The sequence below is a fragment of the Trabulsiella odontotermitis genome, assembly GCF_030053895.1.
Taxonomy (GTDB): Bacteria; Pseudomonadota; Gammaproteobacteria; order Enterobacterales; family Enterobacteriaceae; genus Trabulsiella; species Trabulsiella odontotermitis_C.
On the sequence record NZ_CP125781.1, the window covers coordinates 3,731,039 to 3,788,709 of the forward strand.

A 57,671-nucleotide genomic window follows, 5' to 3' on the forward strand; every position below is an offset into this window, starting at 1 on the left:
TCCGAAGGGCTGACATTGCTGGCAGAACAGCATTCCAGCGCGCAATGGCAGGCGCTGTTGTTCGCCCTGGCAGAGGAGTTACGCCAGGGCATCGCTTTCTCAGAGGCATTAAAACAGTGGCCAGCCGTATTCCCACCGCTGTTTGTGTCGATGATCCATACCGGTGAGCTAACCGGCAAACTGGATGTGTGCTGTCTGCATCTCGCCGCGCAACAGGAAGCGCAGCACCAGTTGGCAATGAAGGTTAAAAAAGCGCTGCGTTATCCGTTGATTGTGTTGTCAGTCGCCTTGCTGGTGGTGATGGCGATGCTGTGGTTTGTACTGCCTGAATTTGCCGCTATCTACCAGACGTTTAATACGCCGCTACCTACGCTGACACGCGGCGTCATGGCGGCGGCGAATCTGTTACATCAGGGGCTGCTGCCGCTGCTGGCTTGCCTGTCAATCGCCTTCTTTCTGGCGAAGCGATATCGCCACCATGCCCGCTGGCAGCGTTTACGCCAGAAGCTAGTGCTGCGTGTTCCGGTGGCGGGCGCTCTGGCGCGCGGGCAAAAACTCAGTCAGATTTTTACTGTGCTGTCGCTGACGCAAAACGCCGGTATCGCGTTTTTGCAGGGGCTGGAGAGCGTTGAGGAGACGCTGGAAAATGGCTGGTGGCGGGAAATCATTCAGGATGCACGGCTGGCGATTACGCACGGTAGCCCTATCTGGCAGGCGCTCGAAGAAACGGGCGTGTTTACGCCGCTGTGCCTGCAACTGGTCAGAACAGGTGAGGCCTCGGGTTCGCTGGATCGCATGCTCGAAAACCTTTCTCGCTATCATCGCGAAAAAACAGAACAGCTGGCGGATGATCTGGCAACCTTACTGGAGCCCGCCATGCTGTTAGTGACAGGGATCATTATCGGCACGCTGGTGGTCGCCATGTATTTGCCCGTCTTCCATCTGGGGGATGCGATCAGCGGAATGGGCTAGAGAAAGGCTGGCGCAGAACACGCCAGCCATCACGCTTACAGGCTGTTGAACACGCGGTTCTCTTGCTCCTGAACGCGGATAAAGGTGGTGCGTTTGGTCAGTTCTTTCAGGCGGGAAGCCCCAACGTAAGTACAGGCAGAACGCAGGCCGCCGAGAATATCACGCGCGGTGTTTTCAACCGGACCACGCAGTGGCAGCTTCACAGTTTTGCCTTCTGCGGCACGGTACCCTGCCACGCCGCCAACGTGACGCTTCATCGCGGACTCAGAACTCATGCCGTAGAACAGCATGAATTTCTCGCCATTTTCTTCAACGATGCTGCCGCCGCTCTCTTCATGACCCGCCAGCATGCCGCCGAGCATCACGAAGTCCGCACCGCCACCAAAGGCTTTCGCCACATCGCCTGGCATGGTGCAGCCGCCATCGCTGACGATCATGCCGCCCAGACCGTGCGCCGCATCAGCACATTCGATCACCGCAGAAAGTTGCGGATAACCCACGCCCGTTTTGACGCGTGTGGTACAGACCGAGCCCGGGCCGATGCCAACTTTGACGATGTCGGCGCCGGAAAGGATCAGTTCTTCACACATTTCACCGGTCACCACATTGCCCGCGCAAATGGTTTTTGTCGGCCACGCCTGACGCGCTTTCGACACAAACTGCACGAAATGCTCGGAATAACCATTGGCGACATCAATACAAATGAAGTTCAGCTGCGGGTTCTGATCGAGGATCTGCTGAGTCTTCTCGAAATCGGCATCGGAAGTCCCGGTGGAAACCATGACGTGTTTCAGCACCTTCTCTGAGGCTTCCTGAACAAACGCGTTCCACTCATCAACGCTATAGTGCTTATGCACTGCGGTCAGAATATCGAACTCCGCCAGCGCTGCGGCCATGGAAAAGGTGCCCACGGAATCCATGTTCGCCGCAATGATTGGCACGCCAGACCAGCGCTGACCAGAATGCTTAAAGGTAAATTCGCGTTCCAGCTCAACATCGGAACGGCTTTTGAGGGTAGAACGTTTCGGGCGGATGAGAACGTCTTTAAAACCCAATTTCAGATCTTCTTCAATACGCATGTGCGGATTCCTGGGGTTAGAGGCAAAAATGAACTAAGCACAACTCCAGTGACGTTATCATACGCAGTAATCAGGGCTTCGCAAGACTGCGATTTTCACTTTTTTTACGCTACAATCCTATAAATTTACCTGGCGAAAGGCGTTGTTAACACTCGCCATCTGAGGTGAAGGCAGTATTCTTTTTAACCAATTGATTTGTCTGGTTTATTAATCCAGTAAAAGGGCTTTATGAAGTATACGGTAGCGTTAACCGGCGGCATCGGCAGTGGCAAAAGTACGGTTGCAGAGGCATTCTCTCGCCTCGGGGTTAACGTTATTGATGCAGATATTATCGCCCGTCAGGTGGTTGAACCTGGAACGCCGGCGCTGAAAGCCATCGCCGAACACTTTGGTTCACACTTATTGACCGCCGAAGGTGCGCTTGACCGTCGTGCGTTGCGCGAGCGTGTATTTGCTCACCCGGACGATAAACGCTGGCTTAACGCACTGTTGCACCCACTGATTCAGCAGGAAACCCAGCGTCAGATTGAAAAAGCCACCTCGCCGTACGTGCTTTGGGTTGTTCCTCTTTTTGTTGAAAACCGGCTTTTTGATAAAGCTGACCGTGTTCTGGTGGTGGATGTCACGCCTGAGACACAGATTTTCCGCACCATGCAGCGCGATAATGTCACGCGCAAGCATGCGGAGCATATTCTTGCCGCTCAGGCCTCGCGTGAAGCGCGACTCGCCGCGGCCAACGATATTATTGATAACAATGGCGCACCAGATGCTATTGCATCGGATGTTGCCCGTCTGCATGCGCACTATTTGCAGTATGCGCGTCAGGCTGTTTTACAGGAAAAATCGTAATGCACACCCACGTCCTTTTTGAACATCCTCTCAACGAAAAGATGCGTACCTGGCTGCGTATAGAATTTTTAATTCAGCAACTGGAAAGCAAACTGCCCATTGACGATCATGCCAGCGCACTGCATTTTTTCCGCAATGCCGGTGATCTGCTGGACGTCTTTGAGCGTGGCGAAGTCCGCACGGAACTGCTGAAAGAGATGGAGCGACAGCAGCGAAAACTGCAGGCATGGGTGGAAGTGCCCGGTGTGGATCAAAGCCGCATTGAGGCGCTGCGCCAGCAGCTGAAAGCCAGCGGCGCGATTTTAATGTCCGCCCCCCGCATGGGGCAGATACTGCGTGAGGATCGGTTAATTGGCCTTGTGCGCCAGCGCCTGAGCATTCCTGGCGGCTGCTGCAGCTTCGATCTCCCGACGCTGCATATCTGGCTGCATACGTCGCAACAACTACGCGATACCCAGGTACAGCGCTGGATGGACAGCCTGCAACCACTGAACCAGGCGCTGACGCTGATCCTCGATCTCATCCGTAATTCCGCCCCATTCCGCAAGCAAACCAGCCTCAACGGTTTCTTTCAGGATAACGGCGACGATGCCGATCTTTTACGGCTGCAACTGGCGCTGGATGATCAGCTTTATCCGCAAATTTCCGGCCATAAGAGCCGTTTTGCGATTCGTTTTTTACCCCTGGACAGTGAAAATGGCCTCGTGCCTGAGCGTCTGGATTTTGAACTGGCCTGTTGCTAAGGAGCGAGCATGTCTGAAGAAACTATCGTGAATTGCCCGACCTGCGGCAAAGCTGTTATCTGGAATGAACAGAGCACATTCCGCCCCTTCTGTTCCAAACGTTGTCAGTTAATTGATTTAGGCGAGTGGGCTGCGGAAGAGAAAAGGATCCCCAGCAGCGGGGACCTGTCTGAAAGCGATGACTGGAGCGAGCAGCAGAACTAAGCCTGCGCGATCAATTTTGCAATAACCGGTTCGTTGGCAGGCGGAAACGCGTCTGCCTGCAACGCCTTCTGCGCCACCCAGCGACCCGGTTGTCCCTCTTTCCCCCAGGGTTCGCCCAGCCAGTTTTCCACCAGCCAGAACCACAGCGTGATGTGTCTGTCAGGAAACTGATACTCCAGCTTATCAAAGAGCACCGGCGTCGCGGCATCAATGCCGACTTCTTCAGTCAGTTCGCGCACCACCGCCTGTTCCGGCGTTTCACCCTCTTCGATTTTACCGCCGGGAAACTCCCATTTGTTAGCCATGTGGGCATCTGCGGCACGCTGAGTAATGAATATTTCGCCCCGCGGGTTGCGAATGATCCCCACGGCAATTTGCAGTTTTTTCATATCGTCTTTCCATAAAAAAGGCGCAGATTTCTGCGCCTTTGTGTTTTTATCAGAAACCTTAGCTCAGACGGCCATGGCACTGTTTGTATTTTTTACCGGAACCACACGGGCAAGGATCGTTACGACCCACTTTGCGATCGCCAGTCTGTGCGGCGATCGCCGCGGCGGCGGCGGTATCGTCGTTCTGATGGCTCAGCTGCTGCATCTGCGTCAGACGCTCCGCTTCTTCACGACGCTGTTGCTCCATCGCTTCGACTTCTTCCGGCATGCGCACCTGCACTTTACACAGGGTGCTGATCACTTCGTATTTCAGGGATTCCAGCATCGCTGCAAACATGGAGAAGGATTCACGCTTGTATTCCTGCTTCGGATCTTTCTGCGCGTAACCACGCAGATGAATGCCCTGACGCAGGTAATCCATCGCCGCCAGGTGCTCTTTCCACAGGGAGTCCAGCGTCTGCAGCATCACGCCTTTTTCAAAGTGACGCATCATCTCAGCGCCAACTACCTCTTCTTTGCGATGATAAACGTCGATGGCGCTTTGCAGAATACGCTCACGCAGCGTTTCTTCATGCAGCTCCGGCTCTTTGTCCAGCCAGTCGGAGATCGGCAGGTCAAGATCGAAGTCGTTTTTCAGGCGTTCCTGCAGGCCAGGAACATCCCACATTTCTTCCAGCGACTGCGGCGGAATATGCGCGTCGATGGTGGCTTTGAAGACGTCCTCGCGAATGCTGTTGATGGTTTCGCTAACATCAGTCACATCCAGCAGTTCGTTACGCTGGGTGTAAATCGCGCGACGCTGGTCGTTCGCCACATCGTCATATTCCAGCAGTTGTTTACGAATGTCGAAGTTGCGGCTTTCCACTTTACGCTGTGCGTTGGCGATGGCCTTCGTTACCCAAGGATGCTCGATAGCTTCGCCCGGTTTCATCCCCAGTTTACGCATCATGCCGGAAACACGGTCAGAGGCGAAAATACGCATCAGCGCATCTTCCATGGAGAGGTAGAAGCGAGAAGAACCCGCATCACCCTGACGACCGGAACGGCCGCGCAACTGGTTGTCGATACGACGGGATTCATGACGTTCAGTACCGATAATATGCAGACCACCGGCCTGCAGTACCGCCTCATGGCGAACCTGCCAGGCCGCTTTAACCTGTTCAATCTGCTCCGGCGTCGGATCTTCCAGCGAAGCCAGTTCAGCCTGCAAACTACCGCCCAGCACGATATCAGTACCACGCCCCGCCATATTAGTGGCGATGGTGACAGTTGACGGGAAGCCCGCCTGCGCCACAATCTCCGCCTCGCTGGCGTGGAATTTGGCGTTCAGAACGTTGTGCTTGATGCCGGCTTTATCGAGTTCGCGTGATACCAGTTCCGATTTTTCAATCGAGATGGTACCCACCAGAACCGGCTGACCGTTGGCGGTACGCTCTTTGATATCCTCAATAATTGCCTGAATTTTTTCCGCTTCGGTCATATAGACCAGATCCGCCATATCTTTACGGATCATCGGGCGGTTGGTCGGCACGACGACGGTATCCAGTTTATAAATGGAGCTGAATTCAAACGCTTCAGTGTCCGCAGTACCAGTCATCCCCGCCAGTTTTTCGTACAGACGGAAGTAGTTCTGGAACGTGATAGACGCCAGCGTCTGGTTTTCGTTCTGGATCTCTACGCCTTCTTTGGCTTCTACTGCCTGATGTAAACCATCGGACCAGCGACGGCCCTGCATGGTACGGCCGGTATGTTCGTCAACAATGATGACTTCGCCGTCTTTGACGATGTAATCCACGTCGCGGGTAAACAGTGCATGGGCGCGCAATGCGGCGGTAACATGGTGCATCAGCATGATGTTGCCCGGCGAGTACAGAGATTCGCCTTCATCCATAATGCCTTCGTTGACCAGCAGCTCTTCGATCAGCACCAGACCACGTTCGGTCAGGTTAACCTGACGCGCTTTTTCATCGACCGAGAAGTGGCCATCACCCTGGAAGGTGTCAGAGTCTTCTTTTTCCTGACGAACCAGGTGCGGAATAATTTTGTTCACTTTGCGGTACAGCTCAGAGCTGTCTTCCGCCGGGCCAGAGATGATTAGCGGCGTACGCGCTTCATCAATGAGAATGGAGTCCACCTCATCCACCAGCGCATAGTGAAGTTTACGCTGTACGCGCTCTTCCGGGCTGAACGCCATGTTATCACGCAGGTAGTCGAACCCGTATTCATTGTTGGTACCGTAGGTGATGTCTGCCGCGTAAGCTTCGCGTTTCGCCGGTGCCGGCATGCCCGGCAGATTGATGCCAACGGTCATCCCGAGGAACTCAAACAGCGGACGGTTGTTTTCGGCGTCACGTTGCGCCAGATAGTCGTTGACGGTCACCACGTGAACGCCTTTGCCGGACAGCGCGTTGAGGTACGCAGGCAGCGTCGCGGTCAGGGTTTTACCTTCACCGGTACGCATTTCCGCGATGCAACGATCGTTCAGCACCATGCCGCCCAACAACTGCACGTCGAAGTGACGCATGCCAAACACACGCTTACTGGCTTCACGCACTACCGCAAAGGCTTCAGGGATCAGGCTTTCAACGCTTTCGCCTTTCTCCAGGCGAGCACGGAACTCAGCCGTTTTGCCCTTCAGTTCGTCGTCGGAAAGTTTTTCGAATTCCGGCTCCATCGCGTTGATCTGGATGACCGCTTTGCGCATACGGCGCAGAGTACGATCGTTACGACTGCCGAAAACTTTAGTTAATAATTTGATTAGCATAATAAAATCTCAAACGCCCCGCGCAGCGGAGCCAAAAAATGTCGTTAAGGTATCCGTTTTTTTAGCTAAGGCGTTGAGGTCCGGCGCGGATGCCCTGCACCTGGCTTATCCAGGTGGCAACGTAGAATGCGGAAGGGAGAGTGCGGGTATTACGGGCGACCTGCTTAACGATGACCGGTGGTTTGCGCTCTTGTGTCAGCATCGCACTGAGCGTGTCGAGCAACGCCAGATGTTGCGCCTGCTGAAGCGGAGACGCCTCTTCTGCGCTAGGTAATACCTGCGGCACCATCGCAAAAGAGAGATGACGGATCACCGTCCGGATAGCATGCTGGTGCCAGTAGTCGACGGTAAACGTCGGGCGACGATTCGCTTCCAGTAACGCAAGTTGAGTGAAATTGACCGTTGCCGGGGCATTATGGTTGCTGGCGGAGGTGTTTGCGGGTGCAGTGGTTTCTGCAGTAGCACTGAGCGCAGGCAGGCCGAAACTCGCCGCGACCATCCCCAGAAGGAGATGCGGCCAGAAATATCGTTTACCCAACTGTCGCCAGCGCGTCAGTATTCCGCTCACTTACGTTGTCACCTTTGATTTAAACCAACACCCTGAAAATTTTTGCGCATAAATCTTACCATTATTAGACGAGTACAGCAGCAGGAATGAAAGATAACGCCCTGTTAAAATGGTTAATAAACCAGCGAACGCATCAAATCAGAGGGTTAGAGAAGTGAGTTTTCGCCAAAGCGACTAAACAGGAATTGCAGAAATAAAAAACGACTGGTTTCCTGACCGGAGAGAGTGCCAGGTTGCCAGTCGAATTTTTAGTATGGTCAGGCTTACGCCAGAACCATTGAAGGTGCTTTGAATGCCAGCGGCAGTTCAGCTTCGTCTTCGTAGGTCACATATTCCCAGGCTTCCTGTTTTGCCAGGACGGCCTGCAGAAGTTTGTTGTTCAGTGCGTGACCTGATTTATACGCCGTGAATGCACCGATGATATTGTGACCGCACATAAACAGGTCGCCAATCGCATCAAGCATTTTGTGACGGACAAATTCATCTTCGAAGCGAAGACCGTCTTCGTTCAGTACGCGATAATCGTCAACAACGATGGCACAATCGAAGCTACCGCCCAGGGCTAGGCCGCGGGACTGCAGATATTCGATATCACGCATGAAACCGAAGGTACGTGCACGGCTGATCTGGCGCATGAACGCATCCGCAGAGAAATTCATGGCATAACGCTGGTTGCTGGCATCAATCGCTGGATGGTTAAAATCGATGGTAAAGTCCAGCGAAAAACCATTGAACGGTTTGAATTCAGCCCATTTGTCGCCATCTTCAACGCGAACGGTTTCTTTAATACGCACAAATTTCTTGGCGCAGTTCAGTTCATCGATGCCGGCATCCAGCAGCAGATAAACGAACGGTGCGGCACTGCCGTCCATGATCGGGATTTCCGGTGCATCAACTTCAACGATGATGTTGTCGATACCCAGACCCGCCAGCGCGGCATTAAGGTGCTCTACCGTAGAAATCCGTACGTCATGCTCATTAACCAGGCAAGTACAGAGCATGGTATCACGCACAGATTTGGCATCAGCCGGAAAATCTACCGGTGGATTCAAGTCGGTGCGACGATAGATGACCCCGGTATTTGCCGGCGCAGGGCGTAACGTCAGTGTGACTTTCTTGCCGGTATGCAAACCGACGCCAGTCGCCTGAACGATACGTTTAAGTGTCCTTTGTTTGATCATCGTATAATCTCGCCAAATTAACTATCCAACCGAAGTGTACACCACATTCGGCAGGGCAGTTTAGCACAAAGAGCGCAGATTCCCAAATTCCAGCCGATTCTTAGTCAGCTTGCTTGCGCAGGAATGCCGGGATATCCAGATAATCCGGTTCTTTCGTGGTTTGCGGCGTATTGTCGTTCACCACTTTTGCGGCCGGTTTCTGCTCTTGCGTCAACGGTGACATACCGTGCTGCTGGTAGCGATCCATCACCGGCTGCTGCGACTGCTTGTTAGTCACCAGCGTAATTTCCGGACGCTTGTCCATACCGATACCGGTAGCAACCACAGTCACACGCAGTTCGTCGTTCATGTCCGGATCCAGAGAAGTACCGATAACCACGGTCGCGTTATCCGAGGCAAACGCACGGATAGTGTTACCCACGGTTTCGAACTCATCCAGACGCAGGTCGAAGCCCGCCGTGATGTTGACCAGAACGCCACGCGCGCCAGACAGATCGATATCTTCCAGCAGCGGAGAAGAAATAGCCATTTCAGCCGCTTCTTCCGCACGGTCTTCACCGCTCGCCACGCCGGAGCCCATCATCGCGTAGCCCATTTCGGACATCACGGTGCGCACGTCTGCGAAGTCGACGTTCATCAGACCCGGACGGGTAATCAGCTCGGCGATACCCTGCACCGCACCTTTCAGCACGTCGTTCGCCGCACCAAACGCGTCAAGCAGGGAGATACCGCGACCCAGCACTTTCAGCAGTTTGTCGTTCGGAATGGTGATCAGCGAATCCACGTGCTTGGACAGCTCGGTGATACCCTGCTCCGCGAATGCCATGCGCTTTTTGCCTTCAAAATTGAACGGCTTCGTCACCACGGCAACGGTCAGAATACCCAAATCTTTCGCCACTTCGGCGACCACCGGTGCAGCACCCGTACCGGTACCACCGCCCATACCCGCAGCGATGAACACCATATCGGCACCTTCCAGTGCCGTACGCAGTGCTTCACGGTCTTCTTCAGCCGCATTGCGACCGACTTCCGGGTTAGCCCCGGCACCCAGACCTTTGGTGATGCCACCACCGATCTGAATCGTCTGGCCTACCGCGGTTTTACGCAGTGCCTGCGCGTCGGTGTTGACTGCAAAGAATTCAACACCTTCGATGCGCTCGCGCACCATGTGTTCGACAGCGTTACCGCCGCCGCCACCGACGCCGATGACTTTAATCACCGCGTCGTTGGTCAGTTCCATAGGTTCAAACATAGTTTCTCTCCGTCTTATACACTGCCTCTTTCAGGCAACCTGAAAGACTGGTGTATTGTGCCTGTTGTCGCCTGAGACCGCTAATTTTCTGCGCTCTCTTTAAAAAAATCAGAACTCTTTGCGCAGCCACGAGTTCAGTCGTTTGATCCACGACCCCACCGTGACGCGTTTTTCCACTTCCGCTTCACCACTGAGATGAGACTCCTTCCCGTAGTGCAGCAGGCCCACCGCCGTTGAGTAATACGGCTCCTGAGCGTAATCCGTTAAGCCGGTGATGTTCAGCGGCGCGCCGATACGCACCTGGGTGTGAAACACCCGCTGAGCACAGGCGGCAAGACCTTCAATTTGCGCCGCGCCACCGGTAAGGACAATCCCCGCCGCCAGGTGATGTTTTACCCCTTGCTGGCGAAGTTGTTCCTGTAACTGCAAAATCTCTTCGTTCACCAGGTTCAACAACTCGGTATAACGCGGTTCGATAACCTCTGCCAGCGTCTGACGCTGCAGGCTACGCGGCGGTCGTCCGCCCACGCTCGGCACTTCGACGCTTTCGTCTTTACCGACAATCGACCCCAGCGCGCAACCATGGCGCACTTTAATGGCTTCAGCGTCGCTCGGCGGCGTACCAAACGCATACGCGATATCGCTGGTCACCACGTTCCCTGCGTAGGGAATCACTTTAGTGTGACGCAGCGCGCCGCCAGTATATACGGCGATGTCCATAGTACCACCGCCGATATCAACCACGCAGACCCCTAACTCGCGCTCATCTTCCGTCAGGACGGAATAGCTTGAGGCAAGACCTGCAAAAATAAGTTGGTCAACTTTCAGGCCACAACGTTCCACAGCTTTGACAATGTTTTTCGCCATATCGTTGTGACATGTGATCAGGTGCACTTTTGCCTGCATGCGTACGCCTGATAACCCCACCGGGTTTTTAATCCCTTCCTGATAGTCGATCGCGTATTCCTGCGGGATCACATGGAGCACACGGTGCTCATCACGGACACGCACGGATTTCGCGGTGTGGACGACATTTTCAACGTCTTCCTGTGTCACTTCCTCTTCGGAAATCGGTACCATCCCGATTTCATTCTGACAGCTTATGTGCTTACCCGAAAGCGCCAGATAGACGGAGGAAATCTGACAATCCGCCATCAGTTCAGCCTGGTCAATGGCGCGCTGTACGCACTTCACCACGGATTCCAGGTCATTCACCCCGCCTTTATCCATACCGCGGGAAGGACAACTGCCCACCCCAATGATATTAACCATACCGTCGGGCAGAACTTCCCCTACTAAAGCGGCAACTTTCGCAGTGCCAATCTCCAGTCCAACTACCAGTTTTCTGTCCGTCGCCTTGATCATTGTTGTTCTGCCTGTGCCTGTGCCTGATTCTGTGGTTGATTCGTGTCCTCAACGGGAGCAGGTTCCCAACCCACCGCCGCGCCTGAGTCATAGCGCAAATCAACGTAGCTTATCCGTTTTCCATCGGTCTGCGCCTGCTGTTGTAATACCGGATAAAGTTCCACAAAGCGCTGAAGACGTTTCATCGTGTCGCCTCGTCCCAGGTTAAGCCGAATATCGTTACTCAGCGTCAACTGCCAGGAACGGCGCGCGGTCATCGCCGCCATCTTGAGGACGAACTTCTCCTTCGCCAGCACTTGTCCCATATCCCGGTATCCCTGAAGCACTTCGCTTTCGCTGCCCTCAGGGCCATACAACATCGGCAAATTTTGTTTACTGGTACGATCTGCCGGTACGCTGAAAGAGTTCCCTTCCGCGTCAACCATATGTTGATCATTCCAACGTGCAATTGGCACATATTCAACCAGATGAATCTTCAATTCGTCCGGCCACTGCTTTCTGACGCTTGCCTGCTTGATCCACGGCAGGCGTTCAATCTGGCTCTGAATGATATTCACGTCCTGAGTCATAAAGGTGCCGGGTGACCCCAGCGCCAGAATCGACTGGCGAATATCATCATTACGCGTGTAGTGACGATCGCCTGTTACCACCAGCTTCGACAACGGTAACCGTTGCGCATCGTCCATCCAGCCCAGCACCATCCAGCCGCTCACTAACACGGTACACAACACCGTCAACAGGAAAATAATCCCCGCAAGACGCGTTCCATTATTGCGTCGTGAAGAGGGCTCCTCTTCCCGGTTCCGCGTATTCAGCGCAGCCTGCGACATATCAACCCGCCAGGTCCAGTATCCGTACAACTAACTGCGAGAAGCTCATTCCTGCCTGACGTGCAGCCATCGGCACAAGACTATGGCTGGTCATTCCTGGCGAGGTGTTGGCTTCCAGCAGGTAAAACTGGCCGTCACTGTCCAGCATGACGTCAATTCGCCCCCAACCGCGACAGCCAAGAACATCCCAGGCTTTCGCGACCAGTGACTGCATTTCCGTCTCCTGAGCCGGATCTTCTACGCCAGGGCAGAAATATTTTGTCTCATCAGAGAGATACTTCGCCTCATAATCATAGAAGGTTCCTGCTGGCTGGATGCGAATTGACGGTAAAATTTCATCGCCAAGCACAGCGACGGTAAATTCCGGCCCACTTAGCCATTTTTCGATCAAAACTTCGTCATCATGCTGAAAAGCCAGTGCTAACGCGTCATGAAGTTTGTCACTTTCATTGACCTTCGACATGCCGACGCTGGAGCCTTCACGGCTCGGCTTTACAATCAGCGGCAGACCAAGCGCGGCAATTTGTTGCCCAACGTCAGCCCGTAATCCATTAGCAAATTCGGCGCGCGTCAGCGCCACCCACGGCGGCACCGGTAAACCCGCACCCTGCCACAGCAGTTTACTGCGCAGCTTATCCATTGAGATGGCGGAGGCCATCACGCCGCTACCGGTATAAGGCACGCCAATAAGTTCCAGCAAGCCCTGTAATGTTCCATCTTCACCACCGCGCCCGTGCAGCGCAATAAACGCTTTCTGGAAACCTCTATTTTTCAACTGGGTAATGTCTGTTTCGCTCGGATCAACCGGGTGCGCATCCACGCCCGCCTCCCGAAGTCCGGCAAGCACAGCGGCGCCGGAGTTGAGTGAAACCTCACGTTCCGCCGAGGTACCGCCCAGCAGGACAGCAATCTTATCAGTCATGATGCGGCTCCTCCTGAGTTTGCGGTTGCAGTTTGATTTCAGCTAAGTTACGCGCGATTTTGCCGACATTTCCCGCACCCTGCACCAGAATCAGGTCGTTGCCCGTCAGCACAGGTGCTAACATTTCGGCGACCTGCGCCGGGTCAGACACCAGAATCGGGTCAACTTTACCGCGACCACGGATCGTACGGCACAGCGAACGGCTGTCTGCTCCCGGGATGGGCGCTTCCCCCGCCGGGTAAACATCGAGCATCAGCAATGCATCAACCTGCGTCAGCACGTTGGCAAAGTCGTCGTACAGATCACGCGTACGCGTGAAACGGTGCGGCTGAAACAGCATCACCAGGTTTTTATCCGGCCAGCCTGCGCGGGCAGCTTTGATCGTCGCATCCACTTCCGTCGGGTGATGACCGTAATCATCCACCAGCATCGCGCTACCACTCTTACCGTTCACTTCCGCGAGCGGGAATTCGCCGAGGAAATCGAAGCGACGACCGGTGCCCTGGAAACTGGCCAGTGCGCGTAAAATCGCGTCATCGTCGATCCCCTCTTCGGTCGCTACCGCAACCGCCGCCGCTGCGTTCAGCGCGTTATGGCGCCCTGGCGCGTTCAGCATGACGCGCAGATTGTCTTTCTCGTGACGCACCAGGGTGAAATGCACCTGCGCGCCAGTCTGCTGATAGTCTTCCACACGCACGTCAGCGTCTTCGCTGAAACCGTAAGTGGTGACCTGACGGCCAACGCGCGGCTGCAATTCACGGATCACCGGGTCGTCGACACACATCACCGCACGACCGTAAAACGGCAAGTTGTGCAGGAAGTTGATAAACGTCTGCTTCAGGTTTTCGAAGTCGCCCTGGTAGGTATCCATGTGATCGGTTTCGATGTTGGTCACAATGGCGACCATCGGTTGCAGATGCAGGAATGACGCATCGCTCTCATCTGCTTCCGCAATCAGATAACGGCTGCTACCCAGACGCGCATGCACGCCTGCCGCTTTCACCAGCCCGCCGTTGACAAATGTCGGATCGAGTCCGGCTTCGGCGTAAATACTGGCCACCATCGCGGTGGTGGTGGTTTTGCCGTGGGTACCGGCAATTGCGATACCGTGACGAAAACGCATCAGTTCCGCCAGCATCTCAGCGCGACGGATAACAGGAATACGGGCTTCGTGTGCAGCCACAATCTCCGGGTTATCGGCAGCAATCGCCGTAGAAACCACCACCACGCTCGCATCACGCACGTTTTCCGGGCGATGGTTGAAATAAATCGTGGCGCCTAACGCCGCCAACTGTTGCGTAACCGGGTTCGGTGCCAGATCGGAACCGCTGATCTGATAACCTTCATTGGCCAGCACTTCGGCAATACCCCCCATGCCAGCACCGCCGATGCCAACAAAGTGGATATGCCGGACGCGACGCATCTCGGGCACAATGGAACGCAGTTTCGCCAGTTGTTGTGTATTCATTCTTTAAACGCCATCAACTACTCAAAAATTCGTGCAGCGCAACACGCGCTGCGAGGGTTAAGCCTGAGCTGCCAGGCTCACTTCTTTCGCCACCCGCTCGGTGGCATCCGGGATCGCCGCCGCGCGCGCGCGTTCGGCCATCGCCAGTAATGTTTCTCTGTCCCAGCCTGCGAGGGTGGTCGCGACCGCATCCACCGTAAACTGCGGCTGTTCGAAAATCTTCGCGGCACCCGCTTTTTCCAGCGGCAGCGCATTCCAGTACTGCTGCCGGTCTTTGTGCTGGAAAGGCACAAACAGCGCCGGGAGCCCCGCAGCCGCGATTTCGCTCACCGTCAGCGCGCCGGAACGACAAACCACGACGTCCGCCCAGGCATACGCCGCTGCCATATCGTCGATAAACTCAGTGACTTTATGCTGCGGTTGCCCGGCATCGACATAAGCCTGCTCAACGGTCTGCTGCGCGCCTTTGCCGCTCTGATGCCAGACGGTAATGCTGTCGCCGAGTTTCGCCGCCACTTGCGGCATCGTCTGGTTAAGTACGCGCGCCCCCTGAGAGCCGCCGACCACCAGCACACGAATCGGGCCATCACGGCCCGGCAGACGCTGCTCAGGTAACGGTAGCGCCAGCACATCAACACGCACCGGATTGCCGACGACATCGGCATTAGGGAATGCGCCAGGAAACGCCTGCATCACTTTTTTCGCGATTTTCGCCAGCCATTTGTTCGTCAGACCAGCAATGCCGTTTTGTTCGTGCAGGACAACCGGAATGCCCAGCGACCACGCCGCCAGACCGCCCGGGCCAGAGACATAACCGCCCATGCCCAGGACTACGTCGGGCTTAAAGCGTTTCATGATCGCCCGCGCCTGTCGCCAGGCATTGAAAATGCGGACCGGAGCCAGTAGCTGCGCTTTAATGCCTTTACCGCGCAGGCCCGAAATGCGGATAAAATCGATCTCGATACCGTGTTTAGGCACTAAATCCGCTTCCATACGATCAGCGGTTCCCAGCCAGCGCACCTGCCAGCCTTGATCCATTAAATGGTGCGCGACCGCCAGCCCCGGGAACACATGCCCGCCGGTACCGCCCGCCATCACCATCAACCGCTTTGCCTGACCGCTCATCGAACACCCCGCGTAAACGCCTGAGCTTTTTCCAGACGCGTTTCATAATCAATGCGCAGCAAGAACATGATTGCTGTCGACATAATCAACAAACTCGAACCACCGTAACTGATCAGTGGCAGCGTCAGACCTTTGGTCGGCAACATCCCCGCTGCCGCACCGACGTTCACTAACGCCTGAAAACTGAACCAGATACCGATAGAACAGGCGAGGAAACCCGCAAAACGTTGGTTAATCTCCAGTGCTTTTCGCCCAATGGACATGGCACGAAAAGCGACGAAGAATACCATTAAAAGTGCAAGTACCACACCGATATAACCTAATTCCTCACCGATAATGGCGAAGATGAAGTCGGTATGCGCTTCCGGCAGATACTCCAGTTTCTGTACGGAGTTTCCCAGTCCCTGCCCCCACATTTCGCCGCGGCCAAACGCCATCAGCGACTGTGTGAGCTGATAGCCGCTGCCGAACGGATCTTCCCACGGGTTCCAGAAAGAGGTCACGCGGCGGATACGATACGGCTCAGCGAGGATCAGCAGTACCACTGCCGACAGCCCCATACCGATAATAGCGATGAACTGCCACAGCTTGGCGCCCGCCAGGAACAACATCGCCAGTGTGGTGACAAACAGCACCACCACGGTACCGAGGTCCGGCTGCGCCAGCAGCAGGATCGCCAGCACAAAAATCACCCCCATCGGTTTTAAGAAGCCGCGAAGGTTGTTACGCACCTCGTCAGCCTTACGCACCAGATAGTTGGCGATATAGCAAAACAGCGACAGCTTGGTAAATTCCGCTGGCTGAATACGCAGCGGGCCAATCGCTATCCAACGTGAAGCCCCGTTAACCGAACTACCGACAACCAGTACAATAAGCAGCATCACGATAGAAAGAATGAGCATCGTCGTGCTGTGACGCTGCCAGAACTCCATCGGCAGGCGCAGGGTAATCAGCCCCAGGCACAGCGCCAGGATCAGGTACAGACCATCACGTTTGGCAAACAGGAAAGGATCGTTCGCCAGACGCTGCCCCACTGGCATGGATGCCGAGGTCACCATAATAAAGCCGATAGCCCCGAGCCCCAGCGTCAGCCACAACAGCGTGCGGTCGTACATGACCAGGCTGTCGGTGTCTTTCTCCCGCGAGCCCATCACCCAGCCTTTTAACGCGTTGAACACCCAGACCAGAATTCCTGATCCAGGCAGTCGCGGCATTCTCAGGCGAGGGAGAGATAAGCGCATCAGCCTAACTCCTTCGCCAGGCGCGTAAACTCATCGCCGCGCTGCTCAAAATTTTTAAACTGATCGAGACTGGCGCAAGCCGGAGACAGGAGTACCATGTCACCCGCGTTGACCTGCGGTGCAATCAGACGCATCGCCTCTTCCATTGTTTCGGTCTGCGTCGCCACCTCAGGACGCAGCGCCGCCAGCTCGCCGCCATCACGGCCAAAGCAGTACAGGCGAACATTATCGCCGCTGAGGTACTGTTTCAGCGCACTGAAATCGGCAGATTTACCATCGCCGCCCAACAGCAGATACAGCGTACCGTCAACGTGCAGGCCATTCAGCGCCGCTTCGGTGCTGCCGACGTTGGTCGCTTTGGAGTCGTTAATCCAGCGTACGCCGTTATGCTCCAGCGCCAGCTGGAAACGGTGCGGCAGGCCAGTAAACGTCGTCAGCGCTTTCAGACTGCTGGCGCGCGGTAACCCGACGGCATCAGCCAGCGCCAGCGCCGCCAGCGCGTTGCTGTAGTTATGCTGCCCGGAGAGTTTCATCTCTTTCACATTCAGCACTTTCTCACCTTTCACCCGCAGCCAGGTTTCGCCCTGCTGGCGGTTCAGGTGATAGTCGCCCATGTTGACGCCAAAGCTGACGCAACGCTCATCAGCGCCGCGCACCGGCATGGTCAGCGCGTCATCCGCGTTCACCACACACGCTTTGGCATTTTCATAGACGCGCAGTTTGGCCGCGCGATACTGCTGCAGACCAAACGGATAGCGATCCATATGATCTTCTGTGACGTTCAGAATAGTGGCTGCCGCCGCCTGCAAACTGGTGGTGGTTTCCAGCTGGAAGCTGGAGAGTTCAAGCACGTACAGCTCGCGGGTGGCGTCCAGCAGCATCAGGGCCGGCAGACCAATGTTGCCGCCGACGCCGACATTCACACCTGCCGCTTTCGCCATTTCACCAACCAGCGTCGTGACGGTGCTTTTACCGTTCGAGCCGGTGATCGCGACAATCGGCGCCTGCGCCTCGCGGCAGAACAGTTCGATATCGCCGACGATCTCCACACCAGCTTCCGCCGCTGCGCTCAGGGATGGATGCGCCAGCGCGATCCCGGGACTTGCCACGATCAGATCAGCGTCCATCAGCCAGCGGTCATTCAGGCTGCCAGTGTGGTGTTCAATCTCTTCCGGCAGTTTATCGAGACCAGGCGGCGTCATACGGGTGTCCATGACGCGCGGCGTGACGCCACGCGCGAGGAAAAAATCGACGCAGGAAAGTCCGGTCAATCCGAGACCGATAATGACGACTTTTTTGCCCTGGTAATCTGCCATGATTAACGTACCTTCAGCGTTGCCAGACCAATCAGGACCAGCATCAGCGAAATCACCCAGAAACGCACGATAACACGCGGTTCTGGCCAGCCTTTCAGTTCATAGTGGTGATGAATCGGCGCCATACGGAAGATGCGCTGACCGCGCAGCTTAAAGGAGCCCACCTGCAGGATGACCGACAGGGTTTCCACCACGAACACCCCACCCATAATGACCAGCAGGAACTCCTGACGCAGCAGCACGGCGATAATGCCCAGCGCGCCGCCCAGCGCCAGAGAACCAACATCGCCCATGAAAACCTGGGCCGGGTAGGTGTTAAACCACAAAAATCCTAAACCTGCGCCGACAATCGCCGTACAAACGATCACCAGTTCGCCGGCATGGCGTAAATACGGAATGTGCAGGTAGCTGGCGAAGTTCATGTTACCGGTCGCCCACGCCACCAGAGCGAAACCTCCCGCGACAAATACCGTCGGCATAATCGCCAGCCCGTCGAGACCGTCTGTGAGGTTGACGGCGTTGCCGGTACCCACGATGACAAAGTACGCCAGCAGCACGTAAAACAGCCCCAGTTGCGGCATGACATCCTTAAAGAACGGCACCACCAGTTCGGTGGCGGGCGTGTCTTTTCCGGCGAGGTACAGCGCGAACGCCACGCCCAGTGCAATCACCGACATCCAGAAATACTTCCAGCGGGCGATAAGCCCTTTGGTATCTTTGCGCACCACTTTGCGGTAGTCATCGACAAAGCCGATGATGCCGTAACCGATCAGCACGACCAGCACGCACCAGACGTACGGGTTAGACGGATATGCCCACAGCAGGACGGACACCACAATCGCGGTGAGGATCATAATCCCGCCCATGGTCGGCGTACCGCGCTTGCTGAAGTGCGATTCCGGACCGTCGTTACGCACAACCTGACCAAACGACAGTTTTTGCAGACGGGCAATCATGCGCGGGCCCATCCACAATGAGATGAACAGCGCAGTCAGCAGGCTGACAATGGCGCGAAACGTCAAATAGGAAAAGACGTTAAAGCCGGAATAATATTTGACCAAATGTTCGGCCAGCCACACTAACATGTCCCGTTCTCCTGTAATGCGCGTACTACCTCTTCCATGGCGGCACTACGTGAACCCTTCACTAAAATAGTTATCATTTGTTTTTCTTCTACAATGCTGCGAAGACGGGTAATCAACGCCGCTTTATCGGCAAAATGTTCGCCCACGCCGCTGGCATCGCTAATTGCCTGGCTCAGTTTACCCACGCTCAGCACGCGGTCGAGACCGGCAGTTTTTGCCGCTTCGCCAACCTGAACATGGCAGGCTTCGCTTTCAGCGCCCAACTCCGCCATATCGCCAACCACCAGAACGCGGTAACCCGGCATTTCCGATAACACCTGCACCGCCGCCGTCATGGAGCCGACGTTAGCGTTATAGGAGTCGTCCAGCAGCAGCTTGTTCTCAGCCAGCGGGATCGGGAACAAACGCCCCGGCACCGACGTTAAACTTGCCAGCCCCGTTTTCACCGCCTGGAGATCGGCACCGACCGCCATCGCCAGCGCAGTTGCCGCCAGCGCGTTAGCGATATTGTGACGACCCGGCAGCGGCAACAGAACATCCATGCTGCCGTTCGGGGTTTGCAGGGTGAATTCCGTACCGTGGCTGGTCACATGAATGTTGGTGGCGGTAAAATCGCTGTTCGCCGCATTCGGGGAAAAACGCCAGACCTTACGGTTGCCAATCACGCTCTGCCAGTTCAGCCAGTCATTGTTATCGGCATTCATAATGGCGATGCCGTTCTCTGACAGACCGGTATAAATCTCACCTTTTGCTTTTGCCACACCCGCCAGCGAACCAAAGCCTTCCAGGTGCGCCGCCGCCAGGTTATTGACCAGCGCGGCTTCCGGGCGCGTCAAACCCACAGTCCAGGCAATTTCGCCCTGGTGGTTCGCCCCCAGTTCAATCACCGCAAACTGATGCGCTTTCGTCAGGCGCAACAAGGTCATCGGCACGCCGATGTCATTATTGAGGTTTCCGGCGGTATAAAGCGTATTGCCGCACTGATTGAGGATCGCGGCCGTCATCTCTTTTACGGAGGTTTTGCCGGATGAACCGGTCAGCGCAACCACGCGTGCCGGTACGTTCTGGCGCACCCAGGCGCCCAGTTCGCCAAACGCCAGGCGGGTATCTTTCACCACCACCTGCGGCAAATCACAGTCCAGTTTACGGCTCACCAGCAATGCGCCGGCCCCGCCCGCTTTCGCCTGGTCGGCAAAATCGTGGGCGTCAAATCGTTCGCCTTTCAGCGCCACAAACAGACAGCCGGCCGTCAGCTGGCGCGTGTCGGTAGTCACGGTGTCAATCGTCAGATCCTGACCGTGCAATTCGCCGCGCAGCACGTCGGCCAACTGGCGTAGCGTTACGCTAATCATGCGACCACTCCCAGCAGACGCGCCGCGGTCACACGGTCGGAGTAATCGAGACGACGGGCACCCACGATCTGATAATCTTCATGGCCTTTACCAGCGACCAGCACCACATCATTCTCTTTGGCCTGCATGATGGCGTTGGTGACCGCTTCCGCGCGGCCCTCTTTGACCATCGCGCGCCCGGCATCAACCATGCCAGCCAGAATATCGTTGATGATCGCCCGCGGCTCTTCGGTACGCGGATTGTCGTCGGTAACAACCACGATATCCGCGAACTGTTCGGCAATCGCCCCCATTAACGGACGCTTGCCTTTGTCGCGATCGCCGCCGCAGCCAAAGACGCACCACAGCTTGCCTGTGCAGTGCAGACGTGCCGCTTCCAGCGCTTTCTCCAGCGCATCCGGCGTGTGGGCATAATCCACCACTACCGCGGGTTTCCCCGGCGCAGTAAATACTTCCATACGTCCGCAAACCGGCTGCAGACGCGCCGCCGTTTTCAGCAGACTCGCCAGCGGATAACCCAGCGCCAGCAGCGTCGCCAGCGCCAGCAACAGGTTGCTGACGTTAAAAGCGCCCATCAGACGGCTTTCGATTTCACCGGTGCCCCAGCTGGAATCAAACTGAATGGTGGCGCCGCTGTCGTGATAATTCACGGCGGTCGCCTTCAGCCAACGGCCATGGCAGTTCGGGTTAATACTCTCTTCCATCGACACCGCAACGGCATCCGGCAGTTTCGCCAGCCAGCGGCGACCCACGTCGTCATCGGCGTTGATGATGGCCTGACCGCAGTGGTGCGTGGAATAAAGCAGCCATTTCGCCGCTTCGTAATGTTCCATGTCGCCGTGATAATCGAGATGGTCACGGCTGAGGTTGGTAAACACGGAAGCGGCAAACTTCAGCGCCGCCACGCGATGTTGCACCAGACCGTGGGAAGAGACTTCCATCGCGGCGAAAGTTGCCCCTTGCCCTGCCAGACCTGACAGCACGTGCTGTACATCAACGGCAGAACCGGTGGTGTTTTCTGTCGGCACCACTTTGCCCAGCAAACCGTTACCGACGGTGCCCATCACCGCGCCGGTCTCGCCGAGCAGTTGCGCCCATTGCGCCAGTAATTGCGTAGTGGTGGTTTTTCCGTTGGTGCCGGTCACGCCCACCAGTCGCAGATGGTCGGAAGGTTCGTGATAGAAACGGCCGGCAAGCGCGGATAAGCGCTCGTTTAACTGGCTGAGGTAAATAACCGGTACTCCGTGCATTTCACGGATTTCGCCATCGGCGGCTTCATCTTTTGCCTCAGCAATAATGGCAGCAACACCTTGCGCAATCGCCTGCGGGATATATCGACGCCCGTCCGCCTGATGACCCAACACCGCAACGAAGAGATCGCCCGACGCAGCCACACGGCTGTCAAGCGTCATCTCTCGCAGTGCTCGCTCCGGTGCGTTCGGCACCCACGGAGCAAGAAGGTCGCGCAAATTACGATCTGCCACCTGTCCCCTCGCCTTGATTAATCACAAATTCACTTTTCTCGCCCGTTGCCAGCGCATCCGGTTCAATGTTCATGGTGCGTAATACACCGCCCATGATGGCACCGAACACCGGCGCAGAAACGGCGCCACCGTAGTATTTACCTGCCTGTGGATCGTTGATGACCACGACCAGCGCAAAACGCGGCTGGCTCGCTGGCGCAACGCCCGCGGTGTAAGCAATATATTTGTTGATGTAGCGGCCATCTGGCCCTACTTTTTTCGCCGTACCGGTTTTAATCGCGATGCGATAGCCTTTGATCGCCGCCTTCACACCGCCACCGCCAGGCAGTGCAACGCTTTCCATCATGTGGACGACGGTACGAACGAGCGGTTCCGGGAAGACACGCTCACCCGGAACCGGAGGATCAACCTTAGTAATCGACAGCGGGCGATAGATGCCGTAGCTGCCGATGGTTGCGTAGACTCGCGCTAACTGTAACGGCGTTACCATTAGCCCGTAGCCGAAAGAGAAGGTGGCCCTCTCTATGTCAGACCACCGTTGTTTTTGAGGATATAAGCCACTGCGTTCTCCGACCAACCCCAAATTGGTCGCCTTTCCCAGCCCAAAACGTGAGTAAGTGTCTACTAACGCTGAGGACGGCATCGCTAACGCCAGCTTGGAGACACCGACGTTACTCGACTTCTGTAATACCCCGGTCAGGGTTAATTCGCTGTAGCGCGCCACGTCTTTGATTTCGTGGCCGTTAATTCGGTATGGAATGGTGTTCAGGACGCTGTTTTCGTTGACGATCCCACGTTGCAGCGCCGTCATGACGACCATCGGTTTCACCGTCGAACCCGGTTCAAACACGTCGGTAATCGCCCGGTTACGCATCGCGTCTTTCGCCGTCCCGGTAAAGTTGTTCGGGTTGTACGACGGGCTGTTCGCCATCGCCAGTACTTCGCCGGTGTTCACGTCTACCAGCACTGCGCTGCCGGATTCCGCTTTGTTGAACGCCACGGCGTTATTCAGTTCACGATATACCAGCGCCTGCAGGCGCTCATCAATGCTCAATGCCAGGTTGTGTGCGGCCTGGCTGTCGGTGGAGGAGATATCTTCAATGACGCGACCATAGCGGTCTTTACGCACGATGCGCTCGCCCGGCTGGCCCGTCAGCCACTTATCGAAGCTCTTCTCGACGCCTTCAATCCCCTGGCTGTCGACGTTGGTGAAGCCAATGAGGTGAGCGGTCACTTCGCCTGACGGATAATAGCGGCGAGATTCTTCGCGCAGATGAATCCCCGGCAGTTTCAGCTTTTTGATGTAATCCGCCATGTCCGGGTTAACCTGACGCGCCAGATAGATAAAGCGCCCTTTCGGATTCGCATTCACCCGCGACGCCAGCTGATCCAACGGGATTTTCAGCGCGTCGGCGAGTGCCTTCCAGCGGTTATCGAGGCTGATGCCGCCTGCGTCATGTAATTCTTTGGGATCGGCCCAGATCGCTTTCACCGGCACGCTGACCGCCAGCGGGCGACCAGAGCGGTCGGTGATCATGCCGCGGGAGGTGGAAACTTCCTGAACGCGCAGGGAGCGCATGTCACCCTGGCGTACCAGCATGTCAGGGTTAACGATCTGCAACCAAGCTACGCGGCCCAGCAGGAAAACCAGTGCCAGCAAGATACAACCGCAAAGCAACGCAAAACGCCAACTGATAAAGTTGGCCTGTTCTTCCTGACGTTTCGGTTTTAGCGTCTTTGCCGCTGCTTTCATGCGTCGCCGTAATCCTTATTTCTGTACCACGATATTCTCTTGTGACGGATCGACATGCTGCATCTGCAGTTTTTCTGTCGCGATCCGCTCAACCCGGCTGTGATCACCGAGCGCGTTCTCTTCGAGGATCAGGTTGCGCCACTCGATGTCCAGAGCGTCGCGTTCCAGAACCATTTGTTCGCGTTGCGCGGTCAACAGGCGCGTATGGTGCGCCGTGGTCACCACCGTCACCGCGGTCACAATGATGCAAATGAACAAGCAGAGTGGCAGCTTCCCAAACCGCAAAAGATCGTCACCGATCACGCCAGGCAAGGCATGGCGCTCGTTGCTTCCAATCGATCCTTTTACTTTGCTTAAGGCCTCTGACACTCTGCTGATCATGCGTTCGTCCTTTCTGCGATACGCAGCACTGAACTACGAGCGCGTGGATTCTCTGCCACTTCATCTTCGCCCGGCAACATCTTGCCTAACGCCCGAAAATGACGACCACCCAGCTTCCTGAGTTGCTCTTCTGTCATCGGTAGCCCTGCCGGAACCTGCGGACCGCGGCTTTGCTCACGCATAAAGCGTTTCACAATACGGTCTTCCAGCGAGTGGAAACTGATGATGGAGAGCCGCCCACCCGGGGCCAGCACGTCGATCGAGCTTTTTAGCGCCTGCTCTATCTCCTCCAGTTCACTGTTCACCCAGATGCGCACCGCCTGGAAGGTACGGGTCGCGGGATGTTTGAATTTGTCCTTCACCGGCGTCGCCGCAGCAACAACCTCGGCCAGCTCTTTGGTGCGGGTCATCGGCTGTTCGCGGTTACGCTCTACGATGGCGCGGGCAATGCGCTTACCGAAACGCTCTTCGCCAAAGGTTTTAATCACCCAGGCGATGTCAGCTTCGTCAGCGTTCAGCAGCCATTCAGCAGCGGATTGTCCGCGTGTCGGATCCATGCGCATGTCCAGCGGACCATCGCGCATAAAGGAAAAACCGCGCTCAGCGTCGTCAAGCTGCGGTGAAGAGACGCCAAGATCGAGAAGAATGCCATCGATCTTGCCAGTAAGGTCGCGCTCGGCAATGTAGTCACCCAGCGCGGAAAAGGGACCATGCACAATGGAAAAGCGGGGATCGTCAATGCGCTGTGCTTCGGCGATCGCATGCGGATCCCGATCGATAGCCAGCAGACGTCCTTCCGCGCCCAGTTGCGAAAGAATCAGTCGCGAATGACCGCCGCGACCAAAGGTGCCATCGATGTAGATACCATCAGGACGAATATTCAGGCCATTTACGGCCTCATCCAGCAGTACCGTCGTATGTTTAAAGTTTTCCATCATTTATAAGGACAAATCCTGCAGCCGATCCGACAACTCTCCGGATGCGGACTGCTCAGCGTCTATATCTTCCTTGACCCGTTGATACCAGGTCGTTTCGTCCCACAGCTCAAATTTGTTGAACTGCCCGACCAGCATCACTTCTTTGGTCAGTCCGGCATGTTGCCGTAAAACCGGTGCAATCAGTAAACGACCGGCGTTGTCCATCTGACATTCGCTTGCATGTCCAAGCAGCAAACGCTGTACGCGGCGCTCGGCCTGATTCATGCTCGACAGGCGCGACAGTTTTTGCTCGATAATTTCCCATTCGGGAAGTGGGTAAAGCAGCAGGCACGGGTGATGGATGTCAATGGTGCAAACCATTAAACCGGAAGCGTTTTCGACCAGCCGATCGCGATACCGCGTAGGTATCGATAAGCGACCCTTGCTGTCGAGATTGACTAACGTTGCCCCACGGAACATGCCAGCCTCACCCCTTTTCTCCACTTTCACCCACAAATTCCCACCTAAAAGAGTTTACGGAGCGGAGGAAAAGCTTGTCAAGCCAGCACTGACGCTAACAGAGTTAAAAAACCCAATAATGGCGGCAGATATTCGCCCTGTTTAATTTATGTCCACCAAACGAGGCAAATTAACGCTATGAATAGTTGTAAGAAAAAAAACAAATCTGTTCATGCTCGTTAAAAGAAACTCAATATCATCGAGCGAAAATATAAAGTGTCAGTTTGCGACGTGCGCGGCATTTTAGGACATTCCCGGACGCGATAACAGCCCTTCTGAGCGTGGGGAGCCGCCATTTTTCTACGGGATAGCATGTGAGGCGATGGGTTTTCTGAAGAAGTGTTTGTTAATTGGACAAATCCGCGAAGGGTGTAACAAAATAATACAGCAATATTCTTTTCCGGGCGGATAGCGCTGCGTTTCTGGAGAGATTTAACACGATTTGAATTAGATCCCTGGGAAAAGTAAGGAATTATCTGAATATCAAATAATCCCTTACTTTTTTTCATTAGCGCATCGTTTTTTCGCTTAACGACGGCTCAAACTGCCACGACGATAAAGATTACGACGAATACGGCTCAGCCCCGGTTTCGGTTTACGCGGTTCATCGAGGCTCGCCAGGACGATTTCTAACACGCGCTCTGCGACATCGCGGTGACGCTGGGCAACCGCCAGCACCGGGCATTGCAGGAAATCCAACAGTTCATGATCGCCAAAGGTGGCGATGGCCAGCTCCGGCGGCAACTTGCCTTCACGACGCAGCGTAACATCCATGACGCCCTGCAACAGTGCAAACGACGTGGTGAACAGCGCCTGCGGCATCGGATTCGTTTCCAGCCATTTATCGAACAATTGCGCGGCGGCTTCGCGCTCGTAGCTGTTGGCATACAGATAATTCACTTCACGCGGATCGTCTTTCCAGGCGGTACGGAACCCTTGCTCACGCAGGAAACTGACGGAGAGCTCCGGCAACGCGCCAAGATAAAGAACAGTTTCCGCCGGGAATTTACGCAGCTCCGAGGCCAGCATTTCGGCATCGTCCTGATCGGCGCCGACGACGCTGGTGAAGTGTTCGCGATCGAGCGCGCGATCAAGCGCCACAATGGGGAAATTGTCGTTCGCCCAGCGCTGGTAGAAAGGATGCTCTGGCGGCAAGGAGGTGGAAACGATAATCGCATCTACCTGACGCTGTAACAGATGCTCGATACAGCGCATTTCGTTATCCGGCTGATCTTCCGAGCAGGCAATCAGCAACTGATAGCCGCGCTGACGCGCCTGACGCTCCAGGTAATTAGCGATACGGGTATAGCTGGTGTTCTCCAGATCAGGGATCACCAGACCAATAGAACGAGTGCGTCCTGCACGGAGCCCGGCAGCCACCGCGTTCGGATGGTAGTTATGCTCACGCACCACAGCCATCACTTTTTCGACGGTTTTATCACTAACGCGATACTGCTTAGCTTTACCGTTAATCACATAGCTCGCCGTCGTCCGGGAGACACCGGCAAGCCGGGCGATTTCATCCAGTTTCACAATTGCCCCTTGCTTAACTTGTACAATCCATAACCTTCGCGAAGGTATGGGTAAAATTTATTAACATCTAAGCGCAGAATGATAACTGCGGCAACCGCTTTTATTGACTCTTCCCACTGGATTCGCAAAAAAAAAGCCTGACCGGTGGTGTCAGGCTACATTTTAATTCATCAGTGGGGCTTATCGCATGATCTTCTCACCACGAGAAAGGCCCACCACGCCAGAGCGCGCCACTTCAACAATACGCGCCACATCGCGCAATGTGGCAAGGAACGCATCGAGTTTGTCGCTGGTACCGGCCAGCTGGACAGTATAAATAGACGGCGTGACGTCGATAATCTGCCCGCGGAAAATTTCAGTGTTGCGTTTTACCTCTTCGCGACCATATCCGCTGGCCTGCACTTTGACCAGCATAATCTCACGCTCGACGTGCGACCCCTGCCCCAGTTCGCTGACCCGCAGCACATCCACCAGCTTGTGCAACTGTTTTTCGATCTGTTCGATGACCTGCTCGTCACCGACGGTCTGAATCGTCATGCGGGAAAGCGTTGGGTCATCCGTCGGCGCGACGGTCAGGCTTTCAATGTTGTAGCCTCGCTGTGAAAAGAGACCAATGACGCGCGACAGGGCGCCCGATTCGTTTTCCAGTAATACTGATAATATCCGGCGCATAGTCAGGTTCTCTCCGTTTTGCTCAGCCACATTTCATCCATTCCGCCACCGCGAATTTGCATCGGATAAACGTGCTCACTTCCATCAACAGTGACATCGACAAACACCAGCCGCTGGTTGCGCACCGTCTCCAGCGCTTGCGCCAGCTTCGCTTCCAGTTCATCGGGCTGGTTGATCTGAATGCCGACGTGACCATAGGCCTGTGCCAGCGCCACAAAGTCCGGCAGGGATTTCATATAAGATTGCGAGTGGCGGCCTGAGTAGATCATGTCCTGCCACTGTTTCACCATGCCGAGATAGCGGTTGTTCAGGTTTACGACCAACACCGGCAGTTCGTACTGCAGCGCCGTTGACAGCTCCTGAATGTTCATCTGAATACTGCCATCGCCGGTCACGCAGATCACCGTTTCGTCAGGCAGCGCCATCTTCACGCCAAGCGCAGCTGGCAGGCCGTACCCCATGGTGCCGAGACCACCGGAGTTGATCCAGCGACGCGGCTTATCAAACGGGTAATAGAGTGCGGCGAACATCTGATGCTGACCGACATCGGAGGTGACGTACGCGTCCCCGTTGGTCAGCCGCCAGAGGGTTTCAATAACCGCCTGTGGCTTAATCGACGGGCTCTGGGTGTCATATTTCAGGCTCTGCCGGGCGCGCCACTGCTCGATTCGCTGCCACCAGTCGCGGATATCATCCAGCGGCTGTACCGCCTCTTCCTGCTCCAGCAGTTCAAGCATCTGCTCCAGCACCAGCCGGGCATCGCCCACAATCGGGATATCCGCCGGTACGGTTTTGGAAATCGACGTGGGATCGATATCGATGTGCAGTACGGTGGCATCCGGGCAATATTTCGCCAGATTGTTAGTGGTGCGATCGTCAAAGCGCACGCCAACAGCAAAAATCACATCAGAATGATGCATCGTCATGTTCGCTTCGTACGTCCCGTGCATACCCAGCATGCCCAGTGAATGACGATGTGTGCCCGGAAACGCGCCCAGTCCCATTAATGAAGAGGCCACCGGCAGATTGAGTTTTTCAATCAGCGTTTTGAGTTGTTCGCCACATTCGGCATTGATTGCCCCGCCACCGACATACACCACCGGTCTTTTCGCCGCAATCAGCGTTTGCAACGCGCGTTTAATCTGCCCTTTATGGCCGGTTGTTGTCGGGTTGTAGGAGCGCATGCTCACCGTGTCCGGCCAGACGTACGGCAGCTTGTTTTGCGGGTTAAGGATATCTTTTGGCAGATCCACCACCACCGGCCCCGGACGACCGCTGGCCGCCAGCCAGAACGCTTTTTTCAGCACGCCGGGAATATCTTCGGTTTGTTTGACCAGGAAGCTATGTTTCACCACCGGGCGGGAAATCCCCACCATGTCACACTCCTGGAAGGCATCGTAGCCAATCAGCGAGGTCGCGACCTGCCCGGACAACACCACCAGTGGTACCGAATCCATATAGGCCGTCGCTATGCCAGTAATCGCATTGGTGGCACCCGGGCCTGAGGTGACCAGTACCACGCCCACTTCCCCCGTCGCACGCGCCAGTCCGTCGGCCATATGCACCGCTGCCTGCTCGTGCCGTACCAGCACATGCTCGATGCCGCCGAGGGTATGTAACGCATCGTAGATATCAAGGACAGCCCCACCGGGGTAGCCGAACACTTGCTTCACGCCCTGATCGACAAGCGATCGGACAACCATCTCGGCTCCAGACAACATCTCCATGACTTGCCTCCAGGCTTTGTTTGGCGATGCAGAATTCATTTCCACACGCGCGTCTGACGAGACGAAAACCCTCGTCGATAATTATATTCAATTAACATAACCGCTCACTTTCAGGCAGGCAATTCGCCCCGACGTTGATAGCGTCCGACGAAAAAGAAGAAATACCAGGCAAGCGTTAAGAAAATGGTGAAAAGCTTCAATGACAGGGAAAGAGGATAGTCATTACTCGGGATAACAGGAAAAGAACAGGAAATGATCCATTTTTTGCTTTGCGCTGCCGATAACCCTCAGCAAGAAACAGAATAAAATGCTGGATATTTTCTTACACACAAAACAAACAGAGCGTATGTGCGCTCTGTTTGCTAGCACGAGAATTACCGCAGACAAATAGAAGCCAATAACTCTTCCATCCACTGATGGCCTTTATCACGCCCCGCCGCTTCATGCCAGGAAAGATAACAGGTCCGGCTGTTGAGTTTTAATGGTAAGGGTAATAATTGAAGATCCAGAGAATCAGAAAACTCTTCTGCCAGCCAGCGCGGCGCAATCGCCACCATTTGTGTTTGCGACACCACATTCAATACGCTGGTTAATGCCATTCCCTGATAGGCGATGCAGGCTTGTTTATCTGCAGTGTCATACCATGGCTGGCTAAAGGAAGCATAACGGTCCAGAGAAACCACCGCATGTTCTTCTTTATACACATCACTTTCTTTAAGCGGCCCGCTCAGCCGTGGGTGTTTACGGCTGGCGACTAATACCATTTCATCTTTAAACAGCGGTGTGCAGGAAAATTCCGGGCGACGAAACTCTTCATATCCCAGAACAAATTCGATTTCCTGGTAACGTAGCTGATGCTCTGTATTCTTATTTAAGGATGACTTAAATACCAGATGGATATTCGGCGCAATTTCTCTGACCCGGTTAAAAATAAGCGAGGTCAAAAAGTTATCCAGCGGACTGCAGACACAAAGATTAAAAACACGCTCGCTACTGATAGGTTCGAATTCGGACCCCGGCAGCTCATTTTGCACCAGTTGCAATGCCTGGCGAACTGACCCAAACAGCTGATACGCCCTCGCCGTTGGCTGAATACCACGGCCATAGCGCACAAACAGCTCATCGTTAAACATCACTTTGAGCCGCGCGACGGCATTACTCACCGCAGGCTGCGACATCCCCAGCATATGCGCCGCGCGCGTAATATTTTGCTCCTGCATAACCGCATCAAAGACGGTCAATAAATTTAAATCCACCATGCGAAGCTGTGGTTTTTTCACTTCCAGCTGTCTCGTCTGGCGCTCAATTTTTTCCACGGGCATTTCTAACTCCACAGTCACGCTAAACTCCCTTTGCATTAATGCAATAATAAATTCTGACAATATGATTTACCATGCATATAAAATCTACAAAAGAGAAATAATAAAAATTAGGAAAACATAAAGAAACATCACCAACCAAAGACCGAAAAAACGCGAAATATGGCCTCCCCAGGGCAAAAGTATAACTTATACCTTATGAGCAAAGTTTACTCATAAACCACATAAATAATCAATCCACTGGAAACGCACTCAACGTTTAGAAAAATTAAAATGTATATTTAGCAAAACACAATTTGCTTAACAATTATTTATCAAATTAATTAAAGTCTTTTTTTAGACTTATCTTCCCTGCAAATAAACTTAAATGATTCATACAGATATGTTTATTGTTTGTGAGATATTTTCCTTTTGCATACGCAAGCAAATTTATAAAAATGATTCAAAATATGAAAAGCATCGCAAAAAGATAAACGCGTTATTCTGCGCGCAGCAGCCTCATCAGCACAATAAGCTAAAACAACACCCCGAATGCCATCATTCATCAGGCGGGTTTTCACGGCCAGGGGTTGACATCAAACGGCGTATCCAGTACCACTAAAAGCATATCGAATTCATCTGGAGTATGACATTAATGAATCGCACGTCACGTTTCACCAGCCTACTACTACTAAACGCCTCTTTTGTGCGCGGTAGTCTGGTGGGCGACGTTTTGCGATAAGTCATCTTCCGGTAACGAATCAAACCCGCGCCATTGCGCGGGTTTTTTTATGCTCGTAGCAAGGCGCCAAAGACAATCAAGGACCTAAACCATGAGCCAGCAAGTCATTATTTTTGATACTACCTTACGTGACGGTGAACAGGCATTACAGGCAAGCCTGAGCGTAAAAGAGAAGCTGCAGATTGCTTTGGCCCTCGAACGTATGGGCGTCGACGTGATGGAAGTCGGGTTTCCGGTCTCTTCACCTGGTGATTTTGAATCAGTGCAAACCATCGCCCGTCAGGTGAAAAACAGCCGCGTTTGTGCGCTGGCCCGCTGTGTGGAAAATGACATCGACGTTGCGGCGGAATCATTAAAAGTCGCCGAAGCGTTCCGTATTCATACCTTTATCGCCACTTCGCCCATGCATATCGCCACCAAGCTGCGCAGCACGCTGGACGAGGTCATTGAGCGTGCCATTTATATGGTCACCCGCGCGCGCAATTACACCGATGACGTGGAATTCTCGTGTGAAGACGCTGGTCGTACGCCGATTGAGGATCTGTCGCGAGTGGTTGAAGCCGCGATCAATGCCGGGGCAAGAACCATTAATATCCCGGACACTGTCGGCTACACCATGCCGTTTGAGTTCGCCAATATTATTACCGGCCTGTACGAGCGGGTCCCTAATATCGATAAAGCCATCATCTCTGTGCATACCCACGACGATTTAGGCCTGGCGGTCGGCAACGCCATTGCCGCAGTGCATGCAGGCGCACGTCAGGTTGAAGGGGCGATGAACGGCATCGGCGAGCGTGCCGGTAACTGCTCGCTGGAAGAAGTGATCATGGCCATCAAAGTGCGCAAAGACATCATGAACGTGCACACCAACATCAATCACCATGAAATCTGGCGTACCAGCCAGACTGTCAGCCAGATCTGCAATATGCCGGTTCCGGCCAACAAAGCGATTGTCGGCACCGGTGCTTTCGCCCACTCCTCCGGGATCCATCAGGATGGCGTGCTGAAGAATCGTGAAAACTACGAAATCATGACGCCGGAATCGATCGGCCTGAATCAGATGCAACTGAACCTGACCTCCCGCTCCGGCCGTGCGGCGGTGAAACATCGCATGGAAGAGATGGGCTATAAAGAGACCGATTACAACATGGACCATCTGTACGATGCGTTCCTGAAGCTGGCGGATAAAAAAGGCCAGGTCTTTGATTACGATCTGGAAGCACTGGCGTTCATTAATAAACAGCAGGAAGAGCCAGAGCACTTCCGTCTGGACTACTTCAGCGTCCAGTCCGGCTCCAGCGATATTGCTACTGCCTCCGTCAAACTGGCCTGCGGCGATGAGATTAAAGCCGAAGCGGCGAACGGTAACGGTCCGGTTGATGCTATCTACCAGGCCATTAACCGTATCACTAACTACAACATCGAACTGGTCAAATATGGCCTGAGCGCCAAAGGCCAGGGGAAAGACGCCCTGGGCCAGGTCGATATCGTGGCGAATTACAACGGCCGTCGTTTCCACGGCGTGGGTCTGGCGACCGACATCGTGGAATCCTCCGCTAAAGCGATGGTTCATGTCCTGAACAGCATCTGGCGCGCCGCTGAAGTCGAAAAAGAGCTGCAACGCAAAGCTCAGAATAATGAGAACAACAAGGAAACCGTGTGATGTCGAAGAATTACCATATTGCCGTTTTGCCGGGTGATGGCATTGGCCCGGAAGTGATGGCGCAAGCCCTGAAGGTACTGGATGCCGTTCGCCAGCGTTTTGCGATGCGAATCACCACCAGTCATTATGACGTCGGTGGCATCGCTATCGACAAACAAGGCACGCCACTGCCGCAGGCCACCATTGAAGGCTGTGAAAATGCCGATGCGGTGTTGTTTGGCTCCGTGGGTGGCCCGAAATGGGAGCATCTGCCCCCTGCCGAACAGCCTGAGCGCGGCGCGCTGCTGCCGTTGCGTAAGCACTTTAAGCTGTTCAGCAACTTGCGTCCGGCCAGACTGTATCAGGGTCTGGAAGAATTCTGCCCGTTGCGCGCCGACATCGCCGCTGAAGGCTTCGATATTCTGTGCGTCCGCGAACTGACGGGCGGAATTTACTTCGGTCAGCCGAAAGGTCGTGAAGGTAGCGGTCAGTATGAAAAAGCCTTTGATACCGAGGTGTATCATCGTTTTGAAATCGAGCGCATTGCCCGTATCGCCTTTGAATCCGCTCGCAAGCGTCGCCGCAAAGTCACCTCCATTGATAAAGCCAATGTGTTGCAGTCATCTATTTTGTGGCGTGAGATCGTCAACGAAATCGCCCGCGAGTATCCGGATGTTGAGCTGGCGCATATGTACATCGACAACGCCACCATGCAGTTGATTAAAGATCCATCGCAGTTTGACGTGCTGCTGTGCTCTAACCTGTTCGGCGACATTCTCTCGGATGAGTGTGCGATGATCACCGGCTCGATGGGCATGCTGCCGTCAGCCAGCCTGAATGAACAGGGCTTTGGCCTGTATGAACCGGCGGGCGGCTCCGCACCGGATATCGCCGGGAAGAACATTGCCAACCCGATTGCGCAGATCCTGTCGCTGGCGCTGCTGTTGCGCTACAGCCTGGGGGCGGAAGAGGCGGCAGTGGCGATTGAAAACGCCATTAACCGCGCGTTAGAAGAAGGTGTCCGTACCGGCGACTTAGCCCGCGGTGGCGCGGCGGTCAGTACCGATGAAATGGGTGACATTATTGCCCGCTATGTCGCTGAAGGGGTGTAATCATGGCGAAAACGTTATACGAAAAAGTGTTTGATGCTCACGTGGTTTATGAAGCGACAAACGAGACCCCGTTACTGTACATTGACCGTCATCTGGTGCATGAAGTGACCTCACCACAGGCGTTTGATGGTCTGCGTGCGCATAACCGTCCTGTGCGTCAACCGGCAAAAACCTTTGCGACGATGGATCATAACGTCTCCACACAAACCAAAGATATCAATGCTTCCGGCGAAATGGCTCGCATTCAGATGCAGGAACTGATTAAAAACTGCAATGAATTTGGCGTTGAACTGTATGACCTGAATCACCCGTATCAGGGGATTGTCCACGTGATGGGGCCGGAACAGGGTATTACGCTGCCGGGCATGACCATCGTCTGCGGCGACTCCCACACTGCCACGCACGGGGCATTTGGCGCGCTGGCATTCGGGATCGGCACGTCCGAAGTTGAACACGTGCTGGCGACGCAAACCCTGAAACAGGGCCGCGCGAAAACCATGAAGATCGAAGTGAAAGGCAAAGCCGCCCCGGGGATCACCGCCAAAGATATCGTGCTGGCGATCATCGGCAAAACCGGCAGTGCGGGCGGTACCGGTCACGTGGTGGAATTCTGCGGCGAGGCAATTCGCGCACTGAGCATGGAAGGTCGCATGACCCTGTGCAATATGGCTATCGAAATGGGTGCTAAAGCAGGCCTGGTCGCGCCTGATGAAACCACCTTCAATTATGTGAAGGGCCGCCTGCACGCGCCAAAAGGTAAGGATTTTGACGACGCCGTGGCCTACTGGAAGACGCTGAAAACTGACGATAACGCCCAATTTGATACTGTCGTGACGTTACAGGCGGAAGAGATTGCGCCGCAGGTGACCTGGGGTACCAACCCAGGCCAGGTGATTTCCGTCACCGACGCCGTTCCTGATCCGGCCTCTTTTGCCGATCCGGTTGAACGTGCATCAGCCGAAAAAGCGCTGGCTTATATGGGCCTCAAACCTGGCATTCCGCTGACGGAAGTGGCGATCGACAAGGTCTTTATCGGCTCTTGCACCAACTCGCGCATTGAAGATTTGCGCGCTGCCGCGGAAGTCGCCAAAGGGCGGAAAGTGGCGCCGGGCGTGCAGGCGCTGGTAGTCCCGGGGTCTGGTCCGGTTAAAGCCCAGGCGGAAGCGGAAGGGCTGGATAAGATTTTCATCGAAGCCGGTTTCGAATGGCGTTTGCCGGGCTGCTCAATGTGCCTGGCGATGAACAATGATCGTCTGAACCCGGGCGAGCGCTGTGCCTCCACCAGCAACCGTAACTTTGAAGGTCGCCAGGGCCGCGGTGGTCGCACCCATCTGGTGAGCCCGGCAATGGCGGCAGCCGCTGCTGTCTCCGGCCATTTCGCCGACATTCGCAGCATCAAATAAGGAGCCCCACATGGCAGAGAAATTTACCCAACACACGGGCCTGGTGGTTCCTTTAGATGCCGCCAATGTCGATACCGACGCGATCATTCCTAAGCAATTTTTGCAGAAGGTCACACGCACCGGCTTTGGCGCTCATCTGTTCAACGACTGGCGTTTTCTGGACGATAAAGGTCAACAGCCGAATCCTGAATTCGTACTCAATTTCCCGCAATACAAAGGCGCGTCCATTTTGCTGGCGCGGGAAAATTTCGGCTGCGGTTCGTCACGCGAGCATGCGCCGTGGGCGTTAACCGATTACGGTTTTAAAGTGGTCATCGCCCCAAGCTTCGCGGATATTTTCTATGGCAACAGCTTTAACAACCAGTTGCTGCCAGTCACGCTGAGCGATGCACAGGTCGATGAGCTGTTTGCACTGGTACAGGCGAATCCGGGCATTACGTTTGAAGTGGATCTGGAAGCACAGGTCGTCAAAGCGGGCGATAAGTCCTACAGCTTTAAGATTGACGATTTTCGCCGCCACTGCATGCTGAATGGCCTCGACAGCATTGGCCTGACGCTGCAGCATGAAGACGCCATCGCCGCATACGAGCACAAACAACCTGCATTTATGGGGTGATGAGATTACTGGCCCGCCGCAGCGGGCCAGTAAATACCGTTGTGGCATTTAAGCCTCACTTCGACGTCGCGTCAGGTGAGGCTTTTTCTGCAAGAAGTCAGACATCCTTCACGCGACTGGTGAGAAACAGCGTCACCAGCGAAATCGCGGCAATCGCCCAGTACACCCGACCATGGCCGTAGCTTTGCGCCAGCGCGCCCTGGATCACCCCGGCGAGGATCACTCCCGTGGAGATACTGTTAGTAAACAGCGTGGTCGCGGAACCCGCTCGTCCTGGCATCAGGTCCTGAAACCACAGCATGCCGATACCGGCGATAATGCCGATGAAGATGGCATTAAACCCCTGCAACAGCAGCAGCGCCGTATGGCTGTGAAATAAAATCAGGCCAACATAGAACAATACCCCTGCCATCACCGCAGTGATCATCATCCGCCGTTTGCCGATACGTTTGACGTAATACCCGGCGAGGATCATCGCCGGAATTTCCAGCCCCGCCGCAGTGCCCATCAATACGCCCGCAAGGCGGTCAGGCAGTCCTAATTCGCTGCTAATCCACAGCGGCATATCAATGATGTACATGGTGTTACAGGTCCACATCAGCGTGGAGGCGATAAACAGCATGCGTACGTTTTTATCATTCCAGCCGCTGATTTGCGTCACGGCGACATCGGCAGGTTGTTCCACTCTCGCCACCGACGGTAGCGCCACGGCTATCATCACCAGGCTCAGCGCGAAAATGCCGGCAGCGATGGAAAACATGATGGTGAAACCGTAATTCAGCGCCAGCATGAACGCCAGCGGCGGGCCAATCACCCATGCCAGTGACAGTTGGGCACGCATGACGGAGCTGAACATCACCACTTCGCGCGCCGAGTTATCCGCATATTCCCGCGCCAGAGCAAAAAGTTGGGGCATCGCGGTATTCGCCAGCGACGCCAGCAGCACGCCGCAGGTAATCAGCGTCAGATAATGTCGATTAAACGCGAACAGCAGCGCGTTACCAACGGCCATCAGGCAGCAAAACAGAATTAATCTGCGGCGGTCGCCCTGCCTGTCGGAGCGTTTTGCCAGCCACAGGCTGACCAGGATCCCGGCGATGGCGTTAACGGTATAAAACAGACCGACCCAGAAAGGCGGCGCGCCCACTTCACGGCTCAGGAAAAGACTCAGCGTCGGTGCCTGTAATGCCCCCGCAATGCCCATCATAAACGCCACCAGCATAAAAGCGGCATAGACCCCATTGAGGCGTCGCCCCATCGTCAATAACCACAGCATGGATCATCCTTAACCGGAAAAGGGGTACGAAAAAAGCCAGCAGAAAACATCTGCTGGCGTGGCAATGTAGCACCAATACTCAGTCACACATGATAAGGGCAAGTCAATGAGAATCAGAAGTCGGCGTTGTAACTTCCCACTGCATCAGCTCTTCGAGCATTTTCAACCGCTCTCCTGCTACCTGGCGGGCCAGCCATGACGCTCCCTGCGTCGCCAAAAAATACTGGCGATAAAACTGGCGTGTGGATGACTTCTGCATATTCACCTCCTCGCTTCATCGAAGACCATTATTGGCTTAATATAGGGATTAATAAATTGCTGAGTTTTTGTCAGGAGTTCCTCTTTTATGTCTTCTGCTCGCTTGCAACAACAGTTTATTCGTTTATGGCAGTGCTGCGACGGTAAGTCGCAGGAAACCACCCTCAATGAACTGGCTGAATTACTCAGTTGTTCGCGCCGCCACATGCGCACCCTGCTGAACACCATGGAAGAACGCGGCTGGCTGACGTGGGAGGCGGAAGCCGGGCGCGGCAAGCGCTCGCGACTGACGTTCCTCTACACCGGGCTGGCCTTACAGCAGCAGCGGGCAGAAGATCTGCTGGAGCAGGATCGCATCGATCAGCTCGTGCAACTGGTGGGAGATAAAGCCACTGTCCGCCAGATGCTGGTGTCACACCTCGGACGCAGTTTTCGTCAGGGCAGGCACATTTTGCGCGTCCTGTACTACCGCCCTATGCGCAATTTACTGCCCGGCACGCCACTGCGCCGTTCGGAAACCCATATCGCAAGGCAGATTTTCAGCGCCCTGACGCGCATAAATGAGGAAAATGGGGAACTGGAAGCGGATATCGCGCACCACTGGCAGCAGCTTTCACCGTTGCACTGGCGTTTTTTTCTGCGCCCCGGTATCCATTTTCATCACGGGCGCGAACTGGACATCGACGACATCATTACCTCGCTTCAGCGAATTAACACGCTACCGCTTTATTCCCATATCACGCATATCGTCTCGCCCACCGCCTGGACGCTGGACATTCATCTGTCGCAGCCCGACCGCTGGCTTCCCTGGCTGCTGGGGCATATCCCGGCGATGATACTGCCGAAAGAGTGGGAGTCGCTGCCCCATTTTTCCTCGATTCCGATCGGTACTGGCCCCTACGCCGTCGCCCGCAACAACCAGAACCAGCTCAAGATCCATGCCTTTGATGATTATTTTGGCTACCGGGCGTTGATCGACGAGGTCAACGTCTGGGTACTGCCGGAAATCAGCGAAGAGCTGACCTGTGGCCTGACGCTGGAAGGGCCGACCGAAGGCGAAAAAGCCGTGGAAAGCCGTCTGGAAGAAGGGTGCTATTACATGCTGTTTGATGCGCGGTCGCGCAAAGGCGCGCGTCAGGATGTACGACAGTGGATAAGCCAGATCCTCTCTCCTGCCAGTCTGGTTTATCACGCTGATGAACAGTATCAGGGGTACTGGTTTCCGGCGTACGGCATGCTGCCCCGCTGGCATCATGCCCGCCCCGGCAAAGGCGAAAAACCGGCAGGGCTTGAAGTGCTGACGCTCAGCTATTACCGCGAACATATTGAGCATCACTATATCGCCAATATCATGGCGCACTTGCTGGCGCAGCATCAGGTTAAACTTGAGATTCAGGAGCTGGATTACGAAGAGTGGCACCGCGGCGAAGTGGTGAGCGACATGTGGCTCAACAGTGCAAACTTCACGTTGCCGCTGGATTTCTCCCTCTTTGCCCATCTTTTTGAAGTGCCGCTGTTTCAGAACTGTATTCCCGTTGAATGGGACAAAGAAGCCGCGCGCTGGCGTGCCGGGGAAATGAATCAGGCACACTGGAGCCAGCAACTGGTGCAACAGCGAGCCATTATCCCATTGATTCATCACTGGTTGATGATCCAGGGTCAGCGCAGCATGCGCGGGGTACGGATGAACACGCTGGGCTGGTTCGATTTTAAATCGGCGTGGTTTGCCCCCCCGGAACCCTAATACTTTCAGAATACTTACAAAATCATTACACTAAAGCGTGCTCAACGGGGTGCTGATACAGGCTGAGAAAATACCCGTCGAACCTGATCCGGATAACGCCGGCGAAGGGATTTGAGGCTTTGCTCAAAATCCTTTGCCACTCTTTCTTTGAGGTGCAAAGTGTTAAAAAAATGTCTGCCATTACTGGCGCTGCTTGCCGCGCCGGTCTTCGCCAAACCCATACTGACCGTTTATACCTACGACTCCTTCTCCGCTGACTGGGGGCCGGGCCCGGCGGTCAAAAAAGCCTTTGAAGCCGACTGCAACTGTGAACTGAAATACGTCACACTGGAAGATGGCGTTTCCCTGCTCAACCGCCTGCGGATGGAAGGGAAAAACAGCAAAGCGGATGTGGTGCTGGGTCTTGATAACAACCTGCTTGATGCAGCGACGCAAACCGGACTGTTCGCGAAGAGCGGCGTTCCGGCGCAAAGCGTGAAGGTGCCTGGCGGCTGGAATGACGAAACTTTCGTGCCATTCGACTACGGCTACTTCGCGTTTGTCTATGACAAAAACAAACTGAAAAACCCGCCGAAAAGCCTGAAAGAGCTGGTCGAAAGCGATCAGAAATGGCGCGTGATCTATCAGGATCCGCGGACCAGCACGCCGGGGCTGGGGCTGCTGCTGTGGATGCAAAAAGTGTATGGCGACAAAGCGCCGGAAGCCTGGCAGAAACTGGCGGCGAAAACCGTCACGGTAACCAAAGGCTGGAGCGAAGCCTACGGTCTGTTCCTGAAAGGTGAAAGCGATCTGGTGCTGAGCTACACCACCTCTCCGGCTTACCACATCATTGAAGAGAAAAAAGACCACTACGCCGCGGCAGCATTTACAGAAGGCCACTATCTGCAGGTGGAAGTGGCGGCGCGAACCGCCTCCAGCAAACAGCCGCAACTGGCAGAACAGTTCCTGAAATTTATGCTGTCACCGGGCTTCCAGAATGCGATCCCGACCGGAAACTGGATGTACCCGGTCACGGACGTCACGTTGCCCGCCGGTTTCGACCAACTGGTGAAGCCGCAGACCACGCTGGAATTCACGCCGCAACAGGTCGCGGCGGAGCGTCAACAGTGGATCAGCACATGGCAACGCGCCGTCAGCCAGTAATTCCCGGCTGGCTACTTCCAGGGCTCACGGCGGCGTTCATCATGGTCGCCGTGGCGCTGGCGGCCTTTTTTGCGCTGTGGCTGAACGCGCCCGCCGCATCCTGGCTGCAGTTGTTGCAGGATAGCTACCTGTGGCACGTGGTACGTTTTTCATTCTGGCAGGCATTTCTGTCCGCCGTGCTGTCCGTAACGCCCGCAATTTTTCTTGCCCGCGCCCTGTACCGGCGGCGTTTTCCCGGGCGCGCCGCGCTGCTGCGGTTATGCGCGATGACGCTAATCTTACCCGTACTGGTGGCGGTATTCGGCATCCTCAGCGTGTATGGCCGTCAGGGCTGGTTGGCCGGGCTGTTCCACGCCGCCGGGTGGGAGTGGACCTTTTCGCCCTACGGATTACAGGGCATTCTGCTGGCGCACATCTTTTTCAATATGCCGATGGCGACCCGCCTGCTGTTACAGGCGCTGGAGCAGATCCCCGGTGAGCAGCGGCAGATTGCCGCACAGCTCGGCATGCGCGGCCGGGATTTTTTCCGTCTGGTGGAATGGCCCTGGCTGCGGCGGCAAATCCCACCCGTGGCGGCGCTCATTTTCATGCTCTGCTTTGCCAGTTTTGCCACGGTGCTGTCGCTGGGCGGCGGCCCGCAGGCAACTACTATCGAACTGGCGATCTACCAGGCGCTGAATTTTGATTACGATCCCGGGCGAGCGGCAATGCTGGCGGTGTTGCAGATGATCTGCTGTCTGGGGCTGGTATTGCTGAGCCAGCGCCTGAGCAAAGCGATCGCCGTCGGTCACTCGCAACTGAGCGGCTGGCGCGATCCGGATGATCGGCTGTGGAGCCGGATCGCCGATACCACGCTGATTATCCTCGCGTTGCTGCTTCTGCTGCCGCCAATCTTCGCGGTGATTATCGACGGGCTTAACTGCAACGTGCTGGATGTGCTGGCGCAGCCGGTGATGTGGCACGCGCTGTGGACGTCGCTGCGCATCGCGCTGTCAGCAGGTGTGTTGTGCGTTATTCTCACACTGATGCTACTGTGGAGCAGCCGCGAGCTGCGCATCCGCAACCACTCGCTGGCCGGTCAGGCGATGGAGCTCAGCGGCATGCTGATCCTGGCGATGCCCGGTATCGTGCTGGCGACCGGTTTCTTCCTGCTGCTCAATAACACGGTGGGGTTGCCGGAATCTGCTGATGGTATTGTGATCTTCACCAACGCGTTGATGGCGATACCTTACGCCCTGAAAGTGCTGGAAACACCGATGCGCGACCTGACCGCCCGGTATAACACGCTGTGTCAGTCGCTGGGGCTCAGTGGATTTACCCGTTTGCGGATCGTCGAGTTGCGGGCGCTGAAACGCCCTGTCGCTCAGGCGCTGGCGTTTGCCTGCGTCCTGTCGATCGGCGATTTCGGCGTTGTCGCTCTGTTTGGCAACGAGACATTCCGCACGCTCCCTTACTATCTTTATCAGCAGATTGGCGCCTACCGCAGCCAGGACGGGGCAGTCACCGCCCTGCTGCTGCTGATCCTCTGTTTTCTGCTATTTACCATCATTGAAAAACTACCGGGGCGCGATGTTAAAACTGAATGATGTCACCTGGCTTTATCAGCATCTGCCGATGCGCTTCACCCTCTCTGTACAGCAGGGCGAGCAGGTCGCAGTGCTGGGGCCAAGCGGCGCGGGCAAAAGTACACTACTGAACCTGATTGCCGGTTTTCTCACCCCGGTGCGGGGGTCGATTACTATCGAGAATCAGCCGCATACCGACACGCCGCCCTCACGCCGTCCGGTCTCAATGCTGTTTCAGGAAAATAATCTTTTCAGCCATCTGACCGTGCGGCAAAACATCGGTCTCGGGCTAAATCCGGGGCTACGGCTGACGCCCGAACAGCAGCATAAGCTGGAGGTGATAGCCGGTCAGATGGGGATTGAATCGTTGCTGGAGCGCCTGCCGGGCGAGCTCTCCGGCGGTCAGCGTCAGCGTGCGGCGCTGGCGCGCTGTCTGGTGCGCGAGCAGCCGGTATTGTTACTGGATGAGCCGTTCTCCGCTCTCGACCCGGCGCTGCGTCAGGAGATGCTGACGCTGGTCGGCAATGTCTGCCAGCGGCAGCAGATCACATTATTGATGGTATCGCACAGTGTGGAAGATGCCGCGCGGATCGCGCCGCGCTCGCTGGTGGTTGCCGACGGGCGCATTGCCTGGGACGGCGCAACGGACGATTTACTGAGCGGAAAAGCCAGCGCATCATCGCTGCTCGGGATCACCCGTTAGCGGCTGACGACGCTGGTCAGAATGTCGAAATAGACCGGCATCAATGGATGGCGGATCGCCGCCACCAGCGCCACGATACCAATGCCTGACAGCAACGGCGCCAGCCACAGCAGGCGAGCGCGAGACAGATAATGACTCAGGCGGTCAGTACCCGACTTGTCGCTGCGCCACAACCGCCAGCACAGCCACGCCGCCAGCCACAGCAGTACCGCCGTCAGCAACAGCAACCACTTAAAGCCGCCGCTTTGCACATCGGACGGGATATCGATCGCCGCGCCTGCCAGGATCCCCGGCATAAAATAGAGCGGCGGCCAGAACAGGCAACCAATAATGTTGGGCAACACAAATTTAGAGACCGGCAGATCCAGCATGCCTGCGACCATCGGCACCAGCGGACGCGTCGGCCCGACAAAACGGCCGACCAGAATGGTGAACATGCTGTGTTGATGCAGCGCGTGCTCGGTTTTATCGAGCAGCGCTTTGTTCTTTTTCATGAAAGACCAGCGATGCAACGGCTTTTTAAACCGCCACCCCAGCCAGAAAGAGATCCAGTCACCGAGCAGGCAACCGACGATACCCGCCATCCACGCCTGCCAGAAATTGACTTCGCCGCTGCCGATCAGCGCGCCAAGCCCTGCCATCATGACCGTACCCGGCAGGATCAGCCCGACCAGCGCCAGCGACTCAAGAAAGGCCACCAGCGCGACAGCGATGAGCGACCAGATCGCCGATTGGGTAATGAAGTGCTCCAGCAGTGCCTGCATAACGCGTCCGGTAGTTTAGGGAGTCAGGGATTCTCAAAGGGACTCGGTGATGAGTCAAGCTATGCCGTTACTTTCCTGTAACAAAATAATACACCATAGCGCCCCTGCACGTCCTTATTTCCCCCTGCCCGGCGGCTTATTCACAGCCTGCACGAAACTCACTCGGACTGGCGCCCGTACATTTCTTAAACACGCGCGAAAAATAGAGTTGATCTTCGAAACCGACATTGCGCCCGACGCTTGCCACCGGCATACGCGTGGTGCTGAGTAGCAGTTTTGCCTGGCTGATGCGCTGATCCTCACGCCAGCTCAACACGCTGACGCCCAGTTGCTGGCGAAACAGGTGCGACAGCCGCGACGGCGACAGGCAGACGTGCTGGGCGACACGCGCAATTTCGAAATGAGGGTCGGCCAGATGATCGCTGATGTACTGGCACGCATCGCGCACCCGGTTATCCATCGGCGGGAGCAAGGATTCGTTGATCGCCGCCATTCGCCGCAACAACAACTGTTCCAGCAGGTTGATCGCCAGCAGCTCGGAGTAACGCCCGGCCCCCTGCCCGGCATCGATAATCTGGCCAAATAGCTCGGCAAAACGGGCCTGATGAGCGTCGTCCGGGCGATAAAATCCGGTCTGGCCGAAGATGGTCGGCCAGCTCAGCCATTCATGCCAGTAGGCGCGCGGCCGGAAATAAACCCACTGGTGATACCACTCTTTTGCATCAGTGTGGCGACCATAGTGGTGAATTTCACCCGGGGGAAACAGGACGATATCACCGGGGCGGCAGACAAACTGTTTGCCGTGATTGTTGATCACCCCTTCGCCGCGGATCGTCAGATTGAGAATATAGCCTTTCATTCCCAGCGGCCGGTCGATAAAAAAATCGAGGTAACCGTCCGCATCAATAGGCGTTAAACCCGCCACCAGATGAGCATTAAACGAATAGCCCGGCAGCAGGGGATCGTTTTGCGTTTCAGCCATAATTCCAGCACTCCCAGAGGACATTGTGGGAAACCAATTGTCCATATTGAATTTTCTGTTAACGGTACTGACGCTTACGCCGGGCTGCCGATGGCTGGATACTTCCAGACCCGCTCCATTCAACATTTTTTTCATCAGAAGCGGCAATCAGGCGCATTTTGGCGGGTAACGAAAGTGTCTATAAAGACGACAGAAAAGTCCACATTGAATATTTGCACGACATCACACTTTGCAACCCCATAGCGATTTAATCCATAAGATTAGCGAATCCAACCTGACTCTTTTTAGTCACGCTATCTACTGTTTCTCCATACCCGTTTTTCTCTATGGAGTAACACGATGGCAATAGCAATCGGCCTCGATTTTGGTAGTGATTCAGTGCGCGCGCTGGCGGTGGAATGCGCCACCGGAAAAGAACTTGCCACCTGCGTTGAGTGGTATCCGCGCTGGCAGGAGGGGCGCTATTGCGATGCGGCAAATAACCAGTTTCGCCATCACCCACGCGATTACATCGAGGCGATGGAAAGTGCGGTGAAAAATGTGCTCGCCGAGCTGAGCGAAGAAGAACGTCGGGACGTGGTCGGCATCGGTGTCGACAGCACCGGCTCCACGCCTGCGCCTGTTGATGCCGAAGGCCGCGTCCTGGCGCTGCGCCCGGAGTTCGCCGACAACCCGAACGCCATGTTTGTGTTGTGGAAAGATCATACGGCGGTAGAAGAGGCCGAGGAAATCACCCGTCTGTGCCATGCACCGGGAAAAGTCGACTACTCCCGCTACATTGGCGGCATTTATTCCAGTGAATGGTTCTGGGCCAAAATCCTCCATGTCACCCGTCAGGATCGCGACGTCGCCCACGCGGCGGCTTCGTGGGTGGAGTTGTGCGACTGGGTGCCCGCCCTGCTCTCCGGCACCACTGCGCCGCAAGCCCTTCGCCGCGGTCGTTGCAGCGCCGGGCACAAATCGTTATGGCATGAAAGCTGGGGCGGACTGCCGCCTGCGAGCTTCTTCGATGAACTTGACCCGTGCATCAACCATCATCTCGCCTGGCCGCTGTTTACCGACACGTACACTGCCGATGTACCGGTCGGCACGCTGAGCCCCGAGTGGGCTCAGCGACTCGGTCTGGCGCAAAACGTCGTCATTTCCGGCGGCGCCTTCGATTGCCACATGGGCGCGGTTGGCGCGGGTGCGCAGCCTAACGCGCTGGTGAAAGTGATTGGGACCTCCACTTGCGACATTCTGATTGCTGATAAGCACAGCGTCGGCGAGCGTACCGTGAAAGGTATTTGCGGACAGGTCGATGGCAGCGTGGTGCCTGATTTTATCGGTATGGAGGCGGGGCAATCCGCTTTCGGCGATATCTACGCGTGGTTTGGTCGCATTCTCGGCTGGCCGCTCGAACAACTGGCGGCGCAGCATCCTGAACTGAAAAATGAGATCAAAGCCAGCCAGAAACAACTATTGCCTGCGCTGACTAACGCGTGGGCGAAGAACCCTTCTCTTGAACATCTGCCGGTCGTGCTCGACTGGTTTAACGGTCGCCGAACCCCCAACGCTAACCAGCGTCTGAAAGGGGTCATTACTGACCTGAATCTCGCGACAGACGCCCCGGCGCTGTTCGGCGGGTTGATTGCGGCGACGGCCTTCGGCGCAAGAGCGATCATGGAGTGCTTCACGTCACAAGGGATCCCGGTGAACAACGTGATGGCGCTGGGCGGTATTGCCCGTAAAAACCCGGTCATCATGCAGGTGTGCTGCGACGTGCTGAACCGACCGCTGCAGATTGTCGCGTCCGATCAGTGCTGCGCGCTGGGTGCGGCTATCTTCGCTGCCGTGGCGGCGGGTGTGCATGCGGATATCCCTGCCGCGCAACAGAAAATGGCGAGCCAGGTCGAAAGCACGCTTCAGCCGCGCCCGCAGCAGGCTCAACGCTTCGAACAGCTCTACCAGCGCTACCAGCAATGGGCGGTCAGCGCAGAACAGCATTACCTTCCGACTAAACCCGTTTCTCAGGCAGCCCTGACCCAGTAAGGATTTCAACATGACGATTTTCAATAACTATGAAGTGTGGTTTGTGATTGGCAGTCAGCACCTTTACGGTGCGGAAACGCTACGCCAGGTCACGCAACATGCCGAGCATGTGGTCAACGCCCTTAATGCGGAAGCAAAACTGCCCTGCAGATTAGTGCTGAAACCGCTCGGCACCACACCGGATGAGATCACGCATATCTGCCGCGAGGCCAACTACGACAACAAATGCGCGGGTCTGGTGGTCTGGCTGCACACCTTCTCGCCAGCCAAAATGTGGATCAACGGGCTGACCATCCTGAACAAACCCCTGTTGCAGTTCCATACCCAGTTCAATGCCGCGCTGCCCTGGGACAGCATCGACATGGACTTTATGAACCTGAACCAGACGGCGCACGGCGGTCGCGAGTTCGGCTTCATCGGCGCGCGGATGCGCCAGCAACACAGCGTGGTCACCGGCCACTGGCAGGACAAACAGGCTCACCAGCGCATCGGCGCGTGGATGCGTCAGGCAGTCTCAAAACAGGATACCCGCCATCTGAAAGTGGTGCGTTTCGGCGATAACATGCGCGAAGTGGCGGTCACAGACGGTGATAAAGTCGCCGCACAGATCAAGTTCGGTTTCTCTGTGAATACCTGGGCGGTGGGCGATCTGGTGCAGGTGGTGAACGCCGTCAGCGATGGCGACGTCAACGCGCTGGTCGATGAATACGAAAGTCTTTATCGTCTGACGCCTGCGGCGCAAATCAACGGTGATAAACGCCAGAACGTGCTGGATGCCGCGCGTATCGAACTTGGCATGAAACGCTTCCTGGAACAAGGCGGGTTCCATGCGTTTACCACCACCTTTGAAGATCTGCATGGCCTGAAACAACTGCCGGGTCTCGCGGTACAGCGCCTGATGCAGCAGGGCTACGGCTTTGCTGGTGAAGGTGACTGGAAAACCGCCGCGCTGCTGCGCATCATGAAAGTGATGGCAACGGGCCTCGAGGGCGGTACCTCTTTTATGGAGGACTACACCTATCACTTCGACAACGGCAACGATCTGGTGCTCGGTTCGCATATGCTGGAAGTGTGCCCCACTATCGCCACCGACGAAAAACCGATCCTCGACGTGCAATACCTTGGTATTGGCGGTAAGGCCGATCCGGCTCGTCTGATTTTCAACACGAAAACCGGCCCGGCCATCGTCGCCAGCCTTATCGATCTGGGTGATCGTTTCCGCCTGCTGGTCAACACCATCGAAACCGTCAAAACGCCGCATAACCTGCCGAAACTGCCGGTCGCTAACGCGCTGTGGCAGGCACACCCGGATCTCAATACCGCGTCAGAAGCCTGGATCATTGCGGGCGGCGCCCACCACACCGTCTTCAGCCATGCGTTAACACTGGACGATATGCGCCAGTTCAGCGAATTGCATGACATCGAGCTGACGGTGATTGATAACGACACTCGCCTGCCCGCCTATAAAGACGCGCTGCGCTGGAATGAAGTGTATTACGGCAGCAAACGCTAACCCCCTCGCCGGTGGCGCATCGCCACCGGCACAAGGAGCGCACAATGCTTGAAGAACTGAAACGGCAGGTGCTGGAAGCCAATCTGGCGCTGCCGAAGCACAACCTGGTGACCCTGACCTGGGGCAATGTCAGCGCGGTCGATCGCGAACATGGCGTGTTTGTCATTAAGCCTTCCGGCGTCGAGTACGGTGCGATGACCGCGGAGGATATGGTCGTCGTCAGCCTGGAAAGCGGTGACGTGGTTGAGGGGCGAAAAAAACCCTCATCAGACACCCCGACCCACCGCTTGTTGTATCGCGCATTTCCGGACATCGGCGGTATCGTGCATACGCACTCCCGCCACGCCACCATCTGGGCGCAGGCCGGACTGCCCATCCCGGCAACCGGCACCACGCATGCCGACTATTTTTATGGTGCGATCCCCTGCACCCGCAAAATGACCGATGCGGAAATTAACGGCGAGTACGAGTGGGAAACCGGAAACGTGATTGTCGAAACCTTTAAACAGCAAGGTCTCGACGCCGCGCAAATGCCCGGCGTACTGGTGCACTCCCACGGTCCGTTCGCATGGGGAAAAAACGCAGAAGATGCCGTGCATAACGCCATCGTGCTGGAAGAAGTCGCCTGTATGGGGATTTTCTGCCGCCAGTTAGTGCCACAGTTGCCAGATATGCAGCAAACGCTGCTGGATAAACACTACCTGCGTAAGCACGGCGCGAAAGCGTATTACGGGCAGTAATTTTCAAAAGCGTGCCTGTTTTGCAGGCACCTTCTTAATTATATCTATTCTCTATCAGTTGTTTTAAACGATAAATATATGGCATTTGTTTCACCATATCTCCTTTGTTATAAACAGCGCAATCTGCTTATTTTCGCTCCCTCAATATGCCCTCAGGAATTACGGGTAAATGAAGAAATGGATTTTATTATTATCAGCTATCCTCCTATTGCCGCCTGCGCTGCTCTTCGGTTGGTTTGCCCTGACATCTGGCGATCATCACTACAGACATAGCGACACGTTTTCGTATTGGCTGTATACGCCGGATTCCTTAAAAAAGGTACCGACAGTATCAACCCATGTTGAATATAGCTATTCCTACGATGCGGATAATCAGCAGAGCCGGTTTATCATCACGTGGAAAGACATTACGAATCGCGCCGAACAAAAAGCGAAACTTCTCGATTTTCTTAAGGCTATGAATCGCCCCATTAAAAATGATTGTCTCTGGCTATACCATGATCCCAATAATTATGCGAACAACTACCAGCGCTATTGCGTTTATCAGAAATCGGACACGCTTGAACTGGAGTTATTTGAAATCTCCCGCTGATTATTGCACTGTATAAAAAATCAGTACATGAGTAAAAACCAGGTTATACTAACGCCTGGTTTTGTATTGTGAGAATGCAGCGTGGCGCAGGCGCGAGAAGGTTTTTTACTCACCCGTCACTGGCGGGATACCCCACAGGGCACAGAAGTTGATTTCTGGCTGGCGACGGATCACGGCCCGCTGAAAGTGACGCTGCCGCCACAGGAGTCGGTGGCGTTTATCCCTGCCCGGCTGAGTGAAAAAGTAAACCAGCTCTTGCGTGGCGAAAACGGCTGGCGCCTCGCGCCGCTGGAACTCAACGATTTCCACCGTCAGCCAGTGATGGGGCTTTATTGTCGCTCTCACCGCCAGTTGATGCGTCTCGACAAGCTGCTACGTGAAAACGGCGTGACAGTCTATGAAGCCGACATTCGTCCGCCGGAACGTTTTCTGATGGAGCGGTTTATTACCGCGCCGGTTTGGGTCGAAGGCGAGGCGCGTGGTGATGCGCTGGTCAACGTCCGAATGAAACCCAGCCCGCATTATCGCCCACCGCTGAAATGGGTCTCGCTGGATATCGAAACCAATCGCCATGGCGAGCTTTACTGCATCGGGCTCGAAGGTTGTGGTCAGCGCACAGTGTATATGCTCGGCCCGCAAAATGGCGATCCTTCCGGGCTGGATTTCCGGCTGGAATATGTCAACAGCCGTCCGCAATTACTGGAAAAACTCAACGCCTGGTTTGCTGAACACGATCCGGACGTCGTTATCGGCTGGAGCGTGGTGCAGTTCGATTTACGCGTTCTGCAAAAGCACGCTGAGCGTTATCGTGTCCCACTTTTGCTGGGCCGTAATGGCAGCGAAATAGAGTGGCGGGAGCACGGTTTTAAAAATGGCGTCTTCTTTGCGCAGGCCGACGGACGGGTGATTATCGACGGCATTGAGGCCCTGAAATCAGCCTTCTGGAGCTTCTCCTCTTTTTCTCTGGAAGCTGTTTCCCAGGAATTGCTCGGCGAAGGCAAGTCCATCGATAACCCGTGGGACAGGATGGATGAAATTGACCGCCGTTTCGCCGAAGATAAACCCGCACTGGCCACTTATAACTTGAAAGACTGTGAACTGGTCACGCGAATTTTCCATAAAACGGAAATCATGCCGTTTTTACTGGAACGCGCCACCGTTAACGGCCTGCCGGTCGATCGCCATGGCGGTTCTGTCGCCGCCTTCAGCCATCTCTATTTTCCGCGCATGCATCGCCTGGGGTACGTAGCCCCCAACCTCGGTGAAGTGCCGCCACAGGCAAGCCCCGGCGGGTATGTGATGGATTCACGGCCCGGACTGTATGATTCGGTGCTGGTACTCGATTACAAAAGTCTGTATCCGTCCATTATTCGCACTTTTCTCATCGATCCCGTCGGGCTGGTCGAAGGGATGGCGCAGCCGGATCCTGAGCACAGTACGGAAGGGTTTCTCGGTGCCCGTTTTTCGCGAGAAAAACATTGCCTGCCCGGGATCGTCAGCCAAATCTGGCACGGGCGAGACGAGGCAAAACAGCATAAAAACAAACCGCTGTCACAGGCGCTGAAGATCATCATGAACGCCTTTTACGGCGTACTGGGCACCAGCGCGTGCCGCTTTTTTGATCCACGGCTGGCGTCGTCGATTACCATGCGCGGTCATGCAATCATGCGCCAGACAAAAGCGCTGATCGAATCGCAGGGCTATGACGTGATTTATGGCGATACCGATTCCACCTTCGTCTGGCTCAAACGCGCACATACGGAAGAGGACGCGGCGCAGATCGGCCAGCAACTGGTGAAACACGTCAATGCGTGGTGGGAAAAGGAACTGCAAAAAGAGGGGCTGACCAGCGCGCTGGAGCTGGAATTCGAAACCCATTTTTGCCGCTTTTTAATGCCAACCATTCGCGGTACCGAAACCGGCAGCAAAAAGCGTTACGCAGGCATGATTCAGGAAGGCGACAGCCAGCGCATGTTATTCAAAGGGCTGGAAACGGTGCGCACCGACTGGACGCCGCTGGCGCAACAGTTTCAGCAGACGCTCTACTTACACATTTTCCGCAATGAACCCTATCGTGACTACATTCGTGAGACGATCGATAAGCTGATGGCCGGCGAGCTGGATGAACAGCTGGTGTACCGTAAACAGCTCCGGCGTCCGCTGGCGGAGTATCAGCGCAACGTACCGCCACACGTACGCGCGGCGCGGCAGGCGGATGAACATAACGCCCGACTGGGTCGCCCGTTGCAGTATCAGCGTCGCGGCTCCATCAAGTACGTCTGGACCACCAGCGGCCCTGAACCTGTGGCCTATCAGCAGTCGCCGCTCGATTATGAACACTATTTGTCAAAACAATTACAACCCGTTGCCGATGGAATACTCCCTTTCGTCGACGACGACTTTGCTACAATACTGACAGGGCAAATGGGGCTGTTTTGACAGGTGACTAAGTCATCGGCTTCCAGTACCATAGCGCCCTTTCCATTCCTGGCCCCAATTTTGATTACCGTCAGCAGCACCGACGGTGATGAACTATTGCCTGCAATTAAAGATAGAGCCGAATACATATGCCTTTTACACTTGGTCAACGCTGGATTAGCGATACAGAGAGCGAACTGGGATTAGGAACCGTAGTAGCGCTGGACACGCGCATGGTAACCCTTCTTTTTCCGGCGACAGGTGAAAACCGTCTGTACGCACGCAACGACTCCCCTATCACCCGCGTTATGTTTAACCCGGGCGACACCGTCACCAGCCACGACGGCTGGCAACTCCTCGTTGATGAAGTGATTGAAGAAAAAGGCCTGCTGGCCTACATCGGTACCCGCCAGGACACGCAGGAAGCCAACGTGATGCTGCGTGAAGTGTTACTCGACAGCAAACTGGTGTTCAGCAAACCCCAGGACCGCCTGTTCGCCGGGCAGATCGACCGGATGGATCGCTTCGCCCTGCGCTACCGCGCCCGCAAATACCAGAGCGAGCAGTACCGTATGCCGTGGAGCGGCCTGCGCGGCCAGCGTACGTCGCTGATCCCGCATCAGTTGCACATCGCCCATGATGTTGGCCGTCGCCACGCGCCTCGCGTGTTGCTGGCGGATGAAGTGGGTCTGGGAAAGACCATTGAAGCCGGGATGGTGCTGCATCAGCAATTGCTGTCCGGCGCCGCCGAGCGCGTGCTGATTATCGTGCCGGAAACCCTGCAGCATCAGTGGCTTGTCGAAATGCTGCGTCGTTTCAACCTGCGTTTCGCGCTGTTTGACGACGAACGCTACGCCGAAGCGCAACATGACGCTGACAACCCATTTGATACCGAACAGTTGGTGATCTGTTCCCTCGATTTCGTGCGCCGTAATAAAGAGCGTCTGGAACATCTGTGCGACGCTGAATGGGATCTGATGGTGGTCGATGAAGCCCATCATCTGGTGTGGAGCGAAGCGGCGCCGAGCCGTGAATATCAGGCCATTGAGCAACTGGCTGCCCGTGTGCCAGGCGTGTTGCTGTTGACGGCGACCCCTGAACAGCTCGGGATGGAAAGCCACTTCGCCCGTTTGCGCCTGCTGGATCCGAACCGTTTTCACGACTTCGCCCAGTTTGTCGCTGAGCAGAAAAATTACCGCCCGATCGCCGATGCCGTGGCGCTGCTGCTGGCAGGGACGCGTCTGAATGACGAACAACTGAATACCTTTGGCGATCTGATTGGCGAGCAGGATATTGAACCGCTGCTGCAGATGGCAAACAGCGATCGCGACGGCGCCGAAGATGCACGTCAGGAGCTGATCACCATGCTGATGGACCGACACGGCACCAGCCGCGTGTTGTTCCGCAACACCCGCAATGGCGTGAAAGGTTTCCCGAAACGCGAACTGCATACCATCAAGCTGCCGCTGCCGACGCAGTATCAGACGGCGATTAAAGTCTCCGGCATTATGGGTGCGCGCAAAAGTGCTGAAGAGCGTGCCCGCGACATGCTTTATCCGGAGCAGATCTATCAGGAATTTGAAGGCGACAGCGGCACCTGGTGGAACTTCGACCCGCGTGTTGAATGGCTGATGGGCTACCTGACCAGCCATCGTTCACAGAAGGTGCTGGTGATTTGCGCCAAAGCCGCCACGGCGCTCCAGCTGGAACAGGTGTTGCGCGAGCGGGAAGGTATTCGCGCCGCCGTCTTCCATGAAGGAATGTCGATTATCGAACGCGACCGCGCTGCCGCCTGGTTTGCTGAAGAAGATACCGGCGCCCAGGTGCTGCTGTGCTCCGAAATCGGATCAGAAGGCCGCAACTTCCAGTTCGCCAGCCACCTGGTGATGTTCGATCTGCCGTTTAACCCGGACCTGCTGGAGCAGCGTATCGGGCGTCTTGACCGTATCGGTCAGGCGCACGACATTCAGATCCACGTTCCGTATTTAGAAAAAACCGCCCAGTCGGTGCTGGTGCGCTGGTATCACGAAGGCTTAGATGCCTTTGAACATACCTGCCCGACCGGTCGCGCGATTTACGACAGTGTTTACAGCCAGTTGATTAACTACCTGGCGGCGCCGGAAGAGAATGACGGTTTCGATGATCTGATCAAATCCTGCCGCGAACAACATGATGCCCTGAAAGCCCAACTGGAGCAGGGTCGTGACCGCCTGCTGGAAATTCACTCCAACGGCGGTGAAAAAGCGCAGCAGCTTGCGGAGAGCATTGAAGAGCAGGATGATGATACCGGGCTGATTAATTTCGCCATGAACCTGTTCGACATCATTGGCATCAACCAGGATGACCGCGGCGAAAATATGATTGTCCTGACGCCGTCCGATCATATGCTGGTGCCGGATTTCCCTGGCCTGCCGGAAGATGGCTGCACCATTACGTTTGAACGCGATGTCGCCCTGTCCCGCGAAGACGCGCAGTTCATCACCTGGGTGCACCCGCTGATCCGTAACGGTCTCGACCTGATCCTCTCCGGCGATACCGGCAGCAGCACCATTTCGCTTCTGAAAAACAAAGCGCTGCCAGTGGGTACGTTGCTGCTGGAGCTGATATACGTTGTCGAAGCGCAGGCACCGAAACAGCTGCAGCTGCACCGCTTCCTGCCGCCAACGCCGGTACGTATGCTGCTCGATAAGAACGGCAACAACCTGGCCGGTCAGGTGGAGTTTGAAAGCTTCAACCGTCAGTTGAGCGCAGTGAACCGCCATACTGGCAGCAAGCTGGTGAACGCCGTACAGCCGGATGTGCATGCGATCCTGCAACAGGGGGAAGCGCAGGTGGAAAAAGCCGCCCGTGCACTGATTGAGGCGGCCCGTCGCGAAGCGGATGATAAGCTGAGCGCGGAACTGTCGCGTCTGGAAGCGCTGAAAGCCGTCAACCCGAATATCCGTGACGACGAACTGGCAGCAATCGAAAGTAACCGTCAGCAGGTGCTGGAAAGCTTATCGCAGGCTGGCTGGCGTCTGGATGCGCTGCGTCTGGTTGTGGTGACACACCAGTAACAGGAGCCCTTTATGGGAATGGAAAACTACAATCCGCCAACCGAGCCGTGGCTGGTCATTCTTTATCAGGATGACCATATCATGGTGGTCAACAAGCCCAGCGGCCTGTTGTCCGTGCCGGGTCGTCTGGAAGAGCATAAAGACAGCATCATGACCCGCATTCAGCGTGATTATCCGCAGGCGGAGTCGGTGCATCGTCTGGATATGGCGACCAGCGGCGTGATTGTCGTCGCCCTGACCAAAAACGCGGAGCGCGAGCTGAAACGCCAGTTCCGCGAACGCGAGCCGAAAAAACAGTACGTGGCGCGTGTGTGGGGGCATCCTGAAAACGCCGAAGGTATCGTGGATTTACCGCTGATTTGCGACTGGCCGAACCGGCCAAAGCAGAAGGTGTGTTATGAAACGGGGAAAGCGGCGCAAACCGGGTATGAGGTGGTGGAATATGCAAGCGATAATACCGCACGCGTGGTACTAAAACCGATAACCGGACGCTCCCATCAGTTGCGTGTGCATATGCTGGCGCTGGGCCATCCCATTCTTGGCGATCGGTTTTACGCCTCTGCGGAAGCGCTGGCTATGGCGCCGCGCCTGCTGCTGCATGCGGAAACGTTGACGATCACCCACCCGGCCTACGGCAACAGCATGACGTTTAAAGCGCCGGTCGATTTCTGAATGCACGCCCCTTTACCGGGGCGTGATGATTATTTAATCCCTTTCTGCTCTTTGATCAGCTCGTACGCTTTCTGAATTTCCTGCGCTTTTTGCTTCGCCATTTCCATCATTTCCGGCGGTAAGCCTTTCGCGACCAGCTTGTCCGGGTGATGCTCTGCCATCAGCTTGCGGTAAGCACGCTTGATCGTGGCGTTATCATCCGTTGGTTTTACGCCTAACACATTACAGGCGTCTTCCAGCGTCGGTCCGCGCTGCGCCTGTTGCCAGCCACCACCCTGTGACTGCTGCTGATAACCGCCGCCAAACTGAGCACCGCCCTGCATCATGCGCAGGAACATTTCAAACTGCTGGCGGGAGATCCCGAGTTCGTCAGCAATGACAAACAACACCTCGCGCTCGTTCGGATGCAAATTGCCGTCCGCAAAGGCGGCCTGGATTTGAATTTCCAGAAACATCCTAATCAAATCAAAGCGACCAAAACAAACGCTGCGCAGCTGGCGCATCTTTTCCCGCAGCGGGTAGTTATCCGCTTTACCAACGCGAAACGCCTGTTGTGCCGCCTCGCGGGATTCGCCATGAAGGTTCATGCGATCCATTAACTGCGTGGCGATATGGATATCCGCTTCGGTGACGCGACCCTTCGATTTGGTCAGGTGCCCCATGACTTCAAAGGTGGTCGCAAAGAATAACGACTGGCGCGCCTGCTGATTGGCAAAACCATGTAATCTGCGTGCGCGAGCCTGATCGAACATATGTCCGACAAGAAAACCGAGTACCACACCCCAGAAGCCGCCACCCATCATTAATGCGATAGCAACACCAATCACTTTTCCCCAATACTGCATATACTCCCCAAATCGTCCAATTCGTCATGCCAGCGGCTAAAATTTGCATTATCATACTCGTCATTCGACACGGTGCCTAACACCTCCGGCGTGAAACGGACATATATACAGCATCATTTGGATGCCGATGGCGAGTATAAAGACTAGCGTCATGATGATGAGTACGTTAGTCTCTGACCGTTTGCCAGCAATGCCACAGATGACGGAACAACAAATACAACGTATGAAAAAACGTATTCCCACCCTCCTGGCGACCATGATTGCCAGCGCCTTATACAGCCAGCAGAGCCTGGCTGCCGATCTCGCATCACAATGTATGCTGGGCGTACCAAGTTATAACCGTCCTCTGGTACAAGGCGATACTAATAATCTGCCGGTCACCATTAATGCCGATCATGCAAAAGGGGATTACCCCGATAACGCGGTATTTACCGGCAATGTCGATGTGAATCAGGGGAACAGTCGCCTGCAGGCGGATGAGATCCAGCTTCACCAGAAGCAGGCGGAAGGTCAGGCTGACCCTGTGCGTACGGTCGATGCGTTGGGCAATGTACACTATGATGACAATCAGGTAATCCTGAAAGGTCCGAAAGCCTGGTCGAATCTGAATACCAAAGATACCAACGTCTGGGAAGGCGATTACCAGATGGTGGGGCGTCAGGGTCGTGGTACTGCTGACGTCATGAAACAGCGCGGTGAAAACCGCTATACCATTCTGGATAACGGTACGTTCACCTCCTGTCTGCCGGGTTCGAATACCTGGAGCGTGGTGGGCAGCGAAGTGATCCATGACCGCGAAGAGCAGGTTGCGGAAATCTGGAACGCACGTTTTAAGCTTGGTCCGGTTCCGGTCTTTTACAGCCCT

General features: G+C 55.4%; 50 protein-coding genes and 1 riboswitch (2 of these 51 running past the window's edge). Of the genes, 21 read left to right on the forward strand and 29 right to left on the reverse strand.

Annotated features, from left to right (window positions below):
- Positions 1-972, forward strand: the 3' portion of a protein-coding gene (gene hofC, locus QMG90_RS17685) for a protein transport protein HofC (protein WP_283280937.1). Its footprint begins 231 nt before the window's first position; 972 of the gene's 1,203 nt are visible here — the last part of the coding sequence; the start codon falls outside the window, past its left edge; it ends in the stop codon at positions 970-972.
- A 35-nt stretch (positions 973-1,007) separates the two neighbouring features.
- Here the strand turns inward: hofC and QMG90_RS17690 are convergent, their stop codons facing one another.
- Positions 1,008-2,051: a GMP reductase gene (locus QMG90_RS17690; RefSeq protein WP_283280939.1), complete on the reverse strand. Its 1,044-nt coding sequence runs from the start codon at positions 2,049-2,051 to the stop codon at positions 1,008-1,010.
- 228 nt (positions 2,052-2,279) lie between these two features.
- Here QMG90_RS17690 and coaE point away from each other — a divergent pair, with 228 nt between their 5' ends.
- The 3 genes from coaE to yacG are packed head-to-tail and all read left to right on the forward strand — an operon-like array spanning position 2,280 to position 3,847.
- Entirely contained in the window at positions 2,280-2,900 is a 621-nt protein-coding gene (gene coaE, locus QMG90_RS17695) for a dephospho-CoA kinase (RefSeq protein WP_283280941.1), read from the forward strand.
- Complete coding sequence (gene zapD / locus QMG90_RS17700) at positions 2,900-3,643, forward strand: cell division protein ZapD (protein WP_283280942.1); 744 nt, start codon at positions 2,900-2,902, stop codon at positions 3,641-3,643. The genes coaE and zapD overlap by 1 nt, the downstream gene beginning before the upstream one ends.
- Before the next feature lie 9 nt (positions 3,644-3,652).
- Positions 3,653-3,847, forward strand: coding sequence for a DNA gyrase inhibitor YacG (gene yacG / locus QMG90_RS17705; protein ID WP_283280944.1), 195 nt, complete (start codon positions 3,653-3,655; stop codon positions 3,845-3,847).
- Here yacG and mutT read toward each other — a convergent pair.
- The 23 genes from mutT to leuO form a co-directional block, all read right to left on the reverse strand.
- A complete protein-coding gene (gene mutT / locus QMG90_RS17710; protein ID WP_283280945.1) occupies positions 3,844-4,236 on the reverse strand; it encodes an 8-oxo-dGTP diphosphatase MutT in 393 nt (130 codons plus the stop codon). The genes yacG and mutT overlap by 4 nt on opposite strands.
- A gap of 58 nt (positions 4,237-4,294) precedes the next feature.
- Positions 4,295-7,000 (reverse strand): preprotein translocase subunit SecA, encoded by a 2,706-nt coding sequence (gene secA, locus QMG90_RS17715; RefSeq protein ID WP_283280946.1) that lies wholly within the window; start codon positions 6,998-7,000, stop codon positions 4,295-4,297.
- Positions 7,001-7,061: 61 nt separating this feature from the next.
- Entirely contained in the window at positions 7,062-7,568 is a 507-nt protein-coding gene (gene secM, locus QMG90_RS17720) for a secA translation cis-regulator SecM (RefSeq protein ID WP_283280948.1), read from the reverse strand.
- A gap of 263 nt (positions 7,569-7,831) precedes the next feature.
- Complete coding sequence (lpxC, locus tag QMG90_RS17725) at positions 7,832-8,749, reverse strand: UDP-3-O-acyl-N-acetylglucosamine deacetylase (RefSeq protein ID WP_038155623.1); 918 nt, start codon at positions 8,747-8,749, stop codon at positions 7,832-7,834.
- Positions 8,750-8,849: 100 nt separating this feature from the next.
- Positions 8,850-10,001: a cell division protein FtsZ gene (gene ftsZ, locus QMG90_RS17730; protein ID WP_038155625.1), complete on the reverse strand. Its 1,152-nt coding sequence runs from the start codon at positions 9,999-10,001 to the stop codon at positions 8,850-8,852.
- Between the two features lie 108 nt (positions 10,002-10,109).
- The gene (gene ftsA / locus QMG90_RS17735) at positions 10,110-11,366 is read right to left on the reverse strand and encodes a cell division protein FtsA (RefSeq protein ID WP_049849838.1); all 1,257 of its coding nucleotides are present in this window, start codon (positions 11,364-11,366) and stop codon (positions 10,110-10,112) included.
- Positions 11,363-12,196, reverse strand: a complete 834-nt coding sequence (ftsQ, locus tag QMG90_RS17740; protein WP_283280950.1) for a cell division protein FtsQ — start codon at positions 12,194-12,196, stop codon at positions 11,363-11,365. Before ftsQ ends, ftsA begins: the two co-directional genes overlap by 4 nt.
- A 1-nt stretch (position 12,197) precedes the next feature.
- Positions 12,198-13,118 carry a D-alanine--D-alanine ligase gene (locus tag QMG90_RS17745; RefSeq protein ID WP_283280951.1) on the reverse strand — a complete coding sequence of 307 codons (921 nt, stop codon included), beginning with the start codon at positions 13,116-13,118 and terminating at the stop codon, positions 12,198-12,200.
- Complete coding sequence (murC, locus tag QMG90_RS17750) at positions 13,111-14,586, reverse strand: UDP-N-acetylmuramate--L-alanine ligase (RefSeq protein WP_283280953.1); 1,476 nt, start codon at positions 14,584-14,586, stop codon at positions 13,111-13,113. Before murC ends, QMG90_RS17745 begins: the two co-directional genes overlap by 8 nt.
- Before the next feature lie 57 nt (positions 14,587-14,643).
- Positions 14,644-15,711 (reverse strand): undecaprenyldiphospho-muramoylpentapeptide beta-N-acetylglucosaminyltransferase, encoded by a 1,068-nt coding sequence (gene murG, locus QMG90_RS17755; RefSeq protein ID WP_283280954.1) that lies wholly within the window; start codon positions 15,709-15,711, stop codon positions 14,644-14,646.
- Entirely contained in the window at positions 15,708-16,952 is a 1,245-nt protein-coding gene (ftsW, locus tag QMG90_RS17760) for a cell division protein FtsW (protein WP_038155634.1), read from the reverse strand. Before ftsW ends, murG begins: the two co-directional genes overlap by 4 nt.
- On the reverse strand, positions 16,952-18,268 hold the full coding sequence (murD, locus tag QMG90_RS17765; protein WP_283280955.1) for a UDP-N-acetylmuramoyl-L-alanine--D-glutamate ligase: 1,317 nt from the start codon (positions 18,266-18,268) through the stop codon (positions 16,952-16,954). The genes ftsW and murD overlap by 1 nt, the downstream gene beginning before the upstream one ends.
- Before the next feature lie 2 nt (positions 18,269-18,270).
- Complete coding sequence (gene mraY, locus QMG90_RS17770; protein WP_283280956.1) at positions 18,271-19,353, reverse strand: phospho-N-acetylmuramoyl-pentapeptide-transferase; 1,083 nt, start codon at positions 19,351-19,353, stop codon at positions 18,271-18,273.
- Positions 19,347-20,705 carry a UDP-N-acetylmuramoyl-tripeptide--D-alanyl-D-alanine ligase gene (murF, locus tag QMG90_RS17775; protein WP_283280957.1) on the reverse strand — a complete coding sequence of 453 codons (1,359 nt, stop codon included), beginning with the start codon at positions 20,703-20,705 and terminating at the stop codon, positions 19,347-19,349. Before murF ends, mraY begins: the two co-directional genes overlap by 7 nt.
- A complete protein-coding gene (gene murE, locus QMG90_RS17780) occupies positions 20,702-22,189 on the reverse strand; it encodes a UDP-N-acetylmuramoyl-L-alanyl-D-glutamate--2,6-diaminopimelate ligase (protein WP_283280958.1) in 1,488 nt (495 codons plus the stop codon). The genes murF and murE overlap by 4 nt, the downstream gene beginning before the upstream one ends.
- Complete coding sequence (gene ftsI / locus QMG90_RS17785; RefSeq protein WP_283280959.1) at positions 22,176-23,942, reverse strand: peptidoglycan glycosyltransferase FtsI; 1,767 nt, start codon at positions 23,940-23,942, stop codon at positions 22,176-22,178. The genes murE and ftsI overlap by 14 nt, the downstream gene beginning before the upstream one ends.
- Before the next feature lie 15 nt (positions 23,943-23,957).
- Complete coding sequence (gene ftsL / locus QMG90_RS17790) at positions 23,958-24,323, reverse strand: cell division protein FtsL (RefSeq protein WP_038155644.1); 366 nt, start codon at positions 24,321-24,323, stop codon at positions 23,958-23,960.
- A complete protein-coding gene (rsmH, locus tag QMG90_RS17795) occupies positions 24,320-25,261 on the reverse strand; it encodes a 16S rRNA (cytosine(1402)-N(4))-methyltransferase RsmH (protein WP_283280961.1) in 942 nt (313 codons plus the stop codon). Before rsmH ends, ftsL begins: the two co-directional genes overlap by 4 nt.
- Positions 25,262-25,720 carry a division/cell wall cluster transcriptional repressor MraZ gene (gene mraZ / locus QMG90_RS17800; protein WP_038155647.1) on the reverse strand — a complete coding sequence of 153 codons (459 nt, stop codon included), beginning with the start codon at positions 25,718-25,720 and terminating at the stop codon, positions 25,262-25,264.
- Between the two features lie 567 nt (positions 25,721-26,287).
- A complete protein-coding gene (gene cra / locus QMG90_RS17805; RefSeq protein ID WP_049856551.1) occupies positions 26,288-27,292 on the reverse strand; it encodes a catabolite repressor/activator in 1,005 nt (334 codons plus the stop codon).
- Positions 27,293-27,472: 180 nt separating this feature from the next.
- Positions 27,473-27,964, reverse strand: coding sequence for an acetolactate synthase small subunit (gene ilvN, locus QMG90_RS17810; RefSeq protein WP_049849829.1), 492 nt, complete (start codon positions 27,962-27,964; stop codon positions 27,473-27,475).
- A gap of 2 nt (positions 27,965-27,966) precedes the next feature.
- Positions 27,967-29,691, reverse strand: a complete 1,725-nt coding sequence (ilvI, locus tag QMG90_RS17815) for an acetolactate synthase 3 large subunit (RefSeq protein ID WP_283280963.1) — start codon at positions 29,689-29,691, stop codon at positions 27,967-27,969.
- 374 nt (positions 29,692-30,065) lie between these two features.
- Entirely contained in the window at positions 30,066-31,031 is a 966-nt protein-coding gene (gene leuO / locus QMG90_RS17820; RefSeq protein ID WP_283280964.1) for a transcriptional regulator LeuO, read from the reverse strand.
- Between the two features lie 613 nt (positions 31,032-31,644).
- Between leuO and leuL the strand changes: the two genes are divergently transcribed.
- The 5 genes from leuL (at position 31,645) to leuD (ending at position 36,504) form a co-directional block, all read left to right on the forward strand.
- Positions 31,645-31,731 (forward strand): leu operon leader peptide, encoded by an 87-nt coding sequence (leuL, locus tag QMG90_RS22585; protein WP_419096667.1) that lies wholly within the window; start codon positions 31,645-31,647, stop codon positions 31,729-31,731.
- Positions 31,732-31,822: 91 nt separating this feature from the next.
- Positions 31,823-33,394 (forward strand): 2-isopropylmalate synthase, encoded by a 1,572-nt coding sequence (leuA, locus tag QMG90_RS17825; RefSeq protein ID WP_283280966.1) that lies wholly within the window; start codon positions 31,823-31,825, stop codon positions 33,392-33,394.
- Complete coding sequence (gene leuB / locus QMG90_RS17830; protein ID WP_283280968.1) at positions 33,394-34,485, forward strand: 3-isopropylmalate dehydrogenase; 1,092 nt, start codon at positions 33,394-33,396, stop codon at positions 34,483-34,485. Before leuA ends, leuB begins: the two co-directional genes overlap by 1 nt.
- A 2-nt stretch (positions 34,486-34,487) precedes the next feature.
- Positions 34,488-35,888 (forward strand): 3-isopropylmalate dehydratase large subunit, encoded by a 1,401-nt coding sequence (leuC, locus tag QMG90_RS17835; protein WP_283280969.1) that lies wholly within the window; start codon positions 34,488-34,490, stop codon positions 35,886-35,888.
- A 10-nt stretch (positions 35,889-35,898) separates the two neighbouring features.
- Positions 35,899-36,504: a 3-isopropylmalate dehydratase small subunit gene (gene leuD / locus QMG90_RS17840; protein WP_283280970.1), complete on the forward strand. Its 606-nt coding sequence runs from the start codon at positions 35,899-35,901 to the stop codon at positions 36,502-36,504.
- Between the two features lie 97 nt (positions 36,505-36,601).
- Here the strand turns inward: leuD and QMG90_RS17845 are convergent, their stop codons facing one another.
- Together QMG90_RS17845 and sgrT are read right to left on the reverse strand one after the other, a co-directional pair.
- Entirely contained in the window at positions 36,602-37,780 is a 1,179-nt protein-coding gene (locus tag QMG90_RS17845; RefSeq protein ID WP_283280971.1) for a sugar efflux transporter, read from the reverse strand.
- Between the two features lie 103 nt (positions 37,781-37,883).
- On the reverse strand, positions 37,884-38,039 hold the full coding sequence (sgrT, locus tag QMG90_RS17850) for a glucose uptake inhibitor SgrT (RefSeq protein WP_283280972.1): 156 nt from the start codon (positions 38,037-38,039) through the stop codon (positions 37,884-37,886).
- An 87-nt stretch (positions 38,040-38,126) separates the two neighbouring features.
- Here sgrT and sgrR point away from each other — a divergent pair, with 87 nt between their 5' ends.
- From sgrR to thiQ, 4 genes are all read left to right on the forward strand, one after another.
- Positions 38,127-39,782 (forward strand): HTH-type transcriptional regulator SgrR, encoded by a 1,656-nt coding sequence (gene sgrR / locus QMG90_RS17855; RefSeq protein WP_283280973.1) that lies wholly within the window; start codon positions 38,127-38,129, stop codon positions 39,780-39,782.
- 35 nt (positions 39,783-39,817) lie between these two features.
- A riboswitch (TPP riboswitch) is annotated at positions 39,818-39,910 on the forward strand.
- A 31-nt stretch (positions 39,911-39,941) separates the two neighbouring features.
- The gene (gene thiB / locus QMG90_RS17860; protein ID WP_283280974.1) at positions 39,942-40,925 is read left to right on the forward strand and encodes a thiamine ABC transporter substrate binding subunit; all 984 of its coding nucleotides are present in this window, start codon (positions 39,942-39,944) and stop codon (positions 40,923-40,925) included.
- Positions 40,901-42,511 (forward strand): thiamine/thiamine pyrophosphate ABC transporter permease ThiP, encoded by a 1,611-nt coding sequence (gene thiP / locus QMG90_RS17865; RefSeq protein WP_283280975.1) that lies wholly within the window; start codon positions 40,901-40,903, stop codon positions 42,509-42,511. Before thiB ends, thiP begins: the two co-directional genes overlap by 25 nt.
- Entirely contained in the window at positions 42,495-43,193 is a 699-nt protein-coding gene (gene thiQ / locus QMG90_RS17870) for a thiamine ABC transporter ATP-binding protein ThiQ (protein ID WP_283280976.1), read from the forward strand. The genes thiP and thiQ overlap by 17 nt, the downstream gene beginning before the upstream one ends.
- Here thiQ and QMG90_RS17875 read toward each other — a convergent pair.
- Together QMG90_RS17875 and araC are read right to left on the reverse strand one after the other, a co-directional pair.
- Entirely contained in the window at positions 43,190-43,957 is a 768-nt protein-coding gene (locus tag QMG90_RS17875) for a DedA family protein (protein ID WP_283280977.1), read from the reverse strand. The two genes, thiQ and QMG90_RS17875, sit on opposite strands and share 4 nt — an antisense overlap.
- A 136-nt stretch (positions 43,958-44,093) precedes the next feature.
- Positions 44,094-44,939, reverse strand: a complete 846-nt coding sequence (gene araC, locus QMG90_RS17880; RefSeq protein ID WP_283280979.1) for an arabinose operon transcriptional regulator AraC — start codon at positions 44,937-44,939, stop codon at positions 44,094-44,096.
- Positions 44,940-45,278: 339 nt separating this feature from the next.
- On the opposite strand from araC, the gene araB reads away from it, so the two are divergent.
- The 7 genes from araB to rluA all read left to right on the forward strand — a co-directional run bounded on the left by araB (position 45,279) and on the right by rluA (position 55,961).
- Complete coding sequence (gene araB, locus QMG90_RS17885) at positions 45,279-46,970, forward strand: ribulokinase (protein WP_283280980.1); 1,692 nt, start codon at positions 45,279-45,281, stop codon at positions 46,968-46,970.
- A 10-nt stretch (positions 46,971-46,980) separates the two neighbouring features.
- The gene (araA, locus tag QMG90_RS17890; protein WP_283280982.1) at positions 46,981-48,483 is read left to right on the forward strand and encodes an L-arabinose isomerase; all 1,503 of its coding nucleotides are present in this window, start codon (positions 46,981-46,983) and stop codon (positions 48,481-48,483) included.
- A gap of 44 nt (positions 48,484-48,527) precedes the next feature.
- Complete coding sequence (gene araD / locus QMG90_RS17895; protein ID WP_283280983.1) at positions 48,528-49,223, forward strand: L-ribulose-5-phosphate 4-epimerase; 696 nt, start codon at positions 48,528-48,530, stop codon at positions 49,221-49,223.
- A gap of 169 nt (positions 49,224-49,392) precedes the next feature.
- Positions 49,393-49,815 carry a hypothetical protein gene (locus QMG90_RS17900; protein WP_283280984.1) on the forward strand — a complete coding sequence of 141 codons (423 nt, stop codon included), beginning with the start codon at positions 49,393-49,395 and terminating at the stop codon, positions 49,813-49,815.
- Between the two features lie 81 nt (positions 49,816-49,896).
- The gene (gene polB / locus QMG90_RS17905; protein WP_283280985.1) at positions 49,897-52,254 is read left to right on the forward strand and encodes a DNA polymerase II; all 2,358 of its coding nucleotides are present in this window, start codon (positions 49,897-49,899) and stop codon (positions 52,252-52,254) included.
- Positions 52,255-52,382: 128 nt separating this feature from the next.
- Positions 52,383-55,289: an RNA polymerase-associated protein RapA gene (gene rapA / locus QMG90_RS17910; RefSeq protein WP_283280986.1), complete on the forward strand. Its 2,907-nt coding sequence runs from the start codon at positions 52,383-52,385 to the stop codon at positions 55,287-55,289.
- A 12-nt stretch (positions 55,290-55,301) separates the two neighbouring features.
- Complete coding sequence (gene rluA / locus QMG90_RS17915) at positions 55,302-55,961, forward strand: bifunctional tRNA pseudouridine(32) synthase/23S rRNA pseudouridine(746) synthase RluA (protein WP_283280987.1); 660 nt, start codon at positions 55,302-55,304, stop codon at positions 55,959-55,961.
- A gap of 29 nt (positions 55,962-55,990) precedes the next feature.
- On the opposite strand, the gene djlA is transcribed toward rluA, so the two are convergent.
- The gene (gene djlA / locus QMG90_RS17920) at positions 55,991-56,806 is read right to left on the reverse strand and encodes a co-chaperone DjlA (RefSeq protein WP_283280988.1); all 816 of its coding nucleotides are present in this window, start codon (positions 56,804-56,806) and stop codon (positions 55,991-55,993) included.
- A gap of 223 nt (positions 56,807-57,029) precedes the next feature.
- Here djlA and lptD point away from each other — a divergent pair, with 223 nt between their 5' ends.
- On the forward strand, positions 57,030-57,671 hold the 5' end (the start) of the coding sequence (gene lptD, locus QMG90_RS17925) for an LPS assembly protein LptD (protein WP_283283997.1). The gene runs 1,728 nt beyond the window's last position; 642 of the gene's 2,370 nt are visible here — the first part of the coding sequence; its start codon is at positions 57,030-57,032; the stop codon falls past the right edge of the window.

Bases quoted from the DNA above. Each gene is read 5' to 3' on its own strand.
- QMG90_RS17690 (WP_283280939.1), bottom strand. From the start codon at position 2,051: ATGCGTATTGAAGAAGATCTGAAATTGGGTTTTAAAGACGTTCTCATC.
- coaE (WP_283280941.1), top strand. From the start codon at position 2,280: ATGAAGTATACGGTAGCGTTAACCGGCGGCATCGGCAGTGGCAAAAGT.
- zapD (WP_283280942.1), top strand. From the start codon at position 2,900: ATGCACACCCACGTCCTTTTTGAACATCCTCTCAACGAAAAGATGCGT.
- yacG (WP_283280944.1), top strand. From the start codon at position 3,653: ATGTCTGAAGAAACTATCGTGAATTGCCCGACCTGCGGCAAAGCTGTT.
- mutT (WP_283280945.1), bottom strand. From the start codon at position 4,236: ATGAAAAAACTGCAAATTGCCGTGGGGATCATTCGCAACCCGCGGGGC.
- secA (WP_283280946.1), bottom strand. From the start codon at position 7,000: ATGCTAATCAAATTATTAACTAAAGTTTTCGGCAGTCGTAACGATCGT.
- lpxC (WP_038155623.1), bottom strand. From the start codon at position 8,749: ATGATCAAACAAAGGACACTTAAACGTATCGTTCAGGCGACTGGCGTC.
- ftsZ (WP_038155625.1), bottom strand. From the start codon at position 10,001: ATGTTTGAACCTATGGAACTGACCAACGACGCGGTGATTAAAGTCATC.
- ftsA (WP_049849838.1), bottom strand. From the start codon at position 11,366: ATGATCAAGGCGACGGACAGAAAACTGGTAGTTGGACTGGAGATTGGC.
- ftsQ (WP_283280950.1), bottom strand. From the start codon at position 12,196: ATGTCGCAGGCTGCGCTGAATACGCGGAACCGGGAAGAGGAGCCCTCT.
- QMG90_RS17745 (WP_283280951.1), bottom strand. From the start codon at position 13,118: ATGACTGATAAGATTGCTGTCCTGCTGGGCGGTACCTCGGCGGAACGT.
- murC (WP_283280953.1), bottom strand. From the start codon at position 14,586: ATGAATACACAACAACTGGCGAAACTGCGTTCCATTGTGCCCGAGATG.
- murG (WP_283280954.1), bottom strand. From the start codon at position 15,711: ATGAGCGGTCAGGCAAAGCGGTTGATGGTGATGGCGGGCGGTACCGGC.
- ftsW (WP_038155634.1), bottom strand. From the start codon at position 16,952: ATGCGCTTATCTCTCCCTCGCCTGAGAATGCCGCGACTGCCTGGATCA.
- murD (WP_283280955.1), bottom strand. From the start codon at position 18,268: ATGGCAGATTACCAGGGCAAAAAAGTCGTCATTATCGGTCTCGGATTG.
- mraY (WP_283280956.1), bottom strand. From the start codon at position 19,353: ATGTTAGTGTGGCTGGCCGAACATTTGGTCAAATATTATTCCGGCTTT.
- murF (WP_283280957.1), bottom strand. From the start codon at position 20,705: ATGATTAGCGTAACGCTACGCCAGTTGGCCGACGTGCTGCGCGGCGAA.
- ftsI (WP_283280959.1), bottom strand. From the start codon at position 23,942: ATGAAAGCAGCGGCAAAGACGCTAAAACCGAAACGTCAGGAAGAACAG.
- ftsL (WP_038155644.1), bottom strand. From the start codon at position 24,323: ATGATCAGCAGAGTGTCAGAGGCCTTAAGCAAAGTAAAAGGATCGATT.
- rsmH (WP_283280961.1), bottom strand. From the start codon at position 25,261: ATGATGGAAAACTTTAAACATACGACGGTACTGCTGGATGAGGCCGTA.
- mraZ (WP_038155647.1), bottom strand. From the start codon at position 25,720: ATGTTCCGTGGGGCAACGTTAGTCAATCTCGACAGCAAGGGTCGCTTA.
- ilvN (WP_049849829.1), bottom strand. From the start codon at position 27,964: ATGCGCCGGATATTATCAGTATTACTGGAAAACGAATCGGGCGCCCTG.
- ilvI (WP_283280963.1), bottom strand. From the start codon at position 29,691: ATGGAGATGTTGTCTGGAGCCGAGATGGTTGTCCGATCGCTTGTCGAT.
- leuL (WP_419096667.1), top strand. From the start codon at position 31,645: ATGAATCGCACGTCACGTTTCACCAGCCTACTACTACTAAACGCCTCT.
- leuA (WP_283280966.1), top strand. From the start codon at position 31,823: ATGAGCCAGCAAGTCATTATTTTTGATACTACCTTACGTGACGGTGAA.
- leuB (WP_283280968.1), top strand. From the start codon at position 33,394: ATGTCGAAGAATTACCATATTGCCGTTTTGCCGGGTGATGGCATTGGC.
- leuC (WP_283280969.1), top strand. From the start codon at position 34,488: ATGGCGAAAACGTTATACGAAAAAGTGTTTGATGCTCACGTGGTTTAT.
- leuD (WP_283280970.1), top strand. From the start codon at position 35,899: ATGGCAGAGAAATTTACCCAACACACGGGCCTGGTGGTTCCTTTAGAT.
- QMG90_RS17845 (WP_283280971.1), bottom strand. From the start codon at position 37,780: ATGCTGTGGTTATTGACGATGGGGCGACGCCTCAATGGGGTCTATGCC.
- sgrT (WP_283280972.1), bottom strand. From the start codon at position 38,039: ATGCAGAAGTCATCCACACGCCAGTTTTATCGCCAGTATTTTTTGGCG.
- sgrR (WP_283280973.1), top strand. From the start codon at position 38,127: ATGTCTTCTGCTCGCTTGCAACAACAGTTTATTCGTTTATGGCAGTGC.
- thiP (WP_283280975.1), top strand. From the start codon at position 40,901: ATGGCAACGCGCCGTCAGCCAGTAATTCCCGGCTGGCTACTTCCAGGG.
- thiQ (WP_283280976.1), top strand. From the start codon at position 42,495: ATGTTAAAACTGAATGATGTCACCTGGCTTTATCAGCATCTGCCGATG.
- QMG90_RS17875 (WP_283280977.1), bottom strand. From the start codon at position 43,957: ATGCAGGCACTGCTGGAGCACTTCATTACCCAATCGGCGATCTGGTCG.
- araC (WP_283280979.1), bottom strand. From the start codon at position 44,939: ATGGCTGAAACGCAAAACGATCCCCTGCTGCCGGGCTATTCGTTTAAT.
- araB (WP_283280980.1), top strand. From the start codon at position 45,279: ATGGCAATAGCAATCGGCCTCGATTTTGGTAGTGATTCAGTGCGCGCG.
- araA (WP_283280982.1), top strand. From the start codon at position 46,981: ATGACGATTTTCAATAACTATGAAGTGTGGTTTGTGATTGGCAGTCAG.
- araD (WP_283280983.1), top strand. From the start codon at position 48,528: ATGCTTGAAGAACTGAAACGGCAGGTGCTGGAAGCCAATCTGGCGCTG.
- QMG90_RS17900 (WP_283280984.1), top strand. From the start codon at position 49,393: ATGAAGAAATGGATTTTATTATTATCAGCTATCCTCCTATTGCCGCCT.
- rapA (WP_283280986.1), top strand. From the start codon at position 52,383: ATGCCTTTTACACTTGGTCAACGCTGGATTAGCGATACAGAGAGCGAA.
- rluA (WP_283280987.1), top strand. From the start codon at position 55,302: ATGGGAATGGAAAACTACAATCCGCCAACCGAGCCGTGGCTGGTCATT.
- djlA (WP_283280988.1), bottom strand. From the start codon at position 56,806: ATGCAGTATTGGGGAAAAGTGATTGGTGTTGCTATCGCATTAATGATG.